A 57,671-nucleotide genomic window follows, 5' to 3' on the forward strand; every position below is an offset into this window, starting at 1 on the left:
CTGCAACTGCTCTACCAAGGCCGCTCCCCCAACTCCGGCGGCGACTACGGCCTCCTGCCCTACCGCCCAGGAGTACTGACCCTGCAACGCTGACGACACGACACAGATCCGGCTCGAAGGTGCCTGATGATCGCGGATGAGGGCGCTCGCCGAATCGGATGAGCGCCGGCACGCCCCGCGAGCGATCGGGTGGAGCCGGAACGGGCGGGCTCGGTGCAGACCGAGCCCGCCCGTTCAGTCGGTCGGTGCCGTTTGCCGCAGCCATGGCGGGGAACTCCCGCGAGTGCGGCGGCGGTGACCGTCGCCGGCAGGAGGGGATGCCGACGATGACGAACCACCCGTCCACCGCACCGCCCCTGAGTGCCGTGGACGCGCCAGCGCGCCTGACCCTCGGTGTGGAGGAGGAGTTCCTGCTGCTGGACCCGGAAACGGGGGAAAGCCTGCCGGTCGCCGACCGGGTGCTGACGGCCCTGCTCGGTACCGCCCGAAAGCAGAGCCGGCAGGAGTTTCGGCACAGCATGGTGGAGATGGTCACCCCGGTCTGCGCCGACCTCGCCGATCTCCGGGCGCACCTGATCACCTTGCGACGTGCCGCTGCGGAGGCGGCACGGTCGGCGGGCGCGCAGTTGGTCGCGGTGGGAGCCACTCCGGTGCACGAGTCGCACCGGACGGTGCCGGATGAACCTCGCTACCATGCCATGTCCCGCCGCTTCGGTCCGGTCGCACACGATCCGGCCGTATGTGGCTGCCACGTGCACGTCGGGCTGCCGGACCGGGAACTGGCGGTGCAGGTCTGCAACCACCTGCGCCCGTGGCTGCCGGTGGTGCAGGCGCTCACCGCCAACTCACCGCTGCACGACGGCGCGGACACCGGCCACGCGAGCTGGCGTTCGATGCAACTGGAGCGTTGGCCGAGCATCGGACCCACCCCGTACTTCGCCTCGGTCGCCGACTACGAGGCGACCGTGGCGGAACTGGTCGACGCGGGAATCATGCTCGATGCGGCGATGGTCTACTGGTACGCCCGCCCGTCGGCCAGCTATCCCACCGTGGAGATCCGGGTGGGGGACGTCTGCCCGGGGGTGGACGACACGGTGCTGGTCGCGGCTCTGGTGCGAGCCTTGGTCGCCACCATGGTCGACCAGGTGCGTGCTGGCACTCCGGTGCCCCGACTGCGTAGTTGTCTGCTCGCGGCGGCCCACTGGCGGGCTGCTCATGAGGGGCTGGACGGCCGGCTGATCGATCTGCGTGGCGGCGGTGCGCGTCCGGCGTGGGATCTCGTGGAGGAGTTGTTCACCACGGTGACGCCCGCGCTGATCCGGCACGGGGACCTGTCGTACGTCCTGAAGCAGCTGACCCGGCTGCGCCGCGACGGTACCGGCGCGACCCGGCAGCGGCGGGTCATCGCGCGCACCGGTGGGGATGTGCGAGCGGTCCTCGACCACCTCGCCGCCGAGACCACCGCCGGCTGAACCGGCCGGCACGCTCAGCGGATGTCGTGGGTCTGTAGCCAGAGTTCGAGCAGGCCCAGCTGCCACAGCTTGTTGCTGCCCGCAGCGGCCTGCGCCTGTTCGGGATCGGCGAGCAGCGTGTCCACGTACGCCTGCCGGAACAGTCCGCGCTCGCGCGCTGCCGGCGCCCGCAGCGCCGCCACCACGAGGTCGCGGACCGGGCCGTCGACGTTGCGCAGCGCGGGCACCGGAAAGTAGCCCTTCGGCCGGTCGATCACCTCGGCGGGCAGCACCTCGCGGGCGACCTCCTTGAGCACGCCCTTGCCACCATGGGCGATCTTGTGTTGCGGCGGGCAGGCTGCGGCGAGGGCGACCAGATCCTGGTCGAGAAAAGGGGTACGCACCTCCAACCCCCACGCCATGCTCATGCTGTCCACCCGTTTGACCGGGTCGTCGGGAAGCATCAGGTGGGTGTCCAGGCGCAGCACCGCGTCCAGGGCGGTGTCCGCGCCCGGGGCGTTCAGCTCCGCGACCACCAGATCCCGGCTGGCATCGACATCGAGGGCGTGGGCCGGGCCGACCACCCGCATCAGCTCGGCGTGGTCGCGGTCGAAGAAGGCGGCGGTGAAGGTCTGCGCCGCCTCGGCACGAGGCACCTGGGTCAGGGGCTGGTGGTAGCCGTATCCGGCGAACACCTCGTCGGCGCCCTGCCCGGACTGCGCCACCTTGACGTGGGCCGCGACCTGCTCGGAGAGCAGGTGGAAGGCGACCACGTCGTGGCTGCCCATCGGCTCGGTCATCGCCTCGACCGTCCGGCGGACGGCCGGCACCAGGTCGTCGTTGGAGAGCTGGATGCGGACATGGTCGGTGTCGTACGCCCGGGCGACCAGATCGGAGTAGTGGAACTCGTCGCCGGCCTCGCCGTGCCGGCTGTCGAAGCCGATGCTGAAGGTGCGGAGGTGCGGCTGACCGGCCTCGGCGAGCAGAGCCACGATGAGACTTGAGTCGAGCCCGCCGGAGAGCAGCACGCCGACCGGCACGTCGGCGACGAGCCGTCGTCGTACGGCGGTGCGCAGCGCGTCACCGATCGCGGCCCGCCAGTCCCGGGCGTCCCAGCCCGCGTGGGCCGGATCCCGGACGTAACCGGGTCGCCAGTAGACGCGATCGCGGCTACGCCCGTCGGACTCGACGACCCGCACGGTCGCCGGTGGCAGCTTCCGGACACCGCGCAGGATGGTGCGGGGCGCCGGCACGATCGAGTGCCATGACAGGTAGTGGTGCAGCGCCACCGGGTCCACGCTGGTGTCCATGTCGCCCGCCCTGAGCAGCGCCGGCAGCGTCGAGGCGAACCGCAGCCGGCCCGGCGTCCCGGCGAGGTAGAGAGGCTTGATGCCGAGTCGGTCCCGGGCCAGCACGAGCCGACGCCGGGTGCGGTCGACCAGGCCCACGGCGAACATGCCGACCAGATGGTCGACGAAGTCCTCGCCCCACTGTGCGTACGCCACCAGGATCACCTCGGTGTCACTGGTCGAGTGGAAGGTGTGCCCGGCGGCGCGTAGCTCCTCGCGCAGCTCGGGGTAGTTGTAGACGCAGCCGTTGAAGACCAGGGCGAGGCCGAGGTCCTCGCGCACCATGGGCTGGCCGCCCGCGTCGGACAGGTCGATGACGGTCAGCCGGCGGTGCCCGAGAGTAACCCAGCCATCACTCCACAGGCCCTCACCGTCTGGGCCCCGGGACCGCATCGCCTCGGTCATCCGGGTCACCGCGTCGGCGTCGGGCGTGGTGCCGTCGAACCGCGCTTCACCGCTGATGCCGCACATCACGCTCCGATGTCATGTCTCGTCCTCACGTCTGTCCAGGCGCGCACGCGTGGCACCCGACCGGGAACCTCCTACGACTGGTGGCCATGGTTGCCGCTCCAACGACCACCGTCGGCGGGGACGTCGGCGCGGATGGAGGTGCCGTTGCCATCCAGGTCGTTGTCGAGTACCCGGCAGTCGACACAGTTGCCGCGGTCGGTGACCCAGATCCCGTGGGTCTGGGTGGCCGAGCCGCTGTCGCGGATCAGGTTGCCGCGGATCGTGACCGAGTCGGCGGTGGCGTTGACGGTGATGCCGGCCCGGGCGGCGGGGGCTGCGGGCAACTCGTACGGCGTCCCCGGCGGCGGGGTGTCGGCGCTCCAACTGCTGGCGTCGTCGGGTCGGATCGGGGCGAGGGTGAGGGTGGTGGCGTCGTTGGCGGTCACGACGGCGTACCGGTGGCCGACGCGGAGCACCTTGCCGCGGTGACCGTCGGCCGGCCAGTCCGCGCTCTGGTCGATCACGGTGTTCCGGGTGTAGCGGACGGACTCGCCGCCGCCGGAGGCAGCGGGCGCGCACTGGCGGCCGTTGTTGCGGATCCGGTTGTTGATGATGACGGCGTCGCGAAGTGGTCGGTCGAAGCGGATACCGTCGCGGCTGTTGCCCCAGATGTCGTTGCTCTCGATCACGATCTCCTCGGCGGCGGCCCGGTCTCCGTCCCCGAGGTCCTGGTGGTGGTAGCCGTGTCGGCCGTTTCCGGTGATCCGGTTACCGCGCACCGTGTAGGGGCCGACGGTGTTGCCGATGTTCACCCCGTCGCGGAGGTTGCCGTCGATGACGCAGTTGGTGAGCAGGCCGCCCTTGCCGGGTACGCCGGTGGTGCCCTTCGCCGACACCTGGAAGCCGGCCTCCAGGTTTCCTGTCATCGTGCACCCGGTGACGATGAGTCCGTCGGCACCCCAGTCGGAGATGCCGAACCGGTTGCTCTCCGCGTGGCAGTTGGCGATCCTCATGCCCCTCGGCTGGGGACGATCGGGGTACTGCATCTCCAGGAAGATGCCGTTTGTCGCGTTGCCGACCGCGACACAGTTGGTGATGGTCAGGCGTTCCATCGGCCCCCACCCACCGATGCCGACACCGATGCCGGCACCGCCCATCTCCAGGCCGTTGTCCATCCGGCCGCACTCCAGTACCCGGACCGCCTCGACCAGTGTGTCCTGGAGGAAGTCGCAGCCGAAGCCGGTGGCAGCGGTGTGGTGGATGAACAGGTTCCGGAACAGGCCGCCACTGACGAACTGCAGCCCGAGTCCCTTGGCCAGCGGGTTGTACCGTGCCGACGCCACGCCCTTGCCGTCGATCTCGAAGTCGGCGAATGTGCAGTAGGCCAGGGGCCGATCCGGACCGGCACCGTGCAACTTGGCGGTGTAGAAGGCCAGCGGCACCGCCTGGGACCGGTTGCCCTCGTTGCTCAGGACGAACCGGGTGGCGCCCGGTCCTGCGCCCATCAGAGAAACCCCGCTGCGCCAGACGGTGCCGGCGTCGCGGATCGCGTACACCCCGGGCGGGCAGTAGATCACTCGCGCCCGTCCGTCGGCGGCGAACGCGTCGCCGAGCTGGTCCACCAGTGCGTCTAGCGCCGGCTGGTCGTTGGTCGTGCCGTCACCGGTCAGCCCGTGTTCCCGGGCATCGCAGAGCAGTGGTGATCCGGCCACGGCGTACGGCCGCACACCCGAGGCGGTGACGGTCACCTGACCTGACACAGGACATCACCCTCCCCGTGACGGCAGGTCGACCGGTCCTCCGTCCCCCGCCCCACCATCGGGCGTTGTGGGACGCCGGCCTGCCTCGACGGTACGTGGCCGATGTTCCCGGCGAGGACGGATTGCGGAAGGGAGCTGGAGGGTTCCCCCGTCAGGCGGATCTGGCCTGGCGGCAGGCGGCGAGGCGGGAGGTGTCAGGGCTCCGCAGGCGGGCGTGTGGTGGGGAAGCGTCGCCGGACCAATGGTCGCGGACGCGCAGCGTGTGGGGGGTGGCGCTGGTCGGCGCCACCCCCCACACGGAGGTTGTTACCGGGCGGTGCAGGAGAGGGTGGGTGTGCCGTTGGTGCCGTTCCAGGAACCGTTGAATCCGAAGGTGGCGCTGCTGTTGGCGCTCAACGAACCGTTGTGGCCGACGTTCGAGGCGGTCACCGAGGAGCCGCTCGATGTGATCGACGCGTTCCAGGAGTTGGTGATGCTCTGGCCGTTGGGCCAGGTCCAGCTCACCGTCCATCCGGAGATGGCGGCGTTGCCGGCGCGGACGGTGACCTCGCCGCCGAAGCCACCGGGCCACTCGCTGGTCGTGCGGTAGGTGGCGGTGCAGGCGCCGTTACCGGTCGGCGGCGGCGTGGTGGGCGGCGGGGTCGTGGGCGGCGGCGTGGTGGGCGGCGTGGTGGTCGGCGGCGGGGTGGTGGGCGGCGGGTTGCTGCCTCCACCGAAGGTCACGTCGCTGCAGATGTAGTACGGCTGGTCGAGGTGGGACGCCTGCCAGATCGTGTAGACGACGTGCCGGCCGGTGCGGTTGCCCGCGTTGACCTGCGCCTCGTAGAGCCCGGTGGTGGGGTACGAGCCGGTGCGGAGCACCAGTTCCAGGCTGTTCCAGGTGAGGGGCTGCGTGGTCGGATCGAAGCCCTGCTTGGTGATGTAGATGAGCATGTAGTCGGCACCGTGCCGGGCGCCGTCGGTAAGCGTCAGGGTGAAGTTGTTGGGCATCGGCTTGGCGGTCCAGGCACCGACCGTGTCGAGCGAGGCGTACAGCCCACCCTGGGTACGGCCGCCGCTGCACAGCTGCCCGTCGGGGATGACGGCCTGGTGGTTGCCGCCGACGTTCTCGCGGTACAGGCCGTTCCAGTTCCACATGGTGTTCGGGTTGGCCTGGAATGCCTGCCAGCACATCGGGTCGCTCTGGGCCATGGCGGGGTTGAGGTGGTCACCACCCCAGCGCTCATAGCAGCCGTAGTTGCGCGACGGTGGGTTCGTGACCGACCCGTGCGCCGAGGCCGGGCCGGGCTGATTGATCACGACCATGGTGAACGCGGCGACGAGGACGGAGGCCGCGCCGAGTCCTAGTCGACGTGCTGTTCGTGCGAGTTTCATTGATGCTCCAGTTGATCCGCCGACGCCGGTGTCACTCGCCGGGGCGCCCAACCCCGGGAGGAATGCGTCGATCGACATGACGATCTCAAGAGGGCAGGCGTGTGACCACGCTGCCTGCGACGGCTCGGCGGCTCCCAACCGCGATAGTACTCATCGTATCCACTCGTGTGAATCTTTTCCGGAAGGGGTCGGTGGGTCAGCCGTTGAGCGCGTCCTGGCAGGCCCGGGCGAGCCGGCGCTGGCTGGTCAGCCGTCGCCACAACCCGAGCGGCGGCGCGAGGGCGGTACGCGCCGGTGCCGCCGTCACGGCCAGGACGCCGTCGGTCAGCTCCCCCCGGGTCGTCCACGGCGTCCACCGTTCGAGGTCGGGTGCGGAGAAGTCGTGTCCCAGCAGCACCGCCGGGCCGTTGGCGGGTGGCCGTCCCGCGAGGCTCCGCACCCGGACCGCCCCGCGTCCCTCGTCGTCGGGCCGCGTCACCGAGTCCAGGTACAGCTGCTGATCGTCGCGGGCCACCGCGAGCACCTCGCCGGCCCCGCCGACGCGGGCACCGACCGTGGTCGCCGTGACGACGTCCAGCACCACGATCAGTCGGGGCAGGTACCACCAGTGCTCCCGGCGCAGCAGCGGCGAGTCGATAAGCGCGCGTGCCGGCGGGTACTTGCGTAGTTCCTGGTCGAGCAACTGTTCCGCGAACAGCGTGCCGTCGCGATCCTCGGTCAGCCGGGGCCGGCCGGTCACCGCGACCGGCCGCCAGCCACGTCCGGTGAGCCGGTCGTCGGAGACGACAAGCGCCGCGACCGGCGCGGCGGCCAGCCGTCGGGCGAGGGCGACCTCGGCGTACGGGAAGGCGACGGCGGGTCGGTCGTCGAGCAGCAGCGGCGTGACCGGCCGGGCCTGTGGTCGGCCGTCCCGGTCGAGCCAGGCCAGCTCGCCGACGGTGGCGGCCTGGATCGCGCGACGAACATCAGCACCCACGTCCATGTGATCCGAGCCGTTCGGTTGACCTTGGAATGTGATCCCCGTTACATTACCGGCAGGTTTCGGGATCTGCACACGAGCGCCCGCCCCCGCGGGCCGCAAGGAGGCAGCCGTATGCCCGCCATCGTCGTCGTCATCGCGGTCATGGCGATGTTCGCCCTCGGCTACCGGTACTACTCGCGTTACCTCGCCGACCGGGTGTACGGGCTGGACCCGGCCTACGTCACCCCGGCGCACCGGTTCGCGGACGGGGTGGACTTCGTACCCACCAACAAGCATGTGCTCTTCGGCCACCACTTCACCTCGATCGCCGGAGCCGCCCCGATCGTCGGTCCGGCGATCGCGGTGTTCTGGGGGTGGGGACCGGCGTTGGCCTGGGTGGTGCTCGGCACCATCTTCGCGGCCGGCGTACACGACTTCGGGTCGCTCGCGGTCTCGGTACGACACCGGGCGCGCAACATCGGCACCCTCGCCGCGGACGTGATCAGCAAGCGGGCCCGGACGCTCTTCCTGCTGATCATCTTCTTCCTGCTCACGCTTGTGAACGCGGTCTTCGCGGTGGTGATCGGCAACCTGCTCGTGGCGTACCCGGGCGCGGTCATCCCGATCTTCGTGGAGATTCCCCTGGCCATCGCGATCGGCCAGTACATCTACCGCACCCGCAGCGCCGCGCTCGTACCGTCGATCATCGGCGTGATCGCCCTCTACTTCCTGATCTGGGTGGGCAACCTCTACCCGATCGAGATCACCGGGCTGGCCGACGCGCTCGGGTTCGACCAGCCGCGCAATCTGTGGGTGATCATCCTCTTCGCGTACACCTTCATCGCCTCACGCCTGCCGGTGTGGCTGCTGTTGCAGCCTCGCGACTACATCAACTCCCACCAGCTGTTCATCGCGATCGCCATCATCTTCGCCGGCGTGCTGGTCGGGATGGACCGGATCGTGGCACCGATGTTCAACGACGTGCCGGCCGGCTCACCGAGCATCTTCCCGTTCCTGTTCATCACCGTCGCCTGCGGTGCGATATCCGGGTTCCACTCGCTGGTGGCCTCCGGCACCACCTCCAAACAGCTCGACAAGGAGACCGACGCCCGGTACGTCGGCTACGCCGGGGCGATCGGCGAGGGCAGCCTCGCCCTCGGGTCGATCATCGCGGTCACGGCCGGGGTCGCCGCCACGCGCGCCGAGTGGGAGGGGTTGTACGCCAGCTACGCCGAGGCCTCGGGCGGTGCCACCCGCAACTTCGTCAACGGCATCGCCAGCTTCGCCACCAACCTCGGCATCGAGTTCCAACTCGCGACCGTCTTCGCGGCGGTGGTGGTGATCTCGTTCGCGGCCACCACCATGGACACCGGCGTCCGGTTGCAGCGCTACATCGTGCAGGAGATCGCCGAACTGGCCGGGTGGCGGCGGCTGTCGCGTCACCTGACCCTGGCCGGGTTGCTGGCGATCGCCGCACCGCTCACGCTCGCCCTGCTGCCGGGCGGAGGGGACGCCGGCTACACCTTCGGGGTGCTGTGGCGGCTCTTCGGTACCACCAACCAGCTCACCGCCGGGCTGGCGCTGGCCGTCATCGCGGTCTGGGTGCTGCGCCGTCGGCGCAACCCGGTGGCGGTGATCGTGCCGCTGGTCTTCCTGCTGATCATGACGACCTGGGCCCTGATCGTGCAGTTGCGCGAGTTCGTCGAGGCCGACGAGTGGGTGCTGGCGCCGCTGGACGCCATCATCTTCGTCCTGGCGCTCTGGCTGATCGTGGAGGCGGTGCTGGCACTGCGTCGTGCCAGTGGCCAGCCCGCCGAGGCGGACACGGATCCCGGGCCCGGCCCGGACAGCGACGGTGCGGGCGCCATCGAGTCCGAGCCGGCCGACCAGTCGCAGCGGGCGGTCGGCGCCGAGTCTGCGGCCGGTGCCGGTGCCACCGACGATCGTCGCTGATGGCCCGGCACCGGGTTCTGCTGATCCGACCGTGGGACGCCGCCGGGGCCGGCTCCGGCTGCTGCACCGGCGCGGCCGGCATCTGCATCGAGGGTCGGCACGATGATCCCGCACTGGCTCGGCAACGGGCCGACCGGCGGCCGTTGGGCGAGGTCTACCAGGTGGTACGCGCCGGTCTGCCAGCCGAGATCGCGGTGGAGATCGTCGACCCGCGTAACACGCTGTTCCTCTTGCCGGCGATCGTGCGCGACGGTCGCCGGCACCGGCGACCCTGGCGGGACCTGCTGCGAGACCTGGTCCGGGGTACCGGATATGCGGCGATCATCGTGGACGGCCGGGTGGTCAGCGAGTCCGGCCTACCCCCGGCGGATCAGGCCCTGCACATCGTCCGCCGGGCGCTCGACTCGTCGGCCGCCGTCAGCTGCCGCAACAGCCGCCGGCCCGGTCGGTAGCCGGCTCGTCGGCCGACCAGGTTCAGCGGTGCGGTGAGCAGCCTACGGCCGCGCCCGGTGACGGGAATCCCATCCTCAAGGTCGGCGTTTGCTCCTGCGTACGACGTGAGGCCCGAGCCGAGGAGAAACGGACATGAAGGTACGCAGTTCCCTCCGGTCGCTGAAGCGGAAGCCGGGTTCGACGGTGGTACGCCGCCGCGGCCGAGTGGTCGTGGTCAACCGGCTCAACCCGCAGTGGAAGAGCCGTCAGGGCTGAGCTGGTCGAGAGGCGATCCGCGCCGCCCCTGCTGGCCGACCGGCAGCCCGCCACGCGGAGTCTCATCGACGTCATGGGGTGGCTGCCGGCCGTCGTGAGGCAGCTGCGGCGGTGAGATCCAGGTGACCAGCACCACCGAAATGATCATCAACAGGAACCACGACGTCAGCTTCGTCAGTGACACCGGATGCCAGCCGTCCACCTGACTCGGGTACAACCACGCGTTCGACCAGGTGGCGATGTTCTCCGCGAGCCAGATGAAGAAGGCGACGAGGACGAAGGCCAGCAGCAGCGGCATGCGCCACCGCGCCCGGAATATCCGGAAGTGCATGACACAGCGACCGAACACGATTGCGACAACCGCGACGAGCAGCCATCGCACGTCCGGCAGGTAGTGGTTGCCGAAGAAGTTGAGGTAGATGGCGATCGCCACCACGGCCGTCAACCAGCGTGGCGGATAGCGCGTGAAGCGCAGGTCGAACAGCCGGTTCACCCGGACCAGGTAGGAGCCGACCGCGGCGTACATGAAGCCGCTGAACAGGGGCACCCCGCCGAGCCGGAGCACGCCGTCGGGCTCGTACGTCCAGGAGCCGACGTGCGTCTTGAACAGCTCCATCACCGTGCCGACGAGGTGGAACAGGACGATCACCCGTAGTTCGCGCAGAGTCTCCAGCCGCCCGGCGACCATGGCGACCTGGATGGCGACGGCGGCGACGGTGAGGACATCGTTGCGGGCGTACCCGGCGTCGTCCGGGTACCAGAGGTGCGCCGCGCAGATGATCGCCAGCATGGCGGCACCGAACACACACGCCCAGGCCTGCTTGAGCCCGAAGACCACGAACTCGGTCAACCAGCCGGCCGGCCCGTGACGCGGCAGCCGGGCCAGCCCCGCCCGGAAGCGGGCGTCGATCGCGCGTTCGGCCGTGGTGAGCGTGGCCCGTCCGTCGGGGGTGTGCTGCATCGCTCCGAGGTTAGTGGCCGCCGGACGGCGCGGACATTCCGCCCGTGGGCTCGGCGACCGCGCACTGACCTCGCTGTTAAGCGCCACTGGCCACCCGCGCGGTCGACGCCAGCGATCGTGACCGACGGCGCGGCCGAGATGGCGTCCGAGAGCGACCGAACGTGCCTGACGGCGAATCCGCGCGGAAGATGAAACCCTTCGGTTGTCCGGAAGCTGGGTTCGCCGTTCGTCATGTCGGTGGAACCACTCCTGACGATTCGACAGAAAGGCACTGACGTGAAGTACATGATGCTGGTCTGCACCGATCCGGAGCCGGACCCGGAGCCGACCAACCACCCCGACGTCGAGGTGTGGGTGGCGGAGAACGACGCGGCCGGCCGACGCCTCCAGGGCGCCCGGCTGGCACCGGCGTCGGCCGCCACCACGGTGCGGGTGCGCGATGGCCAGCTGCTGCTCTCCGACGGGCCGTTCGCCGAGGTCAAGGAAATGATCGTCGGCTTCGACCTGCTGGAGTGCGCCGATCTGGACGAGGCGATCGAGGTGGCCCGGGCACATCCGATGGCCTGGGCCGGGCGGATCGAACTCCGGCCGTTCGACGATTCCGAGCAGTGACGGATCCGGCCGCCGAGATCGCGGTGCCGCGGACGTCGACCGACGACGACGGCGCGGCGGCGCAGCGGCGCGCCGGGAACGGGGGTACGGCGGCCGGTCGGGCCGCGGCGGCGCAAGCCGTCGCGGCCACTGCCGTCGAGGCGTACCCCCGGATCGTGGCGGCCCTGATCCGGATCACCGGTGACTGGACGCTGGCCGAGGACTGCACCCAGGAGGCCCTGGCTCGGGCGCTGGACCGCTGGCCGGTGGACGGGGTGCCGGTCAACCCGGCGGGCTGGCTGATGGCGGTCGCCCGCAACCGGCTCCTCGACGTGGTGCGGCGGGCCTCGGTCGAGCGGCGCAAGCTGCGTGACGTGGCGGTGCTGGCGCTCACGGCCGCCACCGCGGAACCGGTACCGGACGAGGAGGTGGTGGACGACCGGCTGCGGCTCATCTTCACCTGCTGCCATCCGGCCCTCGCACCGCAGGCACGGGTCGCGTTGACCCTCCGGACGATCTGCGCGGTGCCCACCGCCGACATCGCCCGGGCCTTCCTGGTCAGCGAGTCCACCATGACCCGGCGGCTCACCCGGGCCAAGGCGAGGATCGCCGACGCGGGAATCCCGTACCGGGTGCCGCGCGGCGACGCCCTTACCGAGCGGCTGCCCGGGGTGCTGGGCGTGCTCTACCTGCTGTTCACCCAGGGCTACGACGCGGACGGCGAGCCGGCCTTCGCCGAGGAGGCGATCCGGTTGGCCCGGCTGCTGGTCCGGCTCATGCCCGAGCAGCAGGAGGCGACGGCGTTGCTGGCGCTGTGCCTGTTGCAGCACTCCCGCCGTACCGCCCGGCGGGACACCGACGGCAACCTGATCCCACTCGATCGTCAGGACCGGTCCCGGTGGGACCATGCGGCGATCACCGAGGCCGACCGCCTGCTCGCCGGGCTGAGCGAGTCCGGCCCGTACGCGTGGCAGGCCCAAATCGCGGCGTGCCACGCCACCGCGCCCAGCGCCGACGCCACCGACTGGCGTCGGATCGCCGACTGCTATGACCAACTCGCCCAGGTGCAACCCACCCCGGTGGTCGCCCTGAACCGGGCCGTCGCGCACGGGTACGCGTACGGGCCGCCAGCCGGGCTGGCCCTGCTCGCCGAGGCGCGCGCCGGTGGCGGGCTCGACAGTTATCCGTTGACGCTGGCGGTGGAGGCGGATCTCGTCGCCCGACAGGGCGACCCGGAGCGGGCAGTGGCGCTGTTCCGGGCGGCGGCGGACCGGGTGCACGGCGATGCCGAGCGTCGGGCGCTGCTCGACCGGGCGCGTCACACATATGGACCCGCGTCGTAGCAACCGAGCCGGGGCATCCGGCCGGACGGGGCAGCGCGGTTGACGGCACCGGCCGATACTGCGGAGATGGTGCGGTGGGCCTGGGCGTGCGTCGGTGTTCTGCTCGTGGTGAGCGTGACGGCCTGTGACGATCCGCCGCCGGACGCCGCGCCGATGTCGCCGGCACCGGCGCCGACGTCCGCCGGATGGACGGCACCACCGCTGCGGTTACCCACCGCCGGGCCCGGCGACGCCTGCCCGGTCGCCGAGCCCCAGCCCTGGTCCGACAGTTACCAGGCGCACCGGGTACTCGGGCCCGGCCCGCTGTACCCGGTCGCCGACTACTTCGCCGACGGTGCCCTGCAACTGCGCGACGAGGACCGGGAACCGGACGGCACGTACACCAAGAAGGTGCGGTGGATCGGCTCCGGCTACACCGGCCCGGTGCTGGTACGGGCAGCGCGGATCGACGCTCCGGGCAGCGCGACGGCGGCGTTCTCCTACACCGGCGAATCCCGCGACGACGGGCACCACGCCGTGCTTACCACGCCGGAGAGCGACCTGCCGGGCATCACCACCGTGGACGGGCCGGGCTGCTACGCGTACCAGGTGGACGGGAGCACGTTCAGCGTGACGATCGTGTTCCGCGCCGCCCCGGCGAACCCGTCCTGATTCCCGGCACGCCGCCGATGGACGCCGGCGGTCAGGCGCTGCGGTTCAGCCGTACGCCGGCCTGCTCGGCGTGGTCGAAGAGGTCGTTGATGAGCACCACTTCACGGCCGGCATTGGCCAGCAGGGAGGCGGCGACGGCGGCCCGGTAGCCGGATCCGCAGTGCACCCAGACGGTGCCGGGCGGGATGTCGGCAGTCCGGCGGGGCAACTCGGGCAGCGGTACGTGCACGGCACCATCGACGTGGCCGTCCCGCCACTCGTTGCCCAGCCGCACGTCGAGGACGACCTGCGGGGCGGGCAGCCCGGCCGGTGGATTCCCGGCCTGCGCGGCGGCCAGCGCCGGGAAGTCCGCGACGAGCAGCTCCCGCAGCTCGGAGGGGTTGTCGACCCACTGCCGGGGAGTGCCGGTCGCCTGGGCGGCGGGCCGGTCGATGCCGATCCGGACCAGCTCGCGCTGGGCGTCGGCGACCTGCTCCGGCGTCTCGGCCAGCAGCGTGACCGGGGTGCCCCAGTCGATCAGCCAGCCGAGCCAGGTCGACATCGGGCCGTCGAGGCCGAGGCTCACCGTGCCGGCCAGGTGCGAGACCGCGTACGCCTTGCGGTGTCGCAGGTCGACCACCCACTCCCCGGCGGCGATGCGCTCCCGCAGCTGCGTGGCGTCGGCCCGCGTCACCGGGGTGAGATCCACCGGCGCCGGGCCGGCGGTGTTGGCCACCCCCATGTGCGCGTAGTACGCCGGGTAGGCGTCCAGACCGGCCAGGGTTTCGGTGACGAAATCGGTCGTGGCCAGCCGGAAGACCGGGTTGACCTGCTTTTCCCGGCCGATCGTCGAGTCCGGGGCGTCGGCCTGGCTGGCCGAGCAGAAGCTGCCGAAGCCGTGGGTGGGCCAGACCTGCGCCCCGTCGGGCAGCAGGTCGGCGAGCCGCTTCGCCGAGGTGTGCTGACGCTGGGCCAACTCGTGTGCGTGCTCCGCACCAAGGAGGTCGGTGCGACCGGTGGTGCCGAACAGCAGCGATCCTCCGGTGAAGACCCCCGCTGGGGTCCAGTCAGCCCCGGTGGCCTCGTCGAGCACGTACGACAGGTGGTGGAAGGTGTGGCCCGGGGTGGCCACGGCCCGGAGCCGCAGCGCCTCCGACACCTCGATGACGTCGCCGTCGCGGACCGGTACCCGGTCGAAACCCACCTCGTCGTCGGCGGCCACCAAGTAACGCGCCCCGGTCAGCCGGGCCAGGTCCAGCCCGCCGGAGACGTAGTCGTTGTGCAGGTGTGTCTCGACCACGTGGGTGATCTCCACGCCGGCCGCACCGGCGAGGTACAGCACCCGGTCGATGTCCCGCTGCGGGTCCACCACGACCGCGACCCGGCCGTCGGTGGCCAGGTAGCTGCGGTCGCCGAGGGACGACGTTGTGATGACCGACACCTGCACCGTCATGCCCAGCTCCTCGATAGTCGTCTCCAGCGGTTGCTTACCCGGCCGGAGTGCGGAGATGCCGCCTCGATCGGGTAGCCGTCTCCGACTATACCCCTGGGGGTATGCATCACCCACTCGGATGGGCCGACCGCGAACCGGAGGCCGGTCCGCGGTCGGAGCAGCTCCGACCGCGGACCGGCGTTGTCACCTACCGGTCACAGGCGCGCGCACTGACCCGACGCCGGGCCCCGCACCATGTTCGCCCGACCCTCGTTCACCGGGGCCGGGGTGTTGCCCGAGCAGGCCAGCGGGCCGCTGATGGTGTTGGCGGCGACGACCACCGGCTGGCTGCCGGAGTTGCCCGTCACGCTCACCGGGCCGCTGACGGTGGCCGCGTCGACCCGTACCCCACCGAGGTTGGCCACAAGCGTCACCGGCCCGTTGATCCGGGCCTTGCTGATCTTCAGGTCGCCGGTGGTGCCGGCCACCGTGACCGGACCGGAGACCTTCGTACCCGACAGCTCGAACAGCACCGGCCGGGTGGCGGACACCGGGCCGTTGATGGTGCCGCCGGTCACCCGCAGCGAGGCCCCTGCGGCGATCGACACCGGGCCCGCGATCGTGGCGTTCTCCACACAGGTCAGGCCGGCGGTCACGATCAGCGGCTTGTTGTGCTTGCCGGTGATTGTGGTGGTGCACTCCGGCCCGCCCTGGCCGACCGACGACCGCGGGTCGGTGTCCGCGGTCACCGGCGAGTTGGCGGCGAAGTAGTTCACCAGCATGGTGAGGTCGTTGTCGCCGGTGGTCAGCGGGTCGGTGCCGCCGCCGAGAGTGGTGAAGTTGTCCCCGCCGGCAGCGAGGAACGAGTTCACCGTGACCCGGTAGCTGCCCGCCGGGTCGATCGGCGTGCCGTTCAGCTCCATCGAGGTGATCCGCGAGCCCTGGGCGGCCTGCGGGTCGTAGGTGTAGCTGAAGCCCTCCGACACGCCGAGCCACAGCACCGGGCGGGACGCGCCCGCCGGCTGCCACTGCTGCTCCAGCACCTGCTTGATCTCGGCACCGGTGTAGGTCTTGGTGACCACGTCGTTGGCGAAGGGCTGGACGGCGAAGGCCTCGGCGTAGGTCACCGTGCCGTCGTCGCCGTACAGCAGGTCGGCCCGCAGACCGCCCGGGTTCATGAACGCGATCTGCGCCCCACCCCGACCGGCGTCACGGGTGCCGGCGAGCTGCACGTCGGCGATGAAGTTGCCAAGCGCCGACTCCTTGCCCCGATCCTCGTTGCCGTCGGTGTAGGCGCGCCGGATGTCGGCGGTGATCTCACCTAGCTTCCGCTGACCCAGCTCCTGCGCCCGCACCTTCGCGGCGGCCACGATCTCCGCCACCGCCGGGTCCTGCGCCGCACCGACGACGTCCACCAGGGACGCGTCGGCGGAGGTGATGGAGCCCGCCTCCGGGTCGAAGGTCAGCGTGACCTTGCCGAGACGCTTGCCGTAGTCCTCGGCCTGCACGATCGGCCGCAGCTTGTCGGTGCCGGGAACCGGCACCTCGAAGGCGTACGGCTGGTGGGTGTGCCCGCTGAAGATCACGTCGACGGTGGCGTCGGCGCGGGTGAACTCGCCGAAGACCGGGTCGTTCGTCAACGCCTCAGGAGAGTCGATGTTCTCGGTCGCGGCGCCCTCGTGCGCGAGCAGCACGACCACGTCGGCCTCGCCGTTGTCCGGGTTGCCGTCCTTGAGCTGGCCGGCGACCAGGTTGGCCTCGACCACCGGGTCGCGGAACGTGATGCCGGTGATGCCGTCCGGGCTCACCAGCGAGGCGGTCTGCTCGGTGACCACGCCGATGAAACCGACGCGGACGCCGCCGATGGTGTTCACCGCGTACGCCGGTAGCGCCCGGGTGTCACCGCGGTACACGTTGGCGCCCAGGTGCGGGAAGTCGGCCCGGTCGGTCACCCGGCCGGTCAGGTCCGCCATGCCCTTGTCGAACTCGTGGTTGCCCACCGCCGAGACGAGCAGGCCGGCCTGGTTCAACGCGTCGATCGTCGGGTTGTCGTCGTCGATCGCCGAGATGAAGGTGGAGGCGCCGATGTTGTCACCGGCGGAGACGAACGCGGTGTTCGGGTTCTCCGCCCGCAACTGGTTCACCAGACCGGCCACCTGAGCGGCACCGCCGACCGGCTGACCATCCACGGTGGCCGGTGACTCCAGCCGGCCGTGGAAGTCGTTGATGCTCAGCAGTTGGAGCTCCACCGGGCCGGCGTCGGCGCCGGTGTCGATGCCCACCACCAGCGGGTTGTGGTCGCTGGCCCGGTACGGGTCCGGTGCGAAGAACGCGGCCAGGCCGTCGTACTGGAAGGCGTACGACTCGACCGCGTTGATCTGCCAGATGTCGACCCCGGTGACCCGCGACGCCAGCGACGGCGAGGCGAGGGCGTGGTCGAGCGAGCCGGACTCACCGTTGAAGACGTAGCTGGTCTTCCCGGTGTCGTTGAGATTGCGGTAGTCCTCGTCGTAGAGGGCCTGCATCGGGTCTTCCTGGGTGTACGCGTTGAAGTCACCCAGCAGCAGTACGTCGTCGGTCTCGCTGTCCGCCTTGACCTGGTCCACGAAGGCGGCCAGCGCCCCGGCCTGCCGGACCCGATCGCCGTTCCAACCGCCCTGACCGTCACCGGCATCGGCGTTGTCACCGGAGCCGGCACCGCTCTTGGACTTGAAGTGGTTGGCCACCACGATGAAGTCCACCGAGCCGGCGGTGAACGTCTGCGCGATCGGCTCGCGGGCGTTGGACCACACCGTCTCGTCGTTCACCGACCGCGATGGGCCCTTCGGCTGTGCCTTGGCCGGCTTGAAGATGATCGCCGTGGTGATGACGTCCTGCTCGGCCGCGCCGGGCAGCTCGGCCGGCGTACGGACGTAGTCCCAGGTGCCCGCGCCGTCCTCGCTGTTCAGGGCGGCGACCAGGCGCTTGAGTGCCTGCTGCGGGTCCTCGGCGTTGAACCGGACCGAGTTCTCGATCTCCTCCAGCGCCACCACGTCGGCGTTCAACGCGGTGATCGCCGAAACGATCTTTGCTTCCTGCCTGGCCAGCGCCGCCTCGTCGTCGGCACCTCGGGCCTCGCCACCGAAGTGGACGAAGTAGTTCAGCACGTTGAAGCTGGCCACCCGCAGGTCGCCGCCGACGTCAACGGGCCCGGCGGTACGCGGATTGGTGGTCTTGAACGTGGTCCGGGCGGCCGGTGCGGTGTCCGCGTCGACCGGGCGGGTCGGTTGCAGACGCCACTCGTTGAAGCCGTACGACAGCACCGACGCGCCGAACGCCTCCACCGAGTCGCCGACCCGCAGCGGGCTGGCCGGCGAGACGTACGGCGGCAGCAGCCCGGCGGTGGCCAGGTTCGTGGTCCTACCGTCGTCGACAAGCAGGCGACGCCGCTTGTTCTCAGCGGCCAGGGCCTGCGCGGGGTCCGAGCCGGGGCGGGCCACATCGGTAGGCGTCCGGGCCGGCTGGTCACCGGCGGCGAGCACCACCTCGCCGTACCGGTTGGTGTTGTACACCTCGGAGACGGTGTACGCGCCGACCGGCGCCACCAGCATCGACTCGACCGACTCGCGAGCGGCCTCGTCCAGGGGCAGCTCGACCGGCACCGGTGCCGGCAGCGGTGCGCCCTGCTCGCAGACCTGGACGTCGGCCCGGGCCGCGATGGTCAGCTGGGTGAGACCGTTGAACTCGCTCGCCGTGCCGCTGACCCGTACCCGGTCGCCGATCGCGACCGACGGGTGGTTCGCGGTGTTGGTGGTGAGGTACACGAAGATGCCGTCCGAGGCGGTTCCGGCGGCGACCGGGCGCTCGGCACCGCTGCCCGCCGTCTGCACGTACACGCCGTTGTAACCACCGGTGCGGTGGTCGGCGGTGACGATGCCCTCCACGGTCACCCGGCTGCCGGCCAGCGGCGTGGCCGCACCGGAGCCCTGCACCTCGGCGATGGTGTGGTCGACGGTGACGGTGCAGCCGGTCGGATCCGGGTCCGGGTCCGGGTCCGGGTCCGATGCGGCGTTGCGCACCCCGAAGGTGCTCGGCGCGGGTGCCCGCCAGCTGCCCTCGATCTTCTGGAGCGAGTGGCCCGCCGGGGTCGACGCGGTCTCCTGCACGCCGACATCGACGCCGGTCCGGCCGTCCGCCGGCCCGCCGGTCGCGGTGAAGGTGCCCTCGTAGGTCAGGAACTCGGCGACGTCACCGCCGGGCGCGACGAGCGCGACGCCGTCAGGTGAGCCGTTCTGGATGCCGTCCGTCGGGTACGACTCGACGACCACACCCGTGGCCGGCACCACGCCGCTCAACGTCCTGGTGCCGTACGCCGAACCGTTGGCGCCGTTGTAGAGGACGATCTGCCAGCCGGTCAGGTCGAAGCCGACCGGTGCCTCGACCTCGATCGCCTCGCCGGTGTCCGCCCCGACGTTGTCGTAGTGGATCTCACTGATGAACGGCGTGGTGGGCGCCGGGTCCGCGAAGGCGGTGGTGCCACCGGAGAGGATGAGCGTGGTGGCGGTGACCAGTACGCCCGGGATTGTGAGTAGTCGTGTACTTCTTGTGCGCTGCATGTATGCGGCCTCCGAAGGGAGTAGACCGTCGGAGGATAAGCGGCGCCGGTGTCCATGCGGGAGCCGCCGGGTGTACCAAAGCGGCAAAGACGGGGTAGCTCAGCCGCCCTGGGCGGCAAAGACGGGGTAGCTCAGCCGCCCCGGGCGACCGGGCCGATCAGCTGACGCTCGGTGCCGGTCATGCTCAGCATCACCCACTGCACCTTGCCCTTGGTGATCAGGCCGACCATCTCCGGATGCAACTGGGTGAACCAGCTCTGCACGCTGGCCAGACCGAGGGCGTTCGCGGCGGTGGCCGCCTCGGCCTCGGTGAGCCGCTGGAGCACCACGATGTCGCTGCGGACCAGAACCTCGACGTCCCAGCCGGCCAGGTCGTCGCGGACCACCAGGGTGGCCCGCCAGGGTGCGCTGAGATTGGTGTCCGGTCCGGTGACCGGACCGGTGTCGATCACCACGAGCTGTGGTTCGGTCGGTGTGGCCGGCACCGGAGGCGCGACGCCCGGCGGCAGGAACGAGGCGATCTCCCGGCCGATGACGCAGCGCCGCAGAAAGGCGTCCCACTCCTGCTCCCGCGCGGTCTGCACGAACAGCCGGGCGCCGAGCGCCAGTGACCGGAAGGCGAGCAGCTCGGCTGCGCGTACCCCGCCGGTGAGCATCAGCCGGGTCGGTTCGGCCCGGAACACCCGCAGCCCCACCGGCTCCTGCTGGCGGTTACGGCCGACGACCAGCCCGCCGCCACCGGCGACCAGCCGTAGCCCGGCGACGGAGGCAGCGTCCGCGACGTGTAGTCCCATCCGACTGCCGGGAAAGGCGACGCCGTTCATCGCAGGAAGCCTCCCAACGGCAGGGTGGCGGCCACGCCGTGGGCGTGCTCGCCGTCGAGTCGCTGCAGGCGACCGCCGTGATCGCGGATCGCCTGGTCGAGTGCGCGATCGGCGGCGGCCAGCGCGGCCGGGTCGGCGCCGATGAGCCGGAACGCCACCTCGACCAGGGCGTCGTCGTCACCAGGGCGGCCATTCTCCCGAGCCACCGAGATGGACACCACGCCGGCCGCGGCGGGCAGTCCGCGCAGCAGTGGGTCCAGTTCCCACGCCCGGCTGGGCCAGGCGAGCAGTCGATAGCAGCTCTGCGGGACACCCTGAACCGACCAGCTCCGCCAGCCTTCCCGGGTCAACGGTCGGTCGGTGCCGGCTGCGCCAGCGGTGAGATGGGTCAACTGGGCGACCGCGGCGAGCACCTCGTCCCGGTTGAGCAAACGGGCCGTCGCCCGTTCCTGCCGCAGCTGACGCCGGGTCCGCCGGATCGCCGCCGTGAGCGCCGGCCGCAGATCCCGGTCGGCGTGGAAATCGGGGGTACGCGGAGCGTGAAGCACCACCCACGCCTGCCGGCTGGCCGGGACGCCACCGTTCGTCAGTTCGCGGTACGCACGGTCGACCGCAGCCGCGCGGGCGCGGGGCGCCGGGGTCACCTGGATCAGCACCTGCACCGTCACGAGGGGCGTCTTCGGGTCGGCCGCCGGTAGCAACGCCACCGGAGACGGCAGGGCCTGCGGTGCCCCCATGAGCAGCGCGCCCTCGGTCGGATCGACCTCCAGCACCGCGCTGAGCCCACCCCGGTGGGTCAGCAGCACGGCCGGCTGATCGTCGATCTCGACCTGATCCAGCTCGACGGTGCTCTCCAGGTGGCTCAGCAGCTGCCATGGGCCGTCGGGCCCGGCGCCGACCAGCTGCCGGCTCCGTCCCCGGTACGCCCACCACACCGCCAGCCACTGGTGCAGCCATCGACCCCGGTGGCGCACCATCGTCGGAGCGAGCACCAGCACCGTGGCGGCGGCCACCGCGACGGTCAGCGGCAGGCCGTGCGGCGTGGCCGCCAGCACCGCCGCCGCACCGGCCTGCCAGGCCACGAGCTGGGCCACGTGGATCCCACCGACGCGCGGCTGCCGTCGGTGTGGGCGTACCACCGGAACCGCCGCGGCGTCCCGGGCCGCGCCTTCGGCGACGGGCGGTCCCGCCGGGGCGGCCGTGGCCCGCGGTACGACCCGACTCTCCGGCGTCCGGGCGGCGGGCGCGGCGACGGCGGCCGATCCCGTGGCGGCGGCCCGACTGGTGTACGCGGTGCCGACGGTGGCCCGCCCCTGCCCGCGCTCGGCCGCCCAGGTGTGGCCGGGGCCGGCGCCGCCGAGCGTCGGTGCCGGCGCTGCGCCCTGCTGTTGCGGCGCGCGCTGCTGATGGGGCGCGCGCTGCTGTGGCGGCGGTGCCGCCGCCCCCGGGTGATGCTGCCAACCCGGCTCGCCCGGCTGAGCCGCACCCGGATGCGTCACCGCACGTCCCTCCCTGACCGGCGCGGCATCGTCATCGCCCGATCGCGGTGCGCACGTCGGCCACCGTCACGGTCCGCAACTCGTCGAGGCTCGGACGTTGCCCGGACTGGCGCAACCGCTGCGCCTGCGCCTTGCGGACCCCCTCGAAGAGCTTGCGTGCCTCTCGGGCGTTGCCGAAATTCTGATCCCGTTCGATGGTGCCGAAGTGCTCGCGGAGCACCTCGGAGACGCCGTCGGCGAGCAGGTACTCGTCGCCGCCGGCCATCCGCTCCACGATTACGACCAACTGCTCCGGGGAGTAGTTGCCGAACTCGACAGTCTTGGCGAAGCGGGAGGCCAGACCGGGGTTGGCGTCGAGGAACTGCAACATCTCGCCGGTGTAGCCGGCCGCGATCACCGCGATCTCGTCGCGGTGATCCTCCATCAGCTTCACCAGCGTGTCGATGGCTTCCTGCCCGAAGTCGCCACCGGTGCCCGACGACCGGGACAGGGTGTACGCCTCATCGATGAAGAGCACGCCGCCGCGCGCCAGTTCGAACGCGGCGGCGGTCTTCTCGGCGGTGTGGCCGATGTACTGGCCGACCAGGTCACGTCGGGAGACCTCGCGGAAGGCGCCACCGGGCAGTGCGCCCAACGCTGCCAGCAGGTCACCGTAGATGCGCGCCACCGTGGTCTTACCGGTGCCGGGGGCACCCGCGAAGATCAGGTGATGGCTGACCGCGCCGACGGGCAGCCCGGCGCTGCGCCGCCACTCGTTGACCTGGATCTCGTCGATGAGGGCGCGGACCTCCTCCTTCACCGATTCCAGGCCGACCATGGCCGCCAGGTCGGCCAGCAGTTTCTCCACCCGGGCGGCGTCCTGACCGGTGGTCGCGCGGGCGGCGTCGGCGCCGAAGGCGGCCTTCCGGTTGACGGTGCCCTCGACGATTGTCGGGTCGGCTCCCTCGGCGATCTCGATCGCCGGCTGGCCGGTGTTCTCCGTGGTGCACTCCTCGACGCTGCCGCGGCAGCCCCGGGCGAAGGAGACCGCCGGCCCTCGGGTGTCGCGGATCCGGCAGCGACGCAGCACCGGGGCGCTCTGATGAACCACCGCCACGCCGGCCTGCCCGGTCTGGGAGATGTCGCAGGTCTCGATAATGGGCCGGCCGTACTGGTAGATGTAGATGCCCCGGTTGCCGCAGCGGGTCACCGTGCTGGTGCGGATGGTCGGTGCCGCCCCGATCCGCACGATGATGCCGTCCTCGCTGAGATCGGTGAACTCGCACCCCTCGACGCTGCCGTCGGAATCCTCCACCACCAGGCCGTACCGTCCGCCGGTCACCCGGCAGCGGGTGAGCGTGAACTCCGAACGACCCGCCACCTGGATCGCCGCGCCGAAGCCGGCGCTCAGCTCGCACCCGGTCATGGTGAGCCTCGCCCGGTCGGCCACCACGACCGGCGCGTCACCGGCCTTCAGGACCAGGTCGCGCAGCTCCAACCGGCCGGAATTGCAGGACACCGTCGGGTACGCCCCGGAGGACGCGTCGATGGTGACCGTGCCCGGGCCCTGCGCGGCGACCACGCTGACGCCACGGTCGTTGACGAACAGGGCCTCGTGGTAGGTGCCGGGGCTGACCGAGACGACCGTGTCGTCGCTGGCCACCGCCAGTGCCTCCCCGATGGACGGGTAGGCACCGGGCTGATCCGGGGAGACGAGAAGGGTGCGCGTCATGGCTCCGGCTCTGGACGGCGAAGAGGGGGCGGGACCGACGATATCCCAGCCGGTCGAGGTGGTGTGAGCCCCTCGATGCCGTCGGTGCCCACACGTCCCACCCGCCGGCACGGCGACGACGGCTAGGCTCGCGTGCGGGGCGGGCGAAACCTCGCCGGTGATCCCCTTTCGACACCCGGGAGGACGGATGGCGCAGCCGCGGATGCTGCCGCTGGCGGCCGGTGCGCTGCTGGCCGACGGCACCGTCCACACGCACACCTCGGTACGCGGCGATCTGGTCCCTGACCTGCATCCGGTGGTCCGGCGTTTCCTGCACGGGCTGCCTGTCGAGCAGCGCGAGCGCTACGCCGGATGGTGCGCCGAGGCGGTGCTGATCTCCGACCGGCTCTACGCGGCCGAGGCGGGCGGGCCACCACTCGACGCCGCCCGGTCCCGCGCGCTGCTCTGGGGCGCGAAAGTCCGGGTGACCCGGGTACGGGAGGAGGGCGACCCGCGCCACGGCGAGGTTCAGCCGCCCTGCCGCTCCTGCGCCGCCCTGCTGGACTGGTTCGGTGTGGAGGCGCTGACATGAGCGAACGCTTTCCGCCCCTGGTGGCGCAGACCCTCGCCGCCGCCGGCTGGTCGCCCGACCGCTCCGACGACAACCGGGGCCGCGAGTGGGGGCTGCGGATCGCCGCCCACGCCACGCCCGGCGGTCGTCAGCACACCGTGACGACCCGGGCGATCGAGGCGTACGCCGAGTTCGGCGGATTGCGGGTGCGCCCGCAAGGGGAGGGTGAGCAGGTCGTACCGAGCGAATTCCACCTCGACCCGTTCCTGGTGCGGCACTCGGTGGAAACCCTCGCCGAGCTGGCCGAGGCGATCGGCGCACCACTGAGCCCGCTGGGCGAGGAGGGCGACGGCACCGGGATCCTGGCGCTCGATCAGCAAGGTCGGGTGTTCGTGCTGGACCACACCGGGGACTGGTTCCTCGGCGCGGATCTCGACGAGGCGCTCACCACGCTGGTGCTCGGTCGTCGTCCCCAGCGGGTACGCGCGGACGGCACCTGGTGACCGGCTGGCAGCCCAGCACGGCCACCGAACGCGCGCTGCTGGCCGCCGCCGAGGCCGACGACCGGGAAGGCTTCCTCACCGAACTCGTCGCCGGTCCGCTGCTGCTGCCCGTGTCGCCCGCTGCGGCGGCCGGACGGGAGACGGTGGCGTGGCCGACGGCTCACCACGAGGGTGTCACCCACGTGCTCGCGTACACCTCGCCGGCCGCGATCGCCGCCGGGATGCCCGGTCGGTCGGTGAACTACCGGGTGTCGGGACTTGTCGACATCGCCGTCGACTGGCCCGACGACGGGTGGATGCTGGCGATCGACGCCGGATTGCCGATCGGCGTACGACTGACCGCTGACGAGCTTCGGGCCCTGACCGCACCGATCGTGGAGGCCGAGCGACCGCTCCGCGAGGCGGTCCGGCGACAGGACCCCAACGCTCTGATGTCCGCCCTGCTCCGGGCGGAACTGGTGCTGCCGGTGGACCCCGAGGGCTCGGCGACGCGAGACCTGTCCGACCCGGACTTTCCGTGGTGGGCCGTCCCCGACGAGCAGGGTCGGCCCAGCCTGCCCGTGTTCAGCTCCGAAGGCCGGCTGCGGCAGGCACTCGGCGAGCGTGACCTGGTGGTGGTCAGCAGCCTTCAGCTCACCGACCACTGGCCGGACCTCTCCTGGCAACTGCTGCTCAACCCGGAGACCCCACTGGCGGCGGCACTGCCCGGCGAGGCGCTGCTGACGTTGCGCGACTGGCTCGGCGAGTTACGACAGGTGATCCAGGAGGCGGCCGACCAGGAGCAGCAACGACGCGACACGGCCCGGTACGCCGACCCGTCGACGGTGGGCGTACCGGTGCCCCGCCCGGCACCGGAATCCACCGCCGACGACGGGCCCGATCCCAGCGCACCGCTGCTGCTGCAACTGGTCATCCCGCACCGCTACCTGACGTCCTACCTCGACGACGGGTACGACCGGGCGGCCGGGCTGGTGCACGCCTGGCACGGACCGGGACGGGACACGCCGATCCGGCTGTACCGACGGTTGGGCCTGCTCGGTGAGGGCTCTCCGTTCGAGGAGTCGGACGAGTGGGTGGCCGTGCTGCGCTGGCCGCCCGGCGAGGCGACGCCCGAGGAGTGGGGTCAGGGGCAGCCACGAATGGAGTCGCTTGTCGTACCGGACGGGACCGAGCTGCACTGCCTGCACGCCGACGGCCGAGACGAACTGCTGGCCCGCTTCGACGCCACCGGCCGCCGCTGGTCCCCGGCCTGATCGGTCCCGCCTCCGGTCGGTGGCGATGCTTGTCGGAGCGCCCTCGACGGTGTGCTGCGGTCACGGGCGACGTCGGTGCGGTCGGCTGTGACCACGGTCGCGGAGCGCTGAACCACCGCGTCGTACCGTCCTACCGTCCGTCAGCGACTGCGGCCGGCGAACCAGGCCCGCGCGGGCGGGCTCTTGATCAGGACGAGCGACACGCCGGCCAACCCACCCACGACCAGCGGCGTGACCATCGTCGGGTGATAACTGAGCTTGCCCTGCGCCAGCAGCGTGACGATGACGACGACGAAGAGCCCGAAGGTGAATCCGGCCGGCACGACCAGCCCTGCCGCGTTGTCGCCCGTCCAGGCCATCAGAATCCCCAGTGACGCGAGCAGCACCACCAGCAACGCGATCGCCAGTACGCCCGCACCGATGCCCACCACCAGGAACTTGCCCAGTCCGTCGCCATCGGTACGCAGCATCGCCCGGAAGAAGGCGAACCCGGCGATCAGCCAGACGACGATCGAGGGCACCATCAGCAGGGCGGCGAGGGTGACGACGACCGGTCGCCGGCGTGGCGTCGGCGTGCGCCCGCCGGGAGGCGTACCCGGGGCTGGGCCGAGGTTGGGGGACTCGCCGGCTGGCGCGGCGGACGACATGGATTCCTCCTCGGGAGCGATCGGATCAGCCGGGCGGGCGCCGCCAGACCGCGTCGTCGGTTCTGTCCGCGGGCTGACCGGCGCTGCCGGTAGGCGTGGCGAGACCCCCTGCCGCCGGCGCGACAGCTCCGGAAGCTGCCGACATCTCCTCCAGCGGATCCTCGTCGGCCGACTCCGCCTCAAGTCGGCGTGCGCGGCCCCGCAGCAGCATGACGGTGCCCACGATCCCGCCGACGATGAGCAGAAGCACGGCGATGATCACGGCCCACACGAAGACCACGATGCCGTCCTCGCGCTCGCGGGGATCGGCCTGCCACGGCTCCAGACCGTAATCGCCCGGTGCAGGATCGGTGGGACGGGTGCCCCTGCCGTCCGGCTGGCCGGTCAATGCCTGCCGGATGTCGAGTGCGCCCCACCCGTAGTGCAGGTCATGGCCGGGCTCGCCCTCATCACGAGTGGTCTCCAGCAGGCGCTGGAACATCTCGTAGCCGTTCAGGTCCGGATATTCGGCCTTGACCAAAGCCAGCGCGCCGGAGACGAGGGCCGTGCTGTTGCTGCTGCCGAGCCCGACGTGGTACCTGTTGCCGGGGACGGCGTAGACGATGTCCTCGCCCGGTGCGGCGATGTCGACCTGCTCGGCGGGTAGGGCGGCCTCCTCGCTGATCGTGCCGGTGCGGTCGGTGCCGTTGACAGCCATGGCGCTCTGGTGTGAGGCCGGGCTGGCGATGATCGAATCCTTACGATTGCCGACTGCCGCGACCACGATCACGTTTCGCTGGTAGGCCCGCTCGACGGCTCGGTTCAGCTCGTCGTTGAAACTGCTGGACAGTGAGACGTTGATGATGTCGGCGCCGTGGTCGACCGCCCAGTTGATTGCGGCGGCGATGGCGGTCGGCTGGATCAGCGGGCTTCGCTCGCTCATGATGGTGATTGGGAGGATCTTGGCCTTCGGTGCGATGCCGAGCACGCCGTCGCGCTTACCCGGCCCGTGCCCGTGACCGGCGATCAACGAGGCCATGGCGGTGCCGTGGCCCGCTCGGTCGACCCGGCCCTTGGCGGCGTCGTCATAGAAGTCGACCCCGGGCAGGACGTTGTCCTTGAGGTCCTGGTGCTTCGCGTCCACCCCGGTGTCGATCACCGCCACCACGACGCCCTCGCCCCGAGTGATCTTGTGCATCTCAGGTATCTCCAGGGCCTTCAGATGCCACGAGTCGTCCCTGATGGAATCGGCCATAGCGGGTGCCGCAGGCAGCCACAGGGATGTCAGTACGCTCGCGGCTGCGACCGCCAGGATCGTTGCCGGTCGGGCGAGGACACGCATGCCCGTCTACCTTCCTCTGTGGGCCATAGCCGGACGGCCGGGGTCGGACGGTCACTGCATGGTACGGGCCGGCCACCCAGCGTTGGGTGACCGGCCCGCACGCGGTCAGCTCTGGCCGAGCGTCCTGCCCTGCTCCCGGGGGCGGTGCTCCGTCGGGGCCTCCACGACACCGGCGGCTGACGACTCGGTGACCCACAGCTCGTCGTCGCCGTCGCCGTACTCCCAGGTCTCCTGGTCTCCGTCGCGCGCCGCACCCTTACGCGGAGCCGGGGTGGCCGGCCCGCCGCGTCGGCCACCCAGCGAGGGGGCCGGCCCGGTGGTCGGCGCGGGTCGGCCGGTGCCCGCACCGGCGCGTCCGCTCAGATCGGGCCGGGCACCGGCGGTGCTCCCGCCGGCCATCGGCTTGCCGGCCGTGGGTTTGCCGCTGAGTGGCGAACCGGCCCGGGGCGGCCCGCCCGGGGTGGCACCCCGCTGACCGCCGAGGCTCGGCGGAGGTGCGGCGGGACGCCCGGGGGTGGTGCCGCGCTGACCGGGTCGGGCGGTGGAGCCGGGCAGACGCGGGCTCGACGGCGGTGGGGTGGCCGAAGCGCCCGGCCGACTGCCCAGACCCGACCGGCCCCGGCCACCGCCGGGAGCGCCGGCGCCGGTGTTGCCGGGCAGGGTCGGGCGGTTCGGGGCCGTACCACGCCGGCCACCGCCCGGTGCCCCGGACCCGCTGCCCGGGCCACCGGCACCGGGCAACGTGGGCCGGTTGGGCCCCGGCCCACGGCCACCGGGCGCGCCGGGACCGCCCGCACCCGGCAGGGTGGTCCGTGGTGCGTTCGGTCGCGCTGAATTCGGTGTGGTCAGACCGGGGTTGCCCGGTCGCGGCCCGGGCGGTGCCACCGGCGGCACCACCGGACCGGGCGTCACGGGGGCGGTGGGGGCGGTGGTCACCGGCGGCGCGGTCGGCGGTGGGGCGACCGGTGCGGCGGTGCCACCGGCCAGACCGACGCCCTCCGGAAGGTTCGGTGGCGGCGGTGGCGGCGCACCGGTCGGCGCGTCGCCCCCATCGGGCCGGGTCGGCAGATCCGGCCGGTTGGGCATGGCCGGGCGGTTCGGGGCGGCCCCCTTCGGAGGGGCACCGGGCGGTGGTGCCCCCGGAGCCCCAGGGCCGGGCACGTTTGACGGACTGGTGATGACCGCGTCCGTCGGGCCCTTGAACTTCCCGCCTCGGGAGATGTTCGAGATGTAGACGTCGATGTAGAGGTCGGCCAGCGGCTTGGCGATGTTCTTGGCGCGCTGGTGGTACTCGCTCTGGACGTCCTCGTACGACTTGGCGTCGTTGCCGGTGACGCCGGGGAGCCAGTCGATCATGTCGGATGCCTGGAAGCCCTCGTCGTTCGAGCGGCGTTCCCCCTGCCGGGTCTGCTCGGCCTGGTACTCCTGCCAGAGCGTCTTCATCTCCCGCTGGGCAGTCTCGATCTTGCTGGCGAGCTGGTCCAGGCCGGTGGCGTTGTCGCTGGCCACGTTCTTCCACTCGTCGAGTGAGTGGAGCGTGGCGCCCACGCGGGACATGAAGACCCGTGCCGCGGGCGACTGCCAGCGGGCGTCCAGGGAGTCGGCGTGACGCTTGAGATTGTCCCGCGTGGTCTGCAGCAGGCTCGCCGCCCGCCGCCACATGTCGGCGAGTGCCGTCGTCCGCTCGTCACTCTCCTTGCGGACGTACTCCCACATATGCTCGATGTTCACCGAATCCCACGCCGTTGGCTCGTACGGCGTGGCCCCGGCGGCCCGCTCGGCCGCGTAGTCGTCCGACACGCCGGCGTACATCGGGTAGCTGACCGGCTGCCAGCCGTAGTAGTCGTCGCTCATCCCCGCTCCTCGGGCCTCGCCTGTGCCACCGTCACCGGAGATCCGACTGATCCAGCCGGAGATCTTCGCCGTGCATGCGTTCGCCGTCACCGTGGATCACGTAACTGCCGGAGCCCTCACCGACGACCTCCGACTGCGCCCACGCCGGAGTCTCCTCGCGCTGCTCACCCGTCGGGCAGGAGTCCAGGCCGTAGTAGGGATTCATCGGCGCCGGGTTCAGGGCCGACTCCGGCACCGAGTCCGCCGGGTTCTCCGTGCCCTCCTGCCACCGGCCGCTGAGCGTGTCCTGACCGTCGACGGCGGAGAACGCGTTGTAGACGTCCTCGTTGGTGGCCTGGGCCAGCGCGTCCCCGGTCAGGTACTCGGCCGAGATGGACATGGCGGCCATGCTCAGGGCGGTGAGCCCCTTCATCACGTCGCCCATCAGATGGGAAATCGCCATCCGGCTCTCGTCGTGCCGGCCCCGGAAGAACGCCGCCTCCTTCATCCCACCGCCGCCGAACGGTGCCTGCACCGTGAGCATGGGACGCAGGCCGTTGTCGAAGCTGGGCTGGAAGTTGGTCTCCATTTCCTTCTGGATGGCCAGCGCGAAATCCTTCAGCTGCTGGATGTCGACGTCGATCTGTTCGTCGACGAGCCACTCGTCGCCCATGTTCCCTCCCCCGTTCGCTCACACGATGCCGGCGCGGCTGCTTCCTTCTCCGACAAGTCGGGGGTCATGCAGCCGCGCACCGTGAATCCACTCTGGCCGACAGTAGCCCAATCGGGCAACCCCGTACCGGGCTCAAGAGCGTGGCGGAAGGTGCACCAGCTGCACCAACCGGGTACCACCACGCCGGGACACCAGCCAGCCCCGGCCCGGTGGCAGCGGCCCGGGCCGGACGGTGCCGAGCAGGACCCCCTCGTCGCGGTTGCCGGACATCACGATGCCCGGCGTGCTGATCTCCCGCAGCCGCATCAGCACCGGCTCGTAGAGCGCCCGACTGGCGCCGCCGGTACGCCGGGCGATGACCACGTGCAGGCCGATGTCCCGAGCCTGGGGCAGGAACTCCAGCAGCGGCGTCAGCGGATTGCTGCCCGCACCGGCCACCAGGTCGTAGTCGTCGACCAGCACGTACAGGTCGGGACCCTTCCACCAGTCGCGTGCCCGCAGCCGTTCGGCGTTGATGTCCGGTGGTGGTAGCCGGTCGCGCATCACCGCGGCCACCTCAGCGATGATGCTCTCGGTGACCTGCGCGGTCGAGCCGTACCCGATCAGGTGCGGCGTGTCGATGTCGCCGAGCAAACTGCGCCGGTAGTCGACGATGACGAGCCGAGCCTCGGTCAGCTCGTTGCGGTCGACGATGGTCTGCGCCAGCGCCCGCAGGAAGGTGCTCTTGCCCGACTCGCCGTCACCGAACAGGATGAAGTGCGGGTCGGCGGCGAAGTCCACCTGCACCGGCTGAAGGTCCACCTCGGCGATACCGATGGGGATTCCCGGGCGGCCGGTGTTCGGCAGGCTGCCGTACGGCACCACGGGCGGCAGCAACCGGATCGGCGGTGCGCCCGGCCCCTGCCACGCGGCGGCCAGATCGGTGACCAGCTTCCGCGCGCCCTCGGGCAGAGTCTCCGCCTCCTGCGCGCTGTCCGCTCGTGGTAGCGCCGCCAGGAACTGTTGCCCGTCCGGGGTGATGCCTCGACCCGGTGACTTCTCCGGCACGTTCATCGCCGCCCGCCGGTCCAGGTTGGAGTCACCGGCGTCAGCCAGGCGCAACTCCAGCCGGGTGCCGAAGACGTCCCGGACAGCCGGTCGCAGATCCATCCAACGACTCGCGGTCACGACCAGATGGATACCGAAGGACAGCCCCCGGTTGGCGATGTCGTTGATCGTCGGTTCCAGGTCCTCGAACTCCGCCCGCAGCGTCGCCCAACCGTCGATGACCAGGAACACGTCGCCGAACGGGTCGTCGTCGTGCTGGCCGTGTCGGCGCGCCCGCCGGTACTCGGCCATCGAGTCCACCCCGCGCTCGGCGAACCGCCGCTCCCGCTCACCCATCAGCAGTTGCAGCTCGGCCACGGTACGCCGGACCAGGCCGGAGTCGAGGCGGGTCGCCACCGAGCCCACATGCGGCAGGTCACGCAGCGACGACAGGGCACTGCTGCCCAGATCGAGGCAGTAGACCTGGGCCTCGCGCGGAGTGTGCGTCAGCGCCAGGGCGGTGACAACCGTCCGCAGCAGGGTGCTCTTGCCGCTCTGCGGGCCGCCGACGATGACCGCGTGGCCGGCCGAACCGGCCAGGTCGAACCAGAGCACGTCTCGACGCTGGTCGAAGGGCTTGTCGACGATGCCGACCGCCACCTGCAACTCGCCGAGCAGGCCGGCGTGCGCGACGGTGATGCCACGGGCGGGATCCGCGGTCATCGGAGGTAGCAGCTGGTCCAGCGTCGGCGGCTCGGCCAGCGGAGGAAGCCACACCTGGTGCGCGGGCTTGCCTCGCCCGGCGAGTCGACCCACCAGGATGTCCAGCACACTCTCGCCCATACCGTCGGTCGGTTCCGGTGCGGTCTCCTCCTTGGGAGCACGGGTCACCGGCGGGGCGACGTAGGCGGTGGTGTACTCGCGTACCCGATCCTCGCCGTCGCCGGCCGCGACCGCCGCCGCCGTCTTGCTGCGGTAGGTGCCGGAGACGTACGCGGCCTTGAACCGCACCAGCGGCTCGGTGCCGAAACGCAGGTAACCGTGACCCGGCGACCGGGGCAGCTCGTACGCGTCGGTGGCCCCCAGCACCACCCGGGACTCCATCGCCGAGAAGGTCCGCAGACCGATCCGGTACGACAGGTGGGTGTCCAGTCCCCGCAGCCGACCCTCCTCCAGGCGCTGGCTCGCCAACAGCAGGTGCACGCCGAGCGAGCGACCGACCCGGCCGATCTGCACGAACATGTCGATGAAGTCCGGCTTGGCGGTCAGCAGCTCGGAGAACTCGTCACAGATGATGAGCAGGCTCGGCAGCGGAGACAGCGGTGCGCCCGCCGCCCGGGCCTTCTCGTAGTCCCGCTGCGAGGCGTAGTTGCCGGCCGCCCGGAGCAACTCCTGCCGACGGACCAACTCGCCGTTGATGGAGTCGGTCATCCGGTCCACCAGAGGCAGCTCGTCGGCCAGGTTGGTGATCACCGCGCTGGTGTGCGGCAGACCGTCCAGCCGGGTGAAGGTGGCACCACCCTTGAAGTCGACAAGCACGAAGTTGAGGCTCTCCGAGGAGTGCGTCGCCGCCAGCGCCAGCACCAGGGTGCGCAGCAGCTCCGACTTGCCGGAGCCGGTCGCGCCGATGAGCAGCCCGTGCGGCCCCATGCCGTCCTGCGCCGACTCCTTCAGGTCCAGTTCCACCGGCCCGCCGTCGGCACCCACCCCGATCGGCACCCGCAGCTTGTCGCGGTTCGGCCGCGGCTGCCACGCCCGGTCCACGTCGAACTCGTAGGGATCGCCGATGTCGAGCAGTTCGGCCAGGCCCAGCTCCGTGGTGAGGGGCGTATCGCCGCTACCCCGAGAGGCGGCGGAGAGGCGGAGCGGGGCCAGTTGCATGGCCAACGCCTCAAGCTCGACCACCCGGCAGTCGTCGGCCCGGCCGATCTCGGCCGGACCATCCACCGTGATGCTGTGCAACCGACGCTCCGCCGACACCTCCAGCACCAGCCGCGCCCGATCGAGCAGGCGAGGTGCCGGAGTGGACAGGTCGAGCAGGGTGACACCCTCCACGCCGCCATCGGTCATCAGGTGATCCGACCCGGCGGTGTCGCCACCGTCGATGACCACCAGCACGTGCGGCCCGGCGACCTGCGGCGTACCGCCGCTGGCGTTGAACCGGGGCCGGCTGGCCAGCACGTCGTCGAGCATCGCCTCCAGACCGGTCACCGAGGGTGCCACCAGGCGCAACTGACCGAGTGCGTCGGTGCGCGACGGGTGCAGGGCATGCGGCAGCCACTTCGTCCACTCCCAGTCGGCCCGTCGGTCCGGTGCCACGCAGATCGCGACGAGCATGTCGTCGGGCGCGTGGAAGGCGGTGGCCTGGGCGAGCACCGCCCGGACCATGCCCCGGGCTGCCGCGGTGTCGCCGCGCAGATGCACCCGGGCGAATCCGTTCAGCGCCATGGTCACCGGCAGATCGGGCACCTCGCCGTAGGTGGTGAGGAACCGGCGCAGCGCGAGCGCGCACATCGGCTCCAGCTTCTCCAACGACGTGGCCGGTGGCGGCACCAGCGGCGTCGCCAACTCCTGCGGCCCGAGGCCGATGCGTACGGTGGCGAAGTCCACGTCGCCGCGCCGACGCTCCCACAGTCGGGGCCCCATCGGCAGGGACCAGAGGACGTCCGGGTCCGGGTGCCGGTAGAACGCCGCCTCCCGCTGCTTACGGATCGTCTTGAGCACGCGACGCCGTTGACGGGACAGATGCGTCATGTACTCGCGGCGTTTCTGCAGCATCTCCTGCTTGCCCGGTCCGCCCGAGTTGTTGGCCAACTGTGACCCGAGCATCCCGATGGCGGAGAGTCCGAACAGGCCACCGGTGACGTAGCCGAGGGTCGACCCGCCTCGGCCGGCGAACATCAGGGCCATCGCGAACGAGCCGGCGAGCATCGGCAGCAGCATCAGCATCTGCCCCCACGCCTTACCGCTCGGTGCGGGTACCTCGGGCGGCGCATCCAGCAGCACCTCGCCGGAGGGATACTCCGGCTCCGGCTGGCGGGCGGGTCGCTTGACGACCACCGTGCTCACGTGACAGACCTCCGTCGCCTCTCCTGGGTCTGGTGCGCCGCGGTGAACCGCCCCCCGCGTCACCGGCACATGGTAGGTAGCCTTTGCCCGTCAGGACAGCCGCGGGCCGTCGGCCCGCTCCTCGTACCGAGGGGTCGTTAGTGGTCACCCAGGCCGGAACCGGACTCGCGCGCATCGCCGTAGTCGCCCCCAACCGACGGTTGGATCTCGCCCTGCCCGAGCACCTGCCGCTGGTCGGGCTGCTACCCGCCGTGCTTCGACAGGCCGACGAGGAACCGTCGGACGGCACCAGCCACGGAGGCTGGATGCTGCGGCGCAGCGACGGCAACCCGGTCGACCTGACCCGTACGCTGGCCGCACAGAACGTCCGTGACGGCGAGACGCTGCACCTGGTGCCGCGGCGCACCGAGTGGCCGGAGTTGGCGTACGACGACCTGATGGAGGCCGTCGCCGACGGTGCCCGACGACGCGGGGTGGTCTGGAGCCCGTTCGCGACCCGGCTGACCGGTCTGATCGTGGCCGGCGTGCTGCTGCTGCTCGGCCTCGTCGTGATCGTGACATCCGAGGAGCCCGGCTGGCTCGGTGGTGCGGTCGCCCTCGGTGCGGCAGGTCTGCTGCTGGTCTGCGGGATCGTGCTCTCCCGGGCGATGGCCGACTCCCTCGCCGGAGCCGTGGTCGCCGCCGCCGGCCTGCCCTATGCCTTCGTCGGCGGTGTGCTGGTGATCGGCACCGGCGAGTCGGTCTGGACGCTGGGCGCCCCGCACGTGCTGCTCGGCTCCGCTGTGCTGCTGCTCTCCGGGCTGCTCGGGCTGCTCGGGGTCGGCGATGCGACGAGGGTTTTCGTGGCCGCGGTCTTCGTCGGCTTCTGGGGCATGGTCGGCGGGTTGATCGCTCTCGGTTCGATGGACGCCGCACAGGGCACTGCGATCGTCGTAGGTGCGGTGGCGTTGCTGCTACCGGCCATGCCGCTGCTCTCCGTGCGACTCGGAAAGATGCCGATGCCGGCGTTGCCGCGTACCGCCGCGGACCTGCTGCGCGACGAGCCGCAGCCCAAGCGCGAAGTCATCTACCAGGCCACCGCCCGGGCCGACGAGGTCTTCACCGGCATGGTCTTCGGGGCCTTCGTCGTCACCATCGCCGGCCTGATCGTGCTCACTGCGACCGGCACGCTCTCCGCGCTGCTGCTCGCCGGAATCATCTCGCTGGGCTACCTGCTGCGGGCCCGACTGGTGTCCACGGTCCGGCACCGGGTGCCGATGCTGGCCGTCGGCATGGTGGGTCTGGGTCTGCTGCCTCTGGTCGGTGCGGCCGACGCGTCGACCGGGGCCCGGGTCCTGGCCGTGCTGCCGGTGGCCCTGGTCGCGGCCGGGCTGTCGGCCGCCGCCGGGCTCGCCTACAGCCGGCGTGCCCCGTCGCCCCGACTGGCCCGGCTCGGCGACATGTTCGACATCCTGCTGCAGTTGGCCGTGGTACCGGTCGCGTGCAGCGTGCTCGGCCTGTACGCGTTCATGCGCGCCATCAACGGCTGACGCCTCCGTCACCAGTCGCGGTCGCTGGCCTCGGACATCGGGCCGCCTCGGATCAATTTGACAATGGCGGAGTCGATGTCCGGGCCGACGAAGAAGTCGTCGGCCCAGTGCAGCATGAAGACCCGCCCCTGCGCGTCGGCGACAAGTTCGGACGGCCCGTCCTCGTTGTTGCCGATCGGGTAGACGGGGTTGTCGAACTCCTCAGCGAAGTCGCGGGCCGCCTCCGTGACCACTCCGCCTAGCGTGGGATGGATGAAGCTCATGAAGCCGCCGCCCAAGCGGCCGCTGCGGCCGAACTGAGGCAGCTGGAGGCCGCCGAATTCCACCAGTGCGGCGCGTGCGACCGGTGGGCAGTCCAGACCGGCCAGTTCGTCGGCGAAGCGGACCATCCAGTGGTTCACCCCGGCGCTGAAGTCACGACCGGGAAACCAGCCCGCCCGGTCCAGCACTCGTCGCACGTCAGGAGGAAAGCGTCCCTCGGCTGCCCGGTAGAGGGTGTACTCTTCGGCCACCATTTGCGCGGACAGTGACGGCCACTGGGACAACTCGCCGGTTTCGCGGTCGATGACCGCTCGGGGATACCCCGTCGACGGTGGCGGCATGGGCACACCGTCGACGACGGCCGTTTCCGGGAGGACGCGCCAGACGACGTAGCCGAGGTCGAACTCGTACAGATCCACTTCGGGAGCGGGCCCCGGCTTGCCCGCACTTGCCCATTCGCGGGCGATGGCCAAGGCCTCGTCGCGGCTGATCATCGAAGGACTCCTCGGGCTGCCGTCGTCGGTTCCGCCGGCCGACGCCGGATGCGGGCACCGGCCGGCTCGACGCCGTGCCTATGGTAGGCACCGCGGTCCGGAGTTCGTGACCGTGCCGGCGTACGCCAGGGAAGGGGTGCCATGCCGTCGCGGCGGGACCAGGTTCAGTCGTACCAGTTCTTCGTCCAGCGGATGACCTCCGCGCTGGTGGCGCGCGAGCCCGATCCGGAGGCGGCACCGTTCCGCCGGCTGGGTGGTGCCGGCTTCGCCAGCATCATGGTGGCCGTACTCTGCCTGGCCGCGGTGGGGGTGTACGGCCTGCTGCGTCCCGGCGGCGCGACCAAGTGGAAGGAGGGTGGCGCGGTCATCCTGGAAAAGGAGACCGGCACCCGTTACCTGTACCGGGAGGGGCGGCTGCATCCGGTGCTCAACTACGCGTCCGCCCTGCTGGCCATGGAGACTGCGGCACCGACCATCTCGGTTTCCCGCAATTCACTCGTCGGCACCCCGCGTGGCCCGCGCATCGGCATTCCGTTCGCCCCGGATGCGCTGCCCCCGGCCGGCCGCATCCTGGACGGACCCTGGACTCTCTGCACCCAGCCGGCGCGTAACGCGGCCGGCGGTATCGTCGCCACCACCGTGCTCACCGTCGGGCGGGCACCCGGCGGCGGGCGGGAACCGGGTGACAGCGCGCTGCTGGTGCGCGACCGCAAGACAGACCGGCTGCATCTGGTCTGGCACGACCATCGGTACGAGATCCGCAGCGAGAAGGTCGTGTTGGAGGGTCTCACCATGAGCGCCGAGCCGGTGGTGGAGGTGGGTGGGGCGTGGCTGAACGCCTTGCCCGCCGGAGAGCCGATCGCGCCTCGACGGGTGGCCGACCGGGGGACACCCTCGACGGCGTTGCCGGACGCCCGGGTCGGTCAGGTCTTCGTGGTGGAGAGCCAGGGCGGCAGCCGCCAGTACTACCTCGCCGAACGGACGAGGCTGGTGCCGATCACTCCGGTCCAGGCGGACGTGGTGATGGCCGACGGGGAGACCCAGTTGGCGTACCCGGGAGAGGCGAGGCCCTACCCGATCGAACTGGCCGCGGGTACCGCCGCCGCGGCGCCCAAGGCAGCCGCGCCGGCCCAAGGACGGCATCGCGCGCCCGAGCAGCGGCCGGAGATCGCCCGGTTGGCCGGCGACCAGCCGGCGATCTGCGCGGCCTACCAACCGGGCGCCGATGAGCCGACCCTGCTGCTCGACGCGCAGGTGCAACCGGTGCGTGAGCCGGTACGCACCGGCGAACAGACCGGTGACGGGATCCCGCTGGCCGACCGGGTCGTCATCGAGCCGGGTCACGGCGTCCTGGTCGTCGCGGTCTCCTCCCCTGACCAGGAGACGGGCACCCTGAACCTGGTCACCGACCTGGGGCACCGCTACCCGCTGGCTTCCGAGGGCGTACCCGCCATTCTCGGCTACTCGGAAGTGCAACCGGTACGGCTGCCCGCCAGCCTGGTGGTCCGCCTGCCTACGGGGCCGGTGCTGGACCCGACGACGGCCAAACTCACGCTCGACCCGGAGTGATCTGACCAGCCACAATGGAAATGCGGGACGAGCCACGGTCTAGCGCGGGCTGGACACGACCCGTTACCGTTCGTACGACGATGGTGCGCGAGCACCGACTGACAGGACGCCCCGGTGAATCGGGGCGATCAATTGAGGACGGGGGTGACTTCCGCCATGTCGATGAACACCGACACCGGCTTGATGCTGAAGACCGAAGGTGACGTCGATGCCGTCGCCGATCGGCTCACCGGCAACCTCAACTCGCTGATGGACCAGCTCGCGCCGCTGTACGACCAGTGGAAGGGCGCTGGCGCCGGTTCCTTCCACCAGGTGCGTGAGCGGTTCGACCAGGACATGGCCCGGCTCAACGTCGCGCTGCGGGCGATCGCCGAGGCGGTCGGGTCTGCCGGTAAGGACTACGACGTCAGTGACGAGGAGATCCGGTCCGACATGGACAGCGCGGGTGCCACCGCCGGCCAGATCACCGCGGCGCTGAAGCTCTGACGGGGGGAGAAGACTCATGACGGAGATTCGGTACAACTTCGCCGGGCTGAACGCCGCAGCGGACAGTTGCAGTGGTGCGGTCCGGAACATGACCGGGGAGCTGGACGGGCTCAAGTCCGGCATCGCACCGCTGCTGGCCACCTGGGACGGTGACGCCCGCGAGGCGTACTTCCAGCGGCAGAACGAGTGGGAGTCGGCCGCCAACGACCTTCGTGACCTGCTCGGTCGGATCGAGAAGGCGCTACGCGAGTCGGCCGCGAAGATGCAGGCCCGTGAGGCCGCGAACCGCGCGAAGTTCGGCGGCTGAAACCCAGACCGCAGCACCGATGGCCCGGCCCGCGCCGGGCCATCGCCGTCTACGCCGCATGCAGTGCTCGCCGTCCGATCACCGGCGCCGACTTCGCACTCAACCGCGCGGCATCGAACTTGGTACCCGGAAGAAGATTTCCTCGGGCTCGTCGATCTCCGGCTCGGTCGGGGGCGGTGCCGACGGGCGGGTGGGCCGCCACCGGGTGCGACGGCCACGCGGCAGCAGCGCGGCCAGCACCGCGACTCCAACCGCGACCGTCGCGAGCGCGAGGCCGATCCAGAGGGCCAGCCGACCGAAGACCGCCCAGCGCTCCGCGCGAGCCTGCGCCGCTGCGTCGTACGGCACGTCGGGCAGCGGCGGTTGGGTCACCGGTGCTCCGGTGGTAAGTCGTTCGGTGACGGCCCGGTACGGGTTGACCACGCCGCTGCCGTAGCCGCGTGTGGCGTCGCCCCGGGCCGGATCGGCGGTGGCCAGTAGCCGTCTGGTGACTTCCCGGGCCGACAGGTTCGGCTCCGCCGCGCGGATCAGTGCGGCGGTCGCACTCACCATCGGGGCGGCGAAACTCGTGCCGTCATAGGTGTTGTGCCCGACCAGCCTGGTAGCCGCCACCACCGCGCCGCCCGGCGCGACGATGTCCACGTACGGCCCGATCTGGGACTGCCGGATCCGGGCACCGTACTGGTCGACGGCGCCCACGCCGATCACGCCGTCGTAGGCCGCGGGGTAGGGCACCGGATCGGGACGGGCACCGTCCTGATGCTGGTTGCCGGCGGCGGCGACGAGCACGACGTCCTTCTCCAGCGCGTAGCGGACGGCCTGCTCCACGTCCGGGGCCGGCTGGTACAGCGTCACCGACAGGTTGATCACATCGGCACCATCGTCGACCGCGTGCCGGATGGCCTGCGCGAAGACGGCCCCGGTGACGGTGTCACCGCCAGCGCCCGGGCCCTCGTTGGCGTTGCGTTCACTGACCCGGATCGGCACGATCGTGACATCGGGCGCCAGACCGTGGAAGCCCACTCCGTCCTGGCGGCGAGCGGCGATAATGCTGGCCACCGCGGTGCCGTGGGACACACAGTCCACGTCGCCGCCAGGGGCGTCGCGCAGGGCGTCGAAGCCGGTGGCCACCCGACCGGCCAACTGGGGGTGACTGCTGTCGGTGCCGGAGTCGACGACCGCGACCCGCACTCCCGCGCCGGTGCTGAACGGCCACACCCGCTGCGGGGCGAGCCACCGCTGATGCCAGGGCGTCTCGGTATTGACCTCTCCCGGATCGCTCGGATTATCGCAAATCGCCGGTGCGGCAGCCGCCTGGCTCGCGACGGGAAGTGTCACAGCCGTGGCCAACAGCGTTCCCACCAGTGCGAACGTCGCCAAAGGACGGTTCCGGAACATGTCTGCACGCCTCCCGTCAACCGGTCCCGCTGCATCCTAGCGGCGGGCGGCCTCCAGACCGGGCACGCCGATGTCGTGCCCATTCAGTATGGTCGAGTCGTCACGCTCGGGCGTTGGCGGCGGACGGGACCTGCGCGGGGAGGAACACGCCATGGACGTACAGGCGCTGCGCGCCCGTGCCGACGAGCTGATGGCACAGTTCGAGCGGATGCGCTCCGGCGTCGGCGACCTGCAACAACAGCTCAAGACGGTAAAGGCGACCTTCACCTCCGAAGACGGCCTGGTCACCGTGACGGTCGGTCCTCGTGGCCAGGTGACGAAGGTCGAGTTCGATCCGCGGATCTACCGCCGGCCCAACTCGAAGGAGCTTTCCGCCACGGTCACCGAGACGATCCGGCGGGCGACCGAGCAGGCGATGGCCGAGGTCGAGAAGCTGGTCCGACCGTTCGTACCGGACAGCCAGTTCCAGGCCTACATCGACCACGATCTCGACGGCATCTTCCGTCAGTTGGACAGCGATCTGCCCGGGGAGGAGAGACGATGAGCGAGCTGCGCGAGACCTTCGTCAAGCCCGACGCTGCCCTGGAGGGCGCCAACGAACTCGGCGCGGCCGGTGCTCGGCTCGCCACAACCTGGCAGAACCTCGCGGCGACCATCGGGACCCTGAACGGAGACCGGCCCTGGGGCGACGACGAGCCGGGCAACGAGTTCAACAAGAACTACCTCGGCGGCGACGATCAGCCGGCGCAACGGGTCCTCGACCTCGCCGCGGATCTGGTGCCGCTGGTCGAGGTGCTGGGCCCCACGGTCAAGGGGGCGGTCGAGGGGACCGTCGACACCGACGACATGGTCAAGACGCTGTTCGGCGGAGACGACAAGTAGCAGTTCGCCCGCTACGGGTCGACATCGAACAGAGGGGCGTTCGGGGTGGCGATACCCAATCCCAGGAACTCGCTGGGCGAGTACGCGTGGGTCTGGGACGCCATCTGCTGGGTGAGCGCCGGAGAGGCGTGGCCCAGCGGCGACGAGGACCGGATGCGGGAGTTGGCCGACGCGTGGCAGGCGTTGGCCGATGCGGTCAGCGAGTCGCTTGGCCAGGCCGATCCGGCGGTCATGAAGATCCTGCAGAGCTGGGGCGGCGGTGCCGGCGAGGCGTTCGGCGGGTTATGGAATCAGATCGGTGTGGATCCGAACACCGGCCTGCCGCTGATCCAGGAGATCTCCGCCGCCTACGCCGCCGGCTGTGACCAGGCTGCTCTCGAAATCGAGTACGCGAAGCTGACCGTGCTGATCGCGGTCATCATCACCGTCATCGCGGTCTTCGTCGCGCTCCTGATGGCCTGGTTGGGTGGGGTGTCCGCCGGGGCCATCCCGGGCATCCTGGCTGGCGGCCGGCAGGCGGTGACGATCGCCTTCCGACGGTTGATCGCTCAGCTGGGTCGGCAACTGCTGACCCGGGCGGGAATGCGGGCCGCGCTGCGGCTGGCTGGCACGCGGATCGGCCAGATGGCCACGAGCCAGGGCTTCCGGCAGGGCCTCAATCGCCTCGGCCGTGAGTTGGTGGAGGAGATCGGCGAGGAACTGATCATCGACGTCGGTGCCCAGGCGTACCAGATGCACACCGGCGAGCGGCGACAGTGGGACGGCAACCGGACCCTCACCGCTGGCGTGGGTGGTGCGTACGGTGCGGTGCTCGGCACCGGCATGAGTTGGGCCGGCCGGCGGGCGGCACCCCGCATGCCGTTCTCGTTCAGCCCGTCCCAGCTCTCCTTCCGGGGCAGCGGCATGGTTCGCTGGGGCAGCACGAGTCTCGCCTCCGGTGCCCAGAACGCCGTCATCTCGCCGGCAGCCAGTGTGCTCGCCAACGGCACGATCAACGGGCAGTGGGCCATGCCGGGTGCGGACGCGTTCCTTGGCGGCTTTGCCAGCGGTGCCGGTCGTACCGGGGCGACGATTGCCGGCGGCGCCGCCGGCAATTTGGGTGCTCGGGTCACCAACTGGGGTCTCGGCGGGATCGGCGTCGCTCCCGGCGCTGGCCCCGCCGCGGGCGGGATCGATCCGGGCCTGGGTGTCGGAGGTGCGAACGGGCTCGGTGATCTCGGCGGCGGCACCAACGGCGCTGGTGCCGGCTCGACCGGCGGTGGCTCCACGTCGGGTGCCGGTTCGACCGGTGGCGGCACCACGTCGGGTGCCGGCTCGACCGGTGGCGGCACGGGCTCGGCATCGGACGGCGGCTCGGCCGCCTCCGGTGGCAACTCCGGGGCGAGCGTCGGCGGATCCGGTTCGGACGGTGCCGGCAGTTCCAACGGAGCGGGCGGTACCTCCGGGGCCGGGACGACCGACTCGGGCGGCGGCACGACGCAGAACGGCACCGGCACGGTCCCCGACAGCGGAGCGGGATCGATCAGCCTCGCGCCTCCCTCGGCGGACGGTTCGGCAGCGCCGACGAGCGATGGTTCCGGTACACCGGCAGTGGATGGCGGTGCACCGACCGGGGACGCAGCCACGGCCGCCGACCCGTCGCGCGTCGACGGCTCCACCGGGAACCCGGTCGGCGTCCCCGCAGACGCGGCGGCCACGACCCCGGACGGCACCCCCGCCGTCAGCGACGGCGTCGGGGATGGTGGCACCGCCACCAACGACCAGAGAGGCGGGCCGGAAGGCCGGAGTGCGCCGGTCGCCGAATCACCTGGCACCGACCGGACCAGCACGAGTACCAACACCGACACCAGCGTCAGCGACCGGACGACGAGCGAGGCGACGGCTCAGACCGACGGTCGGCTGGTCGCGGGCCCACCGGTGGACGTCACCGCCGCACCACCCGCCGACGGCTCGACCGGGTCCGGTGCAACGGTGACCGACAGCCCGGCACCTGCCGTTGCCGACGGAGGGCCGGTCGACACCGCCGGCCCGTCCGTCTCCACGGATGCGCCACCCACCGTCCTACCGGGTACGACAGCCCCGGTGACGGCGCCACCAACCGCCCCGGCGGTAGGGACGCCTCCCGGCACGGCCGCGCCCACGGGACCGACCACCGCAACGAACCCGACGCCCACCACCGGTACACCCGCCACGACCGGCCCGCAGGTGGCGAACACTCCGAACGCCTCGACGCCGACCACGACCGGCACACCGAGCACGGGCACGAACACCCAGCAGCCCTCCGGCAACACCACCACGCAACCGACACCCGGCCGGGGCACGCCGGTCGGACCGGCGGTCAATCCGACAGCGGCGAACACGGCAGGCTCGATCTCCCTCGCGCCCGCCGCGGGCCCCACCACGACGAACCCTGCCCAGCCCGCTGGCTCCACCCAGCAGGTCGCGCCCACCCAGCAGCCGGGTACGCCCGCCCAGCAGGCCACCCCGGCCCAACCGGCGCAGTCCATGGCTCGGCCGGACGCGACACCTGCGCCAGCAGACCCACTCACCCCGACGGTGCCGGCACAGACGGCGGGCATCGAGCCGACGACGCCCTCCCTCGACACCACTCCCACTGCCGACCCGACCACGGATCAGAACCCCGAAAGCACCGATCCGGCTCAGCGGACCACCGACGGGCCGGTCGTGATCCCGGTGCCAACCAGCAGCGGCACCCTCCACGGCGGGCCGACAAACCCCGGCCCTGAGACAGCGACCGGCCCGGTCGACCCGCAGACCCTCAAACGGTCTGAGGGACCAACCGGACGCGGTACCCACAGCTGGCAACTGGATCCGACGTCGGTTGACGGTGACCCGAACGGCCCCGAAGCGGAGCGCGCGCTGATCGAGGCGTCACGGACGCTTGCTGAGACCGTCCGGACCGCGGTCAAGTCCGCCTCGGTCTCTAAGAGCAAGCAGCCCGGCATGGCCGGTGCGCTGTTGATGCCCAACGGCGACATCACGACTCACACCAGCATGACCGCCGACAAGGGCGCGAAACCTCCCACACAACCTCGGGTGCATCCCCTCGCACAGGCCGCACTGGACCGGATTGCAGCGACCCTCGTCGACGGCGTGGGCGGCGGGCACGGGAAGTGTGCCGAGGTTGCCCTGGTTTCCGACCAGCTTTACTTACTGGAACAGCAATGGCGGAACGCAGGGGAGCCCGGCACCTTCGAGCAGTACGCCTTGGACTCCCTGCAAGGCGCCAAGATCGTCACGCACCAGATCAAGCCAGCCAGGTCTGGCGGTGTCACATACGAACTCGGGCACTACCGACCGCCATGTCGATCGTGTGCGCATTTCCTGCCCGAGTTCAATATCGACCCGATCACCGACCCCGATCGTGACGTCACTGTCTACCAACCGTCCGTACCAGGCGTGGTGGGCAACGGGCCCCCGCTGAGCACTGGCCGGCCGTACGGACAGCCGGAGGGTCTTCTGCCGCCGGACCAAGCCGACCAGGATGCGCTCGACGCGGCCATGCCTCGGGACCCAGCCACAGGACTACCTGCGGTCCACCCGGATCCGCGTGTCGGCTCATGGGCGGGACTGCTGAACGATGGTGGGCCGACGGTCCCAGGACGCAGCACGAACTGCGCCGATGTTGGGCTGTCTGTGCTGTCGGCCTGGTACGGCCGTCCCGACGTGGCGGCACCGACGGTCCCCTCAGCCGAGGTGGAGCGGGGCAGCACCGCCCGGCAGGAGCAGGCGTTGCGGTCCAGCTTCGGCCATCAGGGCAGAGGTGCGCACGCCTTGGACACGGTCGCTGAGGCTCTCCGAGCGGCTGGGCCAGGTGCTGCGGCAATCATCATCGGGAGTTCACCGGACGGCAGTGGCCGGGCGCACACGTGGAACGCGGTGAACCACGATGGCACGGTCGTCTGGGTGGACGGCCAGCATCGGCACATCTCCGACTTCAACCCGCTGTACGCCGACCAGATGGGGGATGTCTGGTCGATCGTGCTGGATGCCGAAGGCGATCCCGTCAGTCACACCGTGTCCGAAGCCAGCACACCGGCTCCGGTTCCGCCGGCCTCGACCGCGGACCTGCCAGCGGGAGGTCGGGACCAGAACTCCACCCCGACCGGCCGCCCGGGCGCCGTTTCCGACCCGAACAACCCGGACCGTACGCCGGGCGACCCGAACAGTTCCGACGAGACGCCGGCCGGACCGAACGATCCCGACGGGCTGTCGACTGGTCCGAGTGACTCGGACGTGACGCCGGGCAGCCCGAACCCCGAGGGCGATCCCGGCCCGAGCCGCGAGGGCGAGCCGAATCCGGACGCAGACGGGAACTCCGCACCGGCCGCCTGGCCGGACATGCGGGGCTGGCCGATGCCGGACACGCGCCAGTTCGGGCCGGAGCAGTTGGCGCCGCTGGAGGATCCGCGGTACCAGGAGGATGTCGAGGACAGCCTCCGAACCCCGGAGGGGTACGAGGTCTTCGCCGACCCGTCGACCCATCCGTACGGTCAACTGATCAACGACGGCGGGCCGGATCAGCCCGGCCGGGCCAACAACTGTGTCGACACCATCCTCGCGGCGCTGGCCAGCTTCTACGGCGATCCGCAGGTCTCGCATCCGCGTTGGCCGGACCGGGTCGATGGCGGGACCGTCGACACGACGCTCGGCGAATTGAACGGCTTCGGCCGGATCGAGAGTTGGATCGGTGGCGAGTGGACCGGCGACAACGACGTCCTACCGGGTACGCCCGCCGAGCGGTCGGCCGCGTTGGCTGACCAGTTCGAGCAGCTTTACCAACGTGTTCGTGACGCCGGCCCGGGCGCGGCCGCGGTCGTCGCCGTCGACTGGGTCCAGTTCGACGAGAACACCGGCGACCCTCTGCTCGACGCCGAGGGCAACACGCAGCCGGCCGGTGAGCATGTCTTCCTGCTCGTCTACCCGGAGGGCGCGGACGGGCCGGTGTGGTGGGACCCGCAGTTCGGTAGCACCACCACTGATCCGCTGCCGGGCGACTATGTTGAACTGACGCACAACCTGTGGTCGATGGAGGTGCAGCCCGCCCATGCCGATGAGCAGGGAGGAAGCCCGGCAACTGATGACCACGCTGCTGGGGACGGACAACCCGGTGGCGGTGTTCCCGTTCGAGTTCGGCTGGGCAGCCCAGGAGACGCTCTCCCCGCAGCAGCGGACGCAGGGCCGGCAACTGGGCCAGGGGGTCTTCATCATCGACCAGACGGGAGTGGTGACCGTGCATCCCGGCCTGCCACCACCGTTGATCATGAAACGGTACGCGGCGGCCCGCCGGGCGGGCCGGATCACCGGCCGGCAGGTCTGGCCGATCCTGGATCCGGCGGACTGAGTGACGCTGGCGTCGCACCGGACGGCGATCCTGCCGCAAGTCCATACCTGGACGGGCTGCCGGACACCGACCGGGCCACCCTGCTGGACGCCCTGACCGAGGCGCGGACCGAGGCCGACCAGATCCTGGCCGACCTGCACAGCGTCAACGCCGAGGTGAACGCGCAGCTCGGACTGACCGGCACGGACGCGCTCAGCACGCTCGGCGAGCAGCACCGCGTCAAGGGCGCCGAGTCCCTGGCCCGCAAGTACCGCACCGAGCTGGAGCCCCTCGGGTACGACATCGGTTCGGCGCTGGACACCGTCAACGACGTGGTGCGGTTCTCGGTGCGGGGACCGGAGTCCGAGGCGTACGGGCCGGCGGTGGACGCGCTGCTCGCCTCGTTGGAGGCCCAGGGCTACCAGGTCACCGACCTGAAGAACTTCTGGCACCCTGGAAACCGCTTCTTCGGTCTGAACTGCACGCTCACGGCACCGTCCGGGCGTACCTTCGAGCTGCAGTTCCCGACCGACACCAGCTACAACGTCGGCAAGCAGACCCATGACCAGTACGAGGTGATGCGCGACCCGGCGCAGTCGCCGGCCGCCCGCGTACACGCGTTCCTCGACATCCTGGCGGTCAACAAGGCCAACGGCATCGCGGCGAGCATGCCGGGGGGCATGGACAGCGCCCGGTTCGACACGCCGAAGGACACCAGCTTCGCGAAGTGGATGGCTTCGCCACGGCAGGCGAGTATCCGGGAGTCGTACCTCGACTGGCTCGGGCAGCAGGGCCTGACGTTCGCCGACGTGCTCGCCGCGCGAGGATTGGCCGCGTCCGACCTGCCGGGTCTGGACCCTGACCTGATGGGGAGCGTGCATGGCAGCGCTGACGTTCGGCTACTTCCTCCTTCGGAAACCGGAGGATCCGGACGGCCCGCCGGTAAACCTGATCGCGGAGGCGGACAGCACCGGGCCGACCCAGGCGGTGATCTGGGACCGACCGAAGCAGGCGTGGACGTTCCGTCCGGACGTGGCGGCGGCGATCCTGTGGGCGAATCCGGAGCGTCACGAGATTCAGCAGGTCGACCGGGCGACGGCGGAGCGCCAGGTGGCGCACTTCACGACGGTGCCGTTGCCGACGGAGGACGAGCTGACGGAGATCTGCCGCTCGGCGGTCTGACCGCAGACGTCCCAGGTACTCAAAACCACCCGGGGGAGCAGAGCGACGTCGGTCCGGGTTCGCCGGATGGGCCTGGTATCCCGTCGTCGGTGCGGCTCGACACCGACCACGGGTTGGCGCAGACCCGGCGGCTCGGGCCGGGTGAGCTGGCACCGTTGGAGGATCCGGGTCACCAGTGGGACGTCGAGCAGAGCCTGCGTACGCCGGACGGGTACCTCCTGTTCGCGGACCCGTCCACCCACCCGTACGGACAGTTGGTCAACGACGGTGGCCCGAGCCAGCCAGGGCGCGCCAACAACTGCCTGGACTCCGCGCTCTCGGCGCTGTCCAGCTTCTTCGGAGACCCCCGGGTGTCCTTCCCCCGGTGGCCGGACACCCGTCCGGACGGCTCGATCGAAACCGTAACCGGCGAGGCGAGTGGGCTCGACCGAGCCGAGGAATGGCTCGGCGTGGACTGGTCCGGCGGGTCGGAGGGGCTGCCCACGACCCCGGCCGAGCACGCGGCGGCGGTGGCCGACCAGTACGCGCAGCTTCATCAGCGTGTCGCGGCGGCCGGTCCGGGTTCGGCGGCCCTCGTCGTGGCGGAATGGGTCAGGACGGATCCCCGCACCGGTGAACTCGTCCTCGATCGGGGACAGGTGCAGGTCCAGGACTCGCACGCCTTCGTCGTGGTGTTTCCGGAGGGCGCCGACGGGCCGGTCTGGTGGGATCCGCAACGAGGGACGACGTGGCCGCAGCCCCCGGCCGCGTACCTGTCGCAGACGTATGCGCTGTGGTCGATGGAGACCATGGCGGAAAGGGTTTCGGATGACGGAGGACGAGGCGCTGACGCTGATCAGACGCCTGCTGGGCACGGCGAACCAGATCGAGCTGCATCCGTTCGAGTTCGGCTGGCTGGCGAAGGAGCAGCTGTCACCACAGGAACGGACGGAGGGCAGGCAACTGGGCCACGGGAGCTACATCATCGACCGGACGGGAGTGATCACAGTCCAGATGAGTCTGCCGGTACCGCTGCTGATCACGGAGTACACGCAGGCCCGCCGGGAGGGCCGGATGACGGGTCGGCAGGTCTGGCCGACGGAGGAACCGACGGCCTGACGTCGCCGGTCGAAACGGCCGGGGAGGTCGCGCCATCAGGCGTCGACGGCCCGCCACCGCCGGGCGACTCCAGGCCCGCGGCCGACCCGGACGGCCCCGACCTGCGGCAGGCGGCAGCCGGTACGACCTTCGGTGGCGCGCTGCTCGACGCCGACCCTGGGCGGACCTCGAGCGCCGTCGAGGCGGCCCTGACCGCAGGGCCACTGCCTGACGGGGCGAGTGCCGATCCGGCCACCGCCACGGTCACCCTGACCACCCCCGACGGCCCCTATCCGGTACGCGTCGAGTTGACCCCGGTCGCGGCCGACGCGTCGGCCGCGCCGGTGGCCGCCATCCGCTACACCACCGACGGGGCCGTCGTACAGGTGTCGACGAGCGCCCACCCGGACCACGTCCGGCGGGCGGTGGCGGCGGCACTGGCCGAAGTGGACACGATCGCCCAGCAACGGGCCGAGGGGCTGCGGTTCGACGCCACCACCGCACTCGCTGAGGGTGCCCGACCGGAGGGTGACGGCACCCGCGTGCTGACCGCGCGCGACATCGGCCAGCTGGCCGAGCTGCGGGTGGTGCTCGCCGACAGCGCGACGGCCACCGATCCGGGAACCTCCGGTCAACTACGCGCCGAGGCGCTGAGCCTGCTCGTCGCCTCCGGCCTCCTCGAACAGGAACCGGCGCACCTCGTGCACGGGCTCGGCAGCAACACGCCGGTCGTCGGGCCGGAGGCGGCCCGCGCCCGCCTCGACCTGATCCACCATCACCTGGGCCCGCTCGCCGCCGAGGTGGAAAGCCTGATCGGGCTCGCGCAAAGCGACGGGCAGCAGCTCGTGGCGGACATTCGGGCGGCCCAATCGGCTGTCCGCGCCGAGGCGCGGGCCTGGGCTCAACAGGCCACCGAACTGCGTGATCAGGCCGACCTCGCGCTGACCGCCAGGGTGGACGCCACCCTGGGCGTGGCGCCCGACCACGTCTTCGACCGCCTCGTCATCGGTGGTGGCTGGGCCGCGACCGCCGACTTCGTCACTATGGGGGCCGCGGCGGACGCCGGCCACGGCCTGCCGCCGGTGCTCTGCATCTCGCAGGGACACGACCCGTGGGCGGAACGCCAGGCCCTGTTGATGGGACAGATCCCGTCGGAACTGGAGCTGCCCGGCCTGCCGTTCCAGCCGGGCGACCTGGCCGAGGAGGGCACCCAGTTCACCCCGTCCGACGTCTTCGCCGACGCGGTGGGCGCGGCGCGGGCGCTCTCCGGCATGCCGACCTACCAGGGCACCGCCACCTCGATCACGCCCCGACCGGCCGACGCCACGGGCTGGCCCGACGGCGCCAACTTCCGAGTGACAGTCAACGGCCGGGACATCTACACCACCTCCGTCGACATCGCCAGCGGGCCGGGACCGTCCCGGGTGCCGAGCGTGCCAACCGACGCCACCGGCACGTACGTCGACCCGACCACCGGCTACCGGGTCGACCGCTCCGGCAGCACACCCCGGTTCCAGGACCCGGACGGCAACCTGATCGCACCGGAGAGCGTGCCGCCGCCCGTACGGGCCGTCCTCGGTGGCCCCGGCACCGGCCGGTCGGATCTGCCGCTGCTCGCGGACCTGACCGGGCGACCCACCGATCCGCTGGTGGTCGACCCGACGTCCGGGTACGCCGTGGACGTCACGACCGGTCAGGTTCTCGACCCCGCCGGCACGCCGGTGGACGCCGGTGCCGTGCCGGCCGAGGTCGGAGCCCGGCTGGGCTTCGCTCCGGACGGGTCCTTCCGCGATCCCCGGCCGTCCGCGCCGCCGGTCGACTTCGGCGGGCAGAACCTCGCCGACGCCTACCGCCCCGGTGACCGGGTGTTGGTCTTCGGCGCGGGCGCCTCTGGCGCCTGGGACATCGAACAGGCGGTGGCGTCGGCCGCCGCGAGCGTCGACTGGTCGGCCCGGGCGACGGACCCGCCGCCCGACCAGCTCACCGGTGATCCGGCCCAGGACGCGGAGGCACGCCTGCGGCACAGCTTCGGAGGTGGCTACAACCGGCGGAACACGCTGCCCGATGTCGGTGCCTACGCCGACTCGGTGCAGAGTCAGGTCGAACGCTCACTGCGGGAGATCGTCAGCCTCCGGCACACCGTCGACGGTGGCTTCCTGGTGGAGTTCACCGACGGCAGTCGACAGACGTACGACCGGGTGGTGCTCTCGATCGGCCAGGCGGCCGAGTTCCCGGGCGGTGTCGCCAACCTGGTCTCCGGGCTCGGTCTGGAGCCGTTGGACGGACCGGCGGCCGTTCCGGATGCCGAAACCGACGTGCTCGGCCTTCGGGACGCCTCGGGGCGGCTCCGTGTCCTGGGCGCGGCCAGTGTCGCCCCTGGTGTGGTCGCCGAGACGTCCACCCCGTCGGAGGTTCGTGCCCTCCTGACCGCTCAGGCCAACGCGCTACCTGACGACTCCCGGGGCATCGCGCCCAGCATCCGGTTCCATGCTCAACGGATCGCCGAGGCCAACCGGCCGGCACCGCCGGCCGCACCAGGTGACGGCCCGACCGTACCCGGTCCCCCGTCCGGTCCGGACGCCTCAGACGTCGTGGTATCTCGGGGGACCCTCCCAGGCCCAGCGGACGTCGAGCCAGGGCAGCGGTCCGTACCTGTCGATGAGACGCTGCCCGAGAGCGGGCACCTCGACCCCGATCGGTCTGCCGTCGATGTCCTGGCCGATGCCGTACGGCAGGATCTCGACCCGGTTGCGGTCAAACTGGACGTAGCGCAGGCGGGGGAGGTTGCGGCTGGCGGCCAGCGCCTCGGCCCCCTCGGCACCGACGTCGCAACGGGACAGACCGAGCCAGCGCAGTCGGCCCAGACGACCGGAACCGGCGAGGTGCCGCACACCGGCGTCACCGATGGGGTTTCCGCCCAGGTCCAGTCCGACCAGGCTCCCCAGCAGGGGCGAGTCGGCGATGTCGGCGGCGTGTCCGGCGACATCGGTCAGCACCAGGTGACGGATGGGAGCGGCACGCCAGACCTCGACCCCGTGGTCGAGGAGGGCGTCGGCGCGCATGGTGACAGACTCGACAAAACCGCGCCGCAACCGCCAGGCGTCGACCAGATGCGCGACCGGCCGGGCGAGCCGTGGTCCGACCCTTCGCCCGAGCAGCAGACGTCGTGGGGTGCTCCCACCGTCGAGGTCGAGGCGGATCAGCTCGGCGTGCTCGGGGTCGACGGTTTCGATGGCGTCGGCGTAGCGTCGCCGCAGGTCGAGGTCGTCGGGGTCGGCGAGGATGGCGGCGTAGAGGTCGGCGGGCGTGGCCATGACGGCAGCGTATCGACGGACGGCGCGGTCACCACCACCCCCGCCCCGTCGTTACCGGAGAGCCGACGGTTCGGCCCGGGCGAGCTGGCACCGCTGGAGGACCCACGCTTCCAGGACGATCTCGCGGCGAGCCTGGAGACCCCACAGGGGTACGCGGTCTTCGCGGATCCGTCGACCCACCCGTACGGGAGACTGGTCAACGACGGCGGACCGGAGCAGCCCGGCCGCTCCAACAACTGCCTCGACTCGTCGCTTGCGGCACTGGCCAGCTTCCACGGCGATCCGCAGGTGTCCGTGCCGCGCTGGGCGGACCGGTTCGACGACGGCTCGATCGACCGCGTCTCCGGCGAGCGGGGCGGACTGGAACGCGCCGAAGCGTGGCTCGGTGGGCAGTGGCTCGGTGGTACCGCCAACCTGCCGACGGATCTGTCCGCCCGCACCGACGCGGTGGCCGGCCAGTACGCGGACCTCTATCGGCAGGTCGCGGACGCCGGCCCGGGAGCGTCCGCGCTGGTGGTGGCGGATTGGCTGTTCCTCGACGCGGCCGGGAACGTGGTCCTCGACGAGACCGGCCAACCCGAGGTCGACGGCTCACACGCCTTCGTGATCGTTTTCCCGGCGGGCGCCGACGCGCCGGTGTGGTGGGATCCGCAGACCGGGACGACGTCGGTGGAGATGCCGGCCGCCGATGTGCGGGAAACCCACGCCCTGTGGGCGATGATGGTGCCTGACGGAGAGGGGCGAGTTGACCGAGGACGAGGCGCTGACGCTGATCAGCCGACTGCTGCGGACCGGGAATCCGATCGTGCTTCGGGAGTTCGAGTTCGGCTGGCTGGCCCGGGAGAGACTTTCGGAGCAGGAGCGGGCCTCGGGGATGCACGTGGGCCAGGGGAGCTACATCATCGACCGGTCGGGAGTGATCACAGCACACACCAGCCTGCCGCCGCGTCGGGTGATGGAGGAGTACGCGCAGGCACGACGCGAGGGCAGGATCAAGGGCCGGCAGGTGTGGCCCGAGGCGGACCCGACGGCCTGACCCGAAACGGCGGCTCGACGCCGTCGGACGAAGCGACCGGGGACACCGGGTCCACCGGCCCCGGTGACCCGCCAGGGCCCGGCGCCGACCCCACGACGGACGCCGACGGGCCCGATCTCCGGCGGGCCGCCGCCGGTACGACCTTCGGCGGCGCGCTGCTCGACGCCGACCCCGTGCGGACCGGAGAAGCCATCCAGGCCGCCGTGGACGGCGGGGCGCTGCCCGACGGCGCGCACGTCGACCCGGCCACCGGTACCGTCACCCTGGACACGATCGACGGCCTTTATCGGGTACGCATCGAACTGGCCGCCCCTGTTCTCGACGTGCCGCTCGTACCCGTCGCCACCGTTCAGTACCACGCCGACGGTGCGGTGGTGCGGGTGTCGACCGGGGCGCACCCGGACCACGTCCGCCGCGCGGTGGCCGCGGCCCTGGCCGAGGTGGACACCGTCGCTCAGGAACGGTCCGTGGGGCTGCGCGTCGACGCCACCACGGCGCTCGCCGAGGGTGCTCAGCCGGAGGGCAACGGTCGCCGGACCCTCACCGCGCGGGACATCGGCCGCCTCGCCGAACTGCGGGTGGTGCTCACTGACAGCTCTGCCACCTCCGATCCGGCTCGGGCTGGTCAACTACGAGCCGAGGCGTTGAGCCTGCTCGTCTCCTCCGGCCTGCTGGAGCAGGAACCCGCAGCCACCGTGCACGGACACGGCGACAACGTGCCGATGGTCGGGCCGGAGGCAGCCCGGGCACGCCTGGATCTGATCCGGAACCACCTCGGTGCCCTCGCCCCGGAGGTCGACAGCCTGGTCGGGCTCGCGCAGAGCGACGGGCGACAGTTCGTCGCGGAGCTGCGGGCCGCGCAGTCGGCCGTCCGTGCCGAAGCCCGGGTCTGGGCCCAGCAGGCCACCGCCCTGCGGGACGAGGCTGACCTCGCGCTGACCGCCAGGGTGGACTCCGCGCTGGACGCGGCACCCGACCACGTCTTCGGTCGGCTGGTGATCGGCGGAGGTTGGGCCGCCACCGCCGACTTCGTCACCTTGGCGGCCCCCGCCGACCCCGGGACCGGCCTCCCGCCTGTGCTCTGCGTCTCGCAGGGACACGACCCGTGGGCGGAGCGGCAGACGCTGCTGATGGGGCAGGTCCCCTCGGAGCTGGAGCTTCCCGGGCTGCCGTTCCAACCGTCCGACCTCGCCGAGGAAGGCACCGGGTTCACCCCCTCCGACGTCTTCGCCGACGCGGTGGGTGCGGCCCGGGCACTCAGCGGCATGCCCACCTACCAGGGGCTGGCGACCTCGATCACGCCTCGCCCGGTCGACGCCGCCGGGTGGCCCGCCGGCGCGAACTTCCGGGTGACCATCGGCGGGCGGGAGGTCTTCACCGCATCGCTCGACATCGCGACCGGCCCCGGCCCTTCCCGAGTGCCGAGCGCACCGACCACCACCGACGGTCAGTACGTCGACCCGACCACCGGCTACCGCGTGGACCGGTCCGGGAACGGGCCGGTGTTCCACGACCCCGCCGGTGCGGTCGTCGACCCGGACGGACTCCCTCCGACCGTCCGGGCCGTCCTCGGTGGCACCGGTACGGGTGCCTCGGACCTGCCGCTGCTCACCGACCTCAGTGGTCGGCCGACGGATCCACTTGTCACCGACCCGTCCTCCGGCCTCGCCGTCAACATCCTGACCGGGCAGGTCCAGGGCCCGGCGGGGGACCCGGTGGATCCACGGACGCTGCCCGAGGAGGTCGCCGCCCGGCTCGGCCATGCCCCGGACGGCTCGTTCTCCGACCCCCGCCCGGCCGCGCCACCTGTCGACTTCGGTGGGCAGAACCTGGCCGACACCTACCAGCCGGGCGATCGGGTGCTGGTCTACGGCGCAGGCCCGTCCGGCGCGTGGGACATCGAGCAGGCCGCAGCCTCCACGGCCGGGCGTATCGACTGGTCGGCCCAGGCCAGGCCGCTACCGGCCGATCGGGTGACGGGTGATCCCGTCGTTGACGCCCGAGCGCAACTGGAGCTCAGCTTCAGCGGCGGTGACAATCGGCGTAACAACCTGCCCGGCCTCGGTGCGTACTCAGACGCTGCCCGGGCCCGAGTGTCGGACATGTCGCTGCGCAGCGTCGTCGGCATCCGGCACACCGTTGACGGAGCGTTCGTCGTCGGGTTCAGCGACGGCACCGAGCAGGTCTACGACCGGGTGGTGCTCTCGATCGGGCAGGAACCCCGGCTGCCCGGTGGCGTCCACAGCCTGCTCTCCGAGGTGGAGTTGGCGGCTCTTGAGGGACCGGCGATCCGGACGACGAACCCGGTCCCTGACGTGCTCGGGCTACAGGACCCCAGTGGCCAGCTCAGAGTCCTCGGCGGTGCCGGGGTGGCCGGGGCGCTCCTGGCCAGGGTCGACGAGGGCATGATGGATGTGGTCCTGCGTCAGGCAGCGGGGCTGCCAGCCGACTCGCGGGGCATCCCGCCCAGCATCCGCTTCCACGCCCAGCGGATCGCCGAGGCGAACCGTGGCATCCCGCCCGTGCCGCCGCCCGCTGGTGGCGGCTCCGCACCGCTGGACTCGCCTTCAGACCTCGTCCCAGAGGGCCGTGCTGTACAACCTCCAGCCCCATTGGACATCGAGCCAGGGCAGCGGGCCGTACCGGGCCACCAACTCCCGACCGAGCGGGGGCAACTCGACCTCGGTGGGCCGCCCGTCGATACCCTGCCCGTGCCCTTGGGCGGTGACCTCGACGGGATTACGCCGGAAATCGACGAAACGCAGACCGGGCAGGTTGCGGCTGGCGGCGAGGGCCTCCGCCCCGGCCGGACCGATGCCGCAGCGCGCCAGACCCAGCCACCGCAGCCGACCCAGATGAGGGGAGTCGACGAGCGCGGCGAGCCCGTCGTCACCGATCGGGTTGCCACGCAGGTCGAGGGCGACCAGACGGTTGAGGCAGGCGACCTGGGCGACCTCCGCCGTCAGCCCGGCAGCCTCGACCAGCACCAGGTGGCGGACGGGATGGTTGGCCCAGACCTCCTCGCCCCGGTCGATGAAGGTACGGGCGGTCATGGTGACCGACTCGACCAGACCGTTGCGGATTCTCCAGTCGACGAGCAGGTGGGCGACGGGAGCGGCGAGGCGCGGGTGGATCCGCCGGTGCAGGAACAGCATCTCCCTGCTGCCGTCGGCACCCGCCACGTCGAGACGGATCAGCTCGGCGCGCTCGGGGTCGGTGGCCTCGATGGCGTCGGCGTAGCGTCGCCGCAGGTCGAGGTCGTCGGGGTCGGCGAGGATGGCGGCGTAGAGGTCGGCGGGCGTGGCCATGACGCCAGCGTATCGACGGCTGACTCGATAACTGCCGGTGCCGTTCCGGGCTCCACCTTCCACGGTCTGGGCAGGCCGGTGGCCGACCCGACGGCGGTGCTGGATCTTGCCCGGTCCGCGCTGCCACAGGTGGCGCAGTACGCCCAGGTGGACGCGGTGGTCGCGGTCGGGCCGGATCTCTTCGAGATCCGATCTGCCGGACAACACCCGTTGACCGTACGGCTGACCAGTGGCCCGTTGAGTGACGGCCTGGTGGCCCGGTCGCACCGCGACCCGGACGGCGCCTTCACCGTCACCGTTTCCGACCGGGCCGCCGACCCGGTGGTGGCCCGGGCGCTCGCGCACGAGGTGGCCGAGCTGACGGCGCTGCACGAGTCCGGTCGGGCGCTTGTCGGCCCGCTGGATCCGGGCAACGTGCAGGGCCCGATCGATCCGGCTGGGCTGACCGCACACGACCAGGGGCGGATGGCGGAGATCCGGCTGCTCGCCGCCACGTACGCCGCCGCCGACCCGGCCGCCCGACCGGCCGTGCGCGCCGAGATCGACGCCCTCGCCGGCCACCTCGGCCTACGTGTCGGTGACCCGGACGTCCGGTCGCGGTGGGCCCTCCTACCCCGGGACGTGCTGGCGCACCTGATGCAGCTCAGCGTGCCGTCGATCACGCCCGACGCGGTCTCCACGGTGCTGGCCGGAGCCGCCACCCTCACCGAGGTCGAGCGAATCCGCATGATCGACTACCGGGCCCGGCTGGCGCCGGACTTCCAGGTGCCGCTCCAGGCGGACCTGGACGCCCGGCTGCGGGAACTGGCGACCGAGGCCGAGCATGCACAGTCCGGCATGCCGCGGATGCCCGCCTTCGCCGGGCAGATCGTCGGCATCCCGCAGGCACAGCTCGGCCGGATCCGGGCGGTGGATCCGCAACTCGCCGACCGACTCGCCACCGAGGGCATCTACGTCGACCTGACCGGCCGCTACGACCTGCGCCCGTACATGGTGCCGAGCGTGCCCGCCGTCGAC

Annotated in this window: 35 protein-coding genes and 2 pseudogenes; 18 read left to right on the forward strand and 19 right to left on the reverse strand. The window is 71.3% G+C overall.

From position 1 onward, the window contains the following. The first annotated feature begins 326 nt into the window (after window positions 1–326). On the forward strand, window positions 327–1,472 hold the full coding sequence (locus AB0J93_RS28380; RefSeq protein ID WP_363925406.1) for a glutamate--cysteine ligase: 1,146 nt from the start codon (window positions 327–329) through the stop codon (window positions 1,470–1,472). Between the two features lie 14 nt (window positions 1,473–1,486). Here the strand turns inward: AB0J93_RS28380 and AB0J93_RS28385 are convergent, their stop codons facing one another. From AB0J93_RS28385 to AB0J93_RS28400, 4 genes are all read right to left on the reverse strand, one after another. Then, entirely contained in the window at window positions 1,487–3,271 is a 1,785-nt protein-coding gene (locus tag AB0J93_RS28385; RefSeq protein WP_363925407.1) for an N-acetylglutaminylglutamine amidotransferase, read from the reverse strand. A gap of 71 nt (window positions 3,272–3,342) precedes the next feature. Then, window positions 3,343–5,010 (reverse strand): right-handed parallel beta-helix repeat-containing protein, encoded by a 1,668-nt coding sequence (locus AB0J93_RS28390; protein ID WP_363925408.1) that lies wholly within the window; start codon window positions 5,008–5,010, stop codon window positions 3,343–3,345. Window positions 5,011–5,316: 306 nt separating this feature from the next. Then, window positions 5,317–6,384, reverse strand: a complete 1,068-nt coding sequence (locus AB0J93_RS28395; RefSeq protein ID WP_363925409.1) for a lytic polysaccharide monooxygenase — start codon at window positions 6,382–6,384, stop codon at window positions 5,317–5,319. Window positions 6,385–6,580: 196 nt separating this feature from the next. After that, a complete protein-coding gene (locus tag AB0J93_RS28400; protein ID WP_363925410.1) occupies window positions 6,581–7,366 on the reverse strand; it encodes a pyridoxamine 5'-phosphate oxidase family protein in 786 nt (261 codons plus the stop codon). A gap of 111 nt (window positions 7,367–7,477) precedes the next feature. Between AB0J93_RS28400 and AB0J93_RS28405 the strand changes: the two genes are divergently transcribed. From AB0J93_RS28405 to AB0J93_RS28415, 3 genes are all read left to right on the forward strand, one after another. Then, window positions 7,478–9,298 (forward strand): carbon starvation protein A, encoded by a 1,821-nt coding sequence (locus AB0J93_RS28405; RefSeq protein WP_363925411.1) that lies wholly within the window; start codon window positions 7,478–7,480, stop codon window positions 9,296–9,298. Then, window positions 9,298–9,750 (forward strand): hypothetical protein, encoded by a 453-nt coding sequence (locus AB0J93_RS28410; protein WP_363925412.1) that lies wholly within the window; start codon window positions 9,298–9,300, stop codon window positions 9,748–9,750. Before AB0J93_RS28405 ends, AB0J93_RS28410 begins: the two co-directional genes overlap by 1 nt. Before the next feature lie 133 nt (window positions 9,751–9,883). Further along, window positions 9,884–10,006: a 50S ribosomal protein L36 gene (locus AB0J93_RS28415; protein ID WP_099848783.1), complete on the forward strand. Its 123-nt coding sequence runs from the start codon at window positions 9,884–9,886 to the stop codon at window positions 10,004–10,006. On the opposite strand, the gene AB0J93_RS28420 is transcribed toward AB0J93_RS28415, so the two are convergent. Next, on the reverse strand, window positions 9,975–10,967 hold the full coding sequence (locus AB0J93_RS28420) for a DUF817 domain-containing protein (protein WP_363925413.1): 993 nt from the start codon (window positions 10,965–10,967) through the stop codon (window positions 9,975–9,977). The genes AB0J93_RS28415 and AB0J93_RS28420 overlap by 32 nt on opposite strands. A gap of 276 nt (window positions 10,968–11,243) precedes the next feature. Here AB0J93_RS28420 and AB0J93_RS28425 point away from each other — a divergent pair, with 276 nt between their 5' ends. The 3 genes from AB0J93_RS28425 to AB0J93_RS28435 all read left to right on the forward strand — a co-directional run bounded on the left by AB0J93_RS28425 (window position 11,244) and on the right by AB0J93_RS28435 (window position 13,552). After that, window positions 11,244–11,579 (forward strand): YciI family protein, encoded by a 336-nt coding sequence (locus AB0J93_RS28425; RefSeq protein ID WP_363925414.1) that lies wholly within the window; start codon window positions 11,244–11,246, stop codon window positions 11,577–11,579. Continuing rightward, window positions 11,576–12,901: a sigma-70 family RNA polymerase sigma factor gene (locus tag AB0J93_RS28430; RefSeq protein ID WP_363925415.1), complete on the forward strand. Its 1,326-nt coding sequence runs from the start codon at window positions 11,576–11,578 to the stop codon at window positions 12,899–12,901. Before AB0J93_RS28425 ends, AB0J93_RS28430 begins: the two co-directional genes overlap by 4 nt. A 66-nt stretch (window positions 12,902–12,967) precedes the next feature. Beyond that, on the forward strand, window positions 12,968–13,552 hold the full coding sequence (locus tag AB0J93_RS28435; protein ID WP_363925416.1) for a hypothetical protein: 585 nt from the start codon (window positions 12,968–12,970) through the stop codon (window positions 13,550–13,552). Window positions 13,553–13,583: 31 nt separating this feature from the next. Here the strand turns inward: AB0J93_RS28435 and AB0J93_RS28440 are convergent, their stop codons facing one another. From AB0J93_RS28440 to AB0J93_RS28460, 5 genes are all read right to left on the reverse strand, one after another. Next, window positions 13,584–14,984 carry an MBL fold metallo-hydrolase gene (locus tag AB0J93_RS28440; protein ID WP_363925417.1) on the reverse strand — a complete coding sequence of 467 codons (1,401 nt, stop codon included), beginning with the start codon at window positions 14,982–14,984 and terminating at the stop codon, window positions 13,584–13,586. 194 nt (window positions 14,985–15,178) lie between these two features. Continuing rightward, entirely contained in the window at window positions 15,179–19,558 is a 4,380-nt protein-coding gene (locus AB0J93_RS28445; RefSeq protein ID WP_363925418.1) for an ExeM/NucH family extracellular endonuclease, read from the reverse strand. A gap of 131 nt (window positions 19,559–19,689) precedes the next feature. Further along, a complete protein-coding gene (locus AB0J93_RS28450; RefSeq protein WP_093411163.1) occupies window positions 19,690–20,382 on the reverse strand; it encodes a hypothetical protein in 693 nt (230 codons plus the stop codon). Then, entirely contained in the window at window positions 20,379–21,881 is a 1,503-nt protein-coding gene (gene eccE / locus AB0J93_RS28455) for a type VII secretion protein EccE (RefSeq protein WP_363925419.1), read from the reverse strand. Before eccE ends, AB0J93_RS28450 begins: the two co-directional genes overlap by 4 nt. A 31-nt stretch (window positions 21,882–21,912) precedes the next feature. Further along, window positions 21,913–23,592 (reverse strand): right-handed parallel beta-helix repeat-containing protein, encoded by a 1,680-nt coding sequence (locus tag AB0J93_RS28460; protein WP_363925420.1) that lies wholly within the window; start codon window positions 23,590–23,592, stop codon window positions 21,913–21,915. Between the two features lie 187 nt (window positions 23,593–23,779). Here AB0J93_RS28460 and AB0J93_RS28465 point away from each other — a divergent pair, with 187 nt between their 5' ends. Genes AB0J93_RS28465 through AB0J93_RS28475 form a run of 3 tightly spaced genes read left to right on the forward strand, consistent with a single transcriptional unit; the run spans window position 23,780 to window position 25,898 of the window. Continuing rightward, a complete protein-coding gene (locus AB0J93_RS28465; protein WP_357589264.1) occupies window positions 23,780–24,163 on the forward strand; it encodes a YwqJ-related putative deaminase in 384 nt (127 codons plus the stop codon). Further along, on the forward strand, window positions 24,160–24,645 hold the full coding sequence (locus AB0J93_RS28470) for an SUKH-3 domain-containing protein (RefSeq protein WP_363925421.1): 486 nt from the start codon (window positions 24,160–24,162) through the stop codon (window positions 24,643–24,645). The genes AB0J93_RS28465 and AB0J93_RS28470 overlap by 4 nt, the downstream gene beginning before the upstream one ends. Further along, window positions 24,639–25,898, forward strand: a complete 1,260-nt coding sequence (locus tag AB0J93_RS28475; RefSeq protein ID WP_363925440.1) for an SseB family protein — start codon at window positions 24,639–24,641, stop codon at window positions 25,896–25,898. Before AB0J93_RS28470 ends, AB0J93_RS28475 begins: the two co-directional genes overlap by 7 nt. 140 nt (window positions 25,899–26,038) lie before the next feature. Here the strand turns inward: AB0J93_RS28475 and AB0J93_RS28480 are convergent, their stop codons facing one another. From AB0J93_RS28480 to eccCa, 5 genes are all read right to left on the reverse strand, one after another. After that, entirely contained in the window at window positions 26,039–26,545 is a 507-nt protein-coding gene (locus AB0J93_RS28480; RefSeq protein WP_363925422.1) for a hypothetical protein, read from the reverse strand. A gap of 25 nt (window positions 26,546–26,570) precedes the next feature. Continuing rightward, window positions 26,571–27,722: a type VII secretion-associated serine protease mycosin gene (gene mycP / locus AB0J93_RS28485; RefSeq protein ID WP_363925423.1), complete on the reverse strand. Its 1,152-nt coding sequence runs from the start codon at window positions 27,720–27,722 to the stop codon at window positions 26,571–26,573. Window positions 27,723–27,971: 249 nt separating this feature from the next. Next, window positions 27,972–29,720 carry a hypothetical protein gene (locus AB0J93_RS28490; protein WP_363925424.1) on the reverse strand — a complete coding sequence of 583 codons (1,749 nt, stop codon included), beginning with the start codon at window positions 29,718–29,720 and terminating at the stop codon, window positions 27,972–27,974. A 31-nt stretch (window positions 29,721–29,751) separates the two neighbouring features. Continuing rightward, a complete protein-coding gene (locus AB0J93_RS28495; protein ID WP_363925425.1) occupies window positions 29,752–30,372 on the reverse strand; it encodes a hypothetical protein in 621 nt (206 codons plus the stop codon). A 132-nt stretch (window positions 30,373–30,504) separates the two neighbouring features. Continuing rightward, window positions 30,505–34,467 carry a type VII secretion protein EccCa gene (gene eccCa / locus AB0J93_RS28500; protein ID WP_363925426.1) on the reverse strand — a complete coding sequence of 1,321 codons (3,963 nt, stop codon included), beginning with the start codon at window positions 34,465–34,467 and terminating at the stop codon, window positions 30,505–30,507. A 140-nt stretch (window positions 34,468–34,607) separates the two neighbouring features. Between eccCa and eccD the strand changes: the two genes are divergently transcribed. Then, the gene (gene eccD / locus AB0J93_RS28505; protein ID WP_363925427.1) at window positions 34,608–35,996 is read left to right on the forward strand and encodes a type VII secretion integral membrane protein EccD; all 1,389 of its coding nucleotides are present in this window, start codon (window positions 34,608–34,610) and stop codon (window positions 35,994–35,996) included. An 8-nt stretch (window positions 35,997–36,004) separates the two neighbouring features. On the opposite strand, the gene AB0J93_RS28510 is transcribed toward eccD, so the two are convergent. Then, window positions 36,005–36,751 (reverse strand): SUKH-3 domain-containing protein, encoded by a 747-nt coding sequence (locus tag AB0J93_RS28510; protein WP_363925428.1) that lies wholly within the window; start codon window positions 36,749–36,751, stop codon window positions 36,005–36,007. 141 nt (window positions 36,752–36,892) lie between these two features. Here AB0J93_RS28510 and eccB point away from each other — a divergent pair, with 141 nt between their 5' ends. From eccB to AB0J93_RS28525, 3 genes are all read left to right on the forward strand, one after another. Next, window positions 36,893–38,320 carry a type VII secretion protein EccB gene (gene eccB / locus AB0J93_RS28515; RefSeq protein WP_363925429.1) on the forward strand — a complete coding sequence of 476 codons (1,428 nt, stop codon included), beginning with the start codon at window positions 36,893–36,895 and terminating at the stop codon, window positions 38,318–38,320. Between the two features lie 156 nt (window positions 38,321–38,476). Next, window positions 38,477–38,806: a WXG100 family type VII secretion target gene (locus tag AB0J93_RS28520; RefSeq protein WP_363925430.1), complete on the forward strand. Its 330-nt coding sequence runs from the start codon at window positions 38,477–38,479 to the stop codon at window positions 38,804–38,806. A 16-nt stretch (window positions 38,807–38,822) separates the two neighbouring features. Continuing rightward, window positions 38,823–39,113, forward strand: coding sequence for a WXG100 family type VII secretion target (locus AB0J93_RS28525; protein WP_363925431.1), 291 nt, complete (start codon window positions 38,823–38,825; stop codon window positions 39,111–39,113). A gap of 99 nt (window positions 39,114–39,212) precedes the next feature. On the opposite strand, the gene mycP (AB0J93_RS28530) is transcribed toward AB0J93_RS28525, so the two are convergent. After that, on the reverse strand, window positions 39,213–40,511 hold the full coding sequence (gene mycP / locus AB0J93_RS28530; protein WP_363925433.1) for a type VII secretion-associated serine protease mycosin: 1,299 nt from the start codon (window positions 40,509–40,511) through the stop codon (window positions 39,213–39,215). 151 nt (window positions 40,512–40,662) lie between these two features. On the opposite strand from mycP (AB0J93_RS28530), the gene AB0J93_RS28535 reads away from it, so the two are divergent. The 3 genes and pseudogenes from AB0J93_RS28535 to AB0J93_RS28545 all read left to right on the forward strand — a co-directional run. After that, window positions 40,663–41,055 carry a YbaB/EbfC family nucleoid-associated protein gene (locus AB0J93_RS28535; RefSeq protein WP_363925434.1) on the forward strand — a complete coding sequence of 131 codons (393 nt, stop codon included), beginning with the start codon at window positions 40,663–40,665 and terminating at the stop codon, window positions 41,053–41,055. Then, the gene (locus tag AB0J93_RS28540; protein WP_357589290.1) at window positions 41,052–41,393 is read left to right on the forward strand and encodes a hypothetical protein; all 342 of its coding nucleotides are present in this window, start codon (window positions 41,052–41,054) and stop codon (window positions 41,391–41,393) included. The genes AB0J93_RS28535 and AB0J93_RS28540 overlap by 4 nt, the downstream gene beginning before the upstream one ends. A 2,505-nt stretch (window positions 41,394–43,898) precedes the next feature. Further along, window positions 43,899–48,629, forward strand: a pseudogene (locus AB0J93_RS28545) (toxin glutamine deamidase domain-containing protein); the annotation flags it as partial. 2,949 nt (window positions 48,630–51,578) lie between these two features. Here AB0J93_RS28545 and AB0J93_RS28550 read toward each other — a convergent pair. Then, the gene (locus AB0J93_RS28550; protein ID WP_363925441.1) at window positions 51,579–52,310 is read right to left on the reverse strand and encodes a hypothetical protein; all 732 of its coding nucleotides are present in this window, start codon (window positions 52,308–52,310) and stop codon (window positions 51,579–51,581) included. Window positions 52,311–52,553: 243 nt separating this feature from the next. Here AB0J93_RS28550 and AB0J93_RS28555 point away from each other — a divergent pair. Further along, window positions 52,554–52,958 (forward strand): annotated as a pseudogene (locus AB0J93_RS28555) (toxin glutamine deamidase domain-containing protein); the annotation flags it as partial. 2,955 nt (window positions 52,959–55,913) lie between these two features. Here AB0J93_RS28555 and AB0J93_RS28560 read toward each other — a convergent pair. Next, window positions 55,914–56,654, reverse strand: coding sequence for a hypothetical protein (locus AB0J93_RS28560; RefSeq protein WP_363925442.1), 741 nt, complete (start codon window positions 56,652–56,654; stop codon window positions 55,914–55,916). Window positions 56,655–57,671 lie beyond the last annotated feature (1,017 nt).

Source organism: Micromonospora sp. NPDC049374 (genome assembly GCF_040677165.1).
Taxonomy (GTDB): Bacteria; Actinomycetota; Actinomycetes; order Mycobacteriales; family Micromonosporaceae; genus Micromonospora.

What these genes read in the sequence shown, in the direction of transcription:
- AB0J93_RS28520 (WP_363925430.1), top strand. Translation starts at nt 38,477, where the DNA reads ATGTCGATGAACACCGACACCGGCTTGATGCTGAAGACCGAAGGTGAC.
- AB0J93_RS28550 (WP_363925441.1), bottom strand. Translation starts at nt 52,310, where the DNA reads ATGGCCACGCCCGCCGACCTCTACGCCGCCATCCTCGCCGACCCCGAC.
- AB0J93_RS28525 (WP_363925431.1), top strand. Translation starts at nt 38,823, where the DNA reads ATGACGGAGATTCGGTACAACTTCGCCGGGCTGAACGCCGCAGCGGAC.
- AB0J93_RS28410 (WP_363925412.1), top strand. Translation starts at nt 9,298, where the DNA reads ATGGCCCGGCACCGGGTTCTGCTGATCCGACCGTGGGACGCCGCCGGG.
- AB0J93_RS28450 (WP_093411163.1), bottom strand. Translation starts at nt 20,382, where the DNA reads ATGAACGGCGTCGCCTTTCCCGGCAGTCGGATGGGACTACACGTCGCG.
- AB0J93_RS28490 (WP_363925424.1), bottom strand. Translation starts at nt 29,720, where the DNA reads ATGAGCGACGACTACTACGGCTGGCAGCCGGTCAGCTACCCGATGTAC.
- AB0J93_RS28380 (WP_363925406.1), top strand. Translation starts at nt 327, where the DNA reads ATGACGAACCACCCGTCCACCGCACCGCCCCTGAGTGCCGTGGACGCG.
- AB0J93_RS28385 (WP_363925407.1), bottom strand. Translation starts at nt 3,271, where the DNA reads ATGTGCGGCATCAGCGGTGAAGCGCGGTTCGACGGCACCACGCCCGAC.
- mycP (WP_363925433.1), bottom strand. Translation starts at nt 40,511, where the DNA reads ATGTTCCGGAACCGTCCTTTGGCGACGTTCGCACTGGTGGGAACGCTG.
- AB0J93_RS28560 (WP_363925442.1), bottom strand. Translation starts at nt 56,654, where the DNA reads ATGGCCACGCCCGCCGACCTCTACGCCGCCATCCTCGCCGACCCCGAC.
- AB0J93_RS28460 (WP_363925420.1), bottom strand. Translation starts at nt 23,592, where the DNA reads ATGACGCGCACCCTTCTCGTCTCCCCGGATCAGCCCGGTGCCTACCCG.
- AB0J93_RS28465 (WP_357589264.1), top strand. Translation starts at nt 23,780, where the DNA reads ATGGCGCAGCCGCGGATGCTGCCGCTGGCGGCCGGTGCGCTGCTGGCC.
- AB0J93_RS28510 (WP_363925428.1), bottom strand. Translation starts at nt 36,751, where the DNA reads ATGATCAGCCGCGACGAGGCCTTGGCCATCGCCCGCGAATGGGCAAGT.
- AB0J93_RS28400 (WP_363925410.1), bottom strand. Translation starts at nt 7,366, where the DNA reads ATGGACGTGGGTGCTGATGTTCGTCGCGCGATCCAGGCCGCCACCGTC.
- AB0J93_RS28435 (WP_363925416.1), top strand. Translation starts at nt 12,968, where the DNA reads ATGGTGCGGTGGGCCTGGGCGTGCGTCGGTGTTCTGCTCGTGGTGAGC.
- AB0J93_RS28405 (WP_363925411.1), top strand. Translation starts at nt 7,478, where the DNA reads ATGCCCGCCATCGTCGTCGTCATCGCGGTCATGGCGATGTTCGCCCTC.
- mycP (WP_363925423.1), bottom strand. Translation starts at nt 27,722, where the DNA reads ATGCACAAGATCACTCGGGGCGAGGGCGTCGTGGTGGCGGTGATCGAC.
- AB0J93_RS28445 (WP_363925418.1), bottom strand. Translation starts at nt 19,558, where the DNA reads ATGCAGCGCACAAGAAGTACACGACTACTCACAATCCCGGGCGTACTG.
- AB0J93_RS28415 (WP_099848783.1), top strand. Translation starts at nt 9,884, where the DNA reads ATGAAGGTACGCAGTTCCCTCCGGTCGCTGAAGCGGAAGCCGGGTTCG.
- AB0J93_RS28395 (WP_363925409.1), bottom strand. Translation starts at nt 6,384, where the DNA reads ATGAAACTCGCACGAACAGCACGTCGACTAGGACTCGGCGCGGCCTCC.
- AB0J93_RS28540 (WP_357589290.1), top strand. Translation starts at nt 41,052, where the DNA reads ATGAGCGAGCTGCGCGAGACCTTCGTCAAGCCCGACGCTGCCCTGGAG.
- AB0J93_RS28495 (WP_363925425.1), bottom strand. Translation starts at nt 30,372, where the DNA reads ATGGGCGACGAGTGGCTCGTCGACGAACAGATCGACGTCGACATCCAG.
- AB0J93_RS28440 (WP_363925417.1), bottom strand. Translation starts at nt 14,984, where the DNA reads ATGACGGTGCAGGTGTCGGTCATCACAACGTCGTCCCTCGGCGACCGC.
- AB0J93_RS28535 (WP_363925434.1), top strand. Translation starts at nt 40,663, where the DNA reads ATGGACGTACAGGCGCTGCGCGCCCGTGCCGACGAGCTGATGGCACAG.
- eccB (WP_363925429.1), top strand. Translation starts at nt 36,893, where the DNA reads ATGCCGTCGCGGCGGGACCAGGTTCAGTCGTACCAGTTCTTCGTCCAG.
- AB0J93_RS28420 (WP_363925413.1), bottom strand. Translation starts at nt 10,967, where the DNA reads ATGCAGCACACCCCCGACGGACGGGCCACGCTCACCACGGCCGAACGC.
- AB0J93_RS28480 (WP_363925422.1), bottom strand. Translation starts at nt 26,545, where the DNA reads ATGTCGTCCGCCGCGCCAGCCGGCGAGTCCCCCAACCTCGGCCCAGCC.
- AB0J93_RS28470 (WP_363925421.1), top strand. Translation starts at nt 24,160, where the DNA reads ATGAGCGAACGCTTTCCGCCCCTGGTGGCGCAGACCCTCGCCGCCGCC.